Annotated in this window: 37 protein-coding genes and 1 pseudogene; 20 read left to right on the top strand and 18 right to left on the bottom strand. The window is 67.2% G+C overall.

Annotated features, from left to right (window positions below):
- Positions 1-116: 116 nt before the first annotated feature.
- Complete coding sequence (locus H7J93_RS25130; RefSeq protein WP_267309012.1) at positions 117-830, bottom strand: AAA family ATPase; 714 nt, start codon at positions 828-830, stop codon at positions 117-119.
- Positions 827-1498 (bottom strand): phosphotransferase, encoded by a 672-nt coding sequence (locus tag H7J93_RS25135; protein ID WP_267309013.1) that lies wholly within the window; start codon positions 1496-1498, stop codon positions 827-829. Before H7J93_RS25135 ends, H7J93_RS25130 begins: the two co-directional genes overlap by 4 nt.
- Positions 1499-1516: 18 nt before the next feature.
- Here H7J93_RS25135 and H7J93_RS25140 point away from each other — a divergent pair, with 18 nt between their 5' ends.
- From H7J93_RS25140 to H7J93_RS25150, 3 genes are read left to right on the top strand one after another with little or no spacing between them, the layout of a single operon-like run.
- Positions 1517-2290 carry a lysophospholipid acyltransferase family protein gene (locus tag H7J93_RS25140; RefSeq protein WP_267309014.1) on the top strand — a complete coding sequence of 258 codons (774 nt, stop codon included), beginning with the start codon at positions 1517-1519 and terminating at the stop codon, positions 2288-2290.
- Positions 2291-2295: 5 nt separating this feature from the next.
- Entirely contained in the window at positions 2296-3057 is a 762-nt protein-coding gene (locus H7J93_RS29315) for a lysophospholipid acyltransferase family protein (RefSeq protein WP_267309015.1), read from the top strand.
- On the top strand, positions 3054-3884 hold the full coding sequence (locus H7J93_RS25150; RefSeq protein WP_267309016.1) for an HAD family hydrolase: 831 nt from the start codon (positions 3054-3056) through the stop codon (positions 3882-3884). Before H7J93_RS29315 ends, H7J93_RS25150 begins: the two co-directional genes overlap by 4 nt.
- A gap of 1 nt (position 3885) precedes the next feature.
- Here the strand turns inward: H7J93_RS25150 and H7J93_RS25155 are convergent, their stop codons facing one another.
- Together H7J93_RS25155 and H7J93_RS25160 are read right to left on the bottom strand one after the other, a co-directional pair.
- Positions 3886-5469, bottom strand: a complete 1584-nt coding sequence (locus tag H7J93_RS25155; RefSeq protein ID WP_276022416.1) for an N-acetylmuramoyl-L-alanine amidase — start codon at positions 5467-5469, stop codon at positions 3886-3888.
- 201 nt (positions 5470-5670) lie between these two features.
- Positions 5671-6573, bottom strand: a complete 903-nt coding sequence (locus H7J93_RS25160; protein WP_267309018.1) for a hypothetical protein — start codon at positions 6571-6573, stop codon at positions 5671-5673.
- A gap of 159 nt (positions 6574-6732) precedes the next feature.
- On the opposite strand from H7J93_RS25160, the gene glf reads away from it, so the two are divergent.
- From glf to H7J93_RS25225, 13 genes are all read left to right on the top strand, one after another.
- Complete coding sequence (gene glf, locus H7J93_RS25165; protein ID WP_267309019.1) at positions 6733-7947, top strand: UDP-galactopyranose mutase; 1215 nt, start codon at positions 6733-6735, stop codon at positions 7945-7947.
- Positions 7944-9881 carry a glycosyltransferase gene (locus tag H7J93_RS25170; protein ID WP_267309020.1) on the top strand — a complete coding sequence of 646 codons (1938 nt, stop codon included), beginning with the start codon at positions 7944-7946 and terminating at the stop codon, positions 9879-9881. Before glf ends, H7J93_RS25170 begins: the two co-directional genes overlap by 4 nt.
- On the top strand, positions 9874-10398 hold the full coding sequence (locus tag H7J93_RS25175) for a phosphatase PAP2 family protein (RefSeq protein ID WP_267309021.1): 525 nt from the start codon (positions 9874-9876) through the stop codon (positions 10396-10398). Before H7J93_RS25170 ends, H7J93_RS25175 begins: the two co-directional genes overlap by 8 nt.
- A 38-nt stretch (positions 10399-10436) precedes the next feature.
- Positions 10437-11357: a decaprenyl-phosphate phosphoribosyltransferase gene (locus H7J93_RS25180; protein WP_267309043.1), complete on the top strand. Its 921-nt coding sequence runs from the start codon at positions 10437-10439 to the stop codon at positions 11355-11357.
- Positions 11335-13431, top strand: a complete 2097-nt coding sequence (gene aftB / locus H7J93_RS25185; RefSeq protein ID WP_372508033.1) for a terminal beta-(1->2)-arabinofuranosyltransferase — start codon at positions 11335-11337, stop codon at positions 13429-13431. The genes H7J93_RS25180 and aftB overlap by 23 nt, the downstream gene beginning before the upstream one ends.
- Positions 13432-13536: 105 nt before the next feature.
- Positions 13537-14568: an alpha/beta hydrolase gene (locus H7J93_RS25190; RefSeq protein WP_372508034.1), complete on the top strand. Its 1032-nt coding sequence runs from the start codon at positions 13537-13539 to the stop codon at positions 14566-14568.
- 132 nt (positions 14569-14700) lie between these two features.
- Positions 14701-15792 (top strand): esterase family protein, encoded by a 1092-nt coding sequence (locus tag H7J93_RS25195; protein ID WP_267309022.1) that lies wholly within the window; start codon positions 14701-14703, stop codon positions 15790-15792.
- Between the two features lie 140 nt (positions 15793-15932).
- Positions 15933-16817, top strand: coding sequence for an alpha/beta hydrolase-fold protein (locus tag H7J93_RS25200; protein WP_267309023.1), 885 nt, complete (start codon positions 15933-15935; stop codon positions 16815-16817).
- Positions 16818-16885: 68 nt separating this feature from the next.
- Positions 16886-17383: a DUF732 domain-containing protein gene (locus H7J93_RS25205; RefSeq protein WP_267309024.1), complete on the top strand. Its 498-nt coding sequence runs from the start codon at positions 16886-16888 to the stop codon at positions 17381-17383.
- Positions 17384-17437: 54 nt separating this feature from the next.
- On the top strand, positions 17438-18448 hold the full coding sequence (gene culp6 / locus H7J93_RS25210) for a carboxylesterase Culp6 (protein ID WP_267309025.1): 1011 nt from the start codon (positions 17438-17440) through the stop codon (positions 18446-18448).
- 175 nt (positions 18449-18623) lie between these two features.
- Positions 18624-20513 carry a long-chain-fatty-acid--AMP ligase FadD32 gene (gene fadD32, locus H7J93_RS25215; RefSeq protein WP_267309026.1) on the top strand — a complete coding sequence of 630 codons (1890 nt, stop codon included), beginning with the start codon at positions 18624-18626 and terminating at the stop codon, positions 20511-20513.
- Positions 20514-20531: 18 nt separating this feature from the next.
- The gene (gene pks13 / locus H7J93_RS25220; RefSeq protein ID WP_267309027.1) at positions 20532-25970 is read left to right on the top strand and encodes a polyketide synthase Pks13; all 5439 of its coding nucleotides are present in this window, start codon (positions 20532-20534) and stop codon (positions 25968-25970) included.
- Positions 25967-27517, top strand: coding sequence for an acyl-CoA carboxylase subunit beta (locus tag H7J93_RS25225; protein ID WP_267309028.1), 1551 nt, complete (start codon positions 25967-25969; stop codon positions 27515-27517). The genes pks13 and H7J93_RS25225 overlap by 4 nt, the downstream gene beginning before the upstream one ends.
- Here H7J93_RS25225 and H7J93_RS25230 read toward each other — a convergent pair.
- The 3 genes from H7J93_RS25230 to folE are packed head-to-tail and all read right to left on the bottom strand — an operon-like array spanning position 27514 to position 30369.
- The gene (locus H7J93_RS25230; RefSeq protein WP_267309029.1) at positions 27514-28269 is read right to left on the bottom strand and encodes a dihydrofolate reductase family protein; all 756 of its coding nucleotides are present in this window, start codon (positions 28267-28269) and stop codon (positions 27514-27516) included. The genes H7J93_RS25225 and H7J93_RS25230 overlap by 4 nt on opposite strands.
- Complete coding sequence (locus H7J93_RS25235; RefSeq protein ID WP_308204961.1) at positions 28266-29741, bottom strand: DHA2 family efflux MFS transporter permease subunit; 1476 nt, start codon at positions 29739-29741, stop codon at positions 28266-28268. Before H7J93_RS25235 ends, H7J93_RS25230 begins: the two co-directional genes overlap by 4 nt.
- Before the next feature lie 4 nt (positions 29742-29745).
- Positions 29746-30369, bottom strand: coding sequence for a GTP cyclohydrolase I FolE (gene folE, locus H7J93_RS25240; RefSeq protein ID WP_267309030.1), 624 nt, complete (start codon positions 30367-30369; stop codon positions 29746-29748).
- 160 nt (positions 30370-30529) lie between these two features.
- Between folE and H7J93_RS25245 the strand changes: the two genes are divergently transcribed.
- Positions 30530-31540 carry a DUF4331 family protein gene (locus tag H7J93_RS25245; protein WP_267309031.1) on the top strand — a complete coding sequence of 337 codons (1011 nt, stop codon included), beginning with the start codon at positions 30530-30532 and terminating at the stop codon, positions 31538-31540.
- A gap of 31 nt (positions 31541-31571) precedes the next feature.
- Positions 31572-33038, top strand: coding sequence for a serine/threonine-protein kinase (locus tag H7J93_RS25250; RefSeq protein ID WP_267309032.1), 1467 nt, complete (start codon positions 31572-31574; stop codon positions 33036-33038).
- Position 33039: 1 nt separating this feature from the next.
- Here the strand turns inward: H7J93_RS25250 and H7J93_RS25255 are convergent, their stop codons facing one another.
- The 9 genes from H7J93_RS25255 to pdxR all read right to left on the bottom strand — a co-directional run bounded on the left by H7J93_RS25255 (position 33040) and on the right by pdxR (position 49742).
- The gene (locus H7J93_RS25255; protein WP_267309033.1) at positions 33040-33951 is read right to left on the bottom strand and encodes an MBL fold metallo-hydrolase; all 912 of its coding nucleotides are present in this window, start codon (positions 33949-33951) and stop codon (positions 33040-33042) included.
- Positions 33948-37148, bottom strand: a complete 3201-nt coding sequence (locus H7J93_RS25260) for an arabinosyltransferase domain-containing protein (protein WP_267309034.1) — start codon at positions 37146-37148, stop codon at positions 33948-33950. Before H7J93_RS25260 ends, H7J93_RS25255 begins: the two co-directional genes overlap by 4 nt.
- Complete coding sequence (locus H7J93_RS25265; protein WP_267309035.1) at positions 37145-40423, bottom strand: arabinosyltransferase domain-containing protein; 3279 nt, start codon at positions 40421-40423, stop codon at positions 37145-37147. The genes H7J93_RS25260 and H7J93_RS25265 overlap by 4 nt, the downstream gene beginning before the upstream one ends.
- Before the next feature lie 145 nt (positions 40424-40568).
- Positions 40569-43769 (bottom strand): arabinosyltransferase domain-containing protein, encoded by a 3201-nt coding sequence (locus tag H7J93_RS25270; RefSeq protein WP_267309046.1) that lies wholly within the window; start codon positions 43767-43769, stop codon positions 40569-40571.
- A 35-nt stretch (positions 43770-43804) separates the two neighbouring features.
- Positions 43805-45661 (bottom strand): galactan 5-O-arabinofuranosyltransferase, encoded by a 1857-nt coding sequence (locus tag H7J93_RS25275; RefSeq protein WP_267309036.1) that lies wholly within the window; start codon positions 45659-45661, stop codon positions 43805-43807.
- 2 nt (positions 45662-45663) lie between these two features.
- Positions 45664-46446, bottom strand: a complete 783-nt coding sequence (gene dprE2 / locus H7J93_RS25280; protein ID WP_267309037.1) for a decaprenylphospho-beta-D-erythro-pentofuranosid-2-ulose 2-reductase — start codon at positions 46444-46446, stop codon at positions 45664-45666.
- A complete protein-coding gene (gene dprE1 / locus H7J93_RS25285) occupies positions 46447-47847 on the bottom strand; it encodes a decaprenylphosphoryl-beta-D-ribose oxidase (RefSeq protein WP_267309038.1) in 1401 nt (466 codons plus the stop codon). It lies immediately after the preceding gene.
- Positions 47848-47903: 56 nt separating this feature from the next.
- Positions 47904-48299, bottom strand: a complete 396-nt coding sequence (locus H7J93_RS25290) for a GtrA family protein (RefSeq protein WP_267309047.1) — start codon at positions 48297-48299, stop codon at positions 47904-47906.
- Between the two features lie 24 nt (positions 48300-48323).
- The gene (gene pdxR, locus H7J93_RS25295) at positions 48324-49742 is read right to left on the bottom strand and encodes a MocR-like pyridoxine biosynthesis transcription factor PdxR (protein WP_372508036.1); all 1419 of its coding nucleotides are present in this window, start codon (positions 49740-49742) and stop codon (positions 48324-48326) included.
- A gap of 49 nt (positions 49743-49791) precedes the next feature.
- On the opposite strand from pdxR, the gene H7J93_RS25300 reads away from it, so the two are divergent.
- Positions 49792-50280 (top strand): carboxymuconolactone decarboxylase family protein, encoded by a 489-nt coding sequence (locus tag H7J93_RS25300; RefSeq protein ID WP_267309040.1) that lies wholly within the window; start codon positions 49792-49794, stop codon positions 50278-50280.
- 60 nt (positions 50281-50340) lie between these two features.
- Positions 50341-51117 carry an aminoglycoside phosphotransferase family protein gene (locus H7J93_RS25305; protein ID WP_267309041.1) on the top strand — a complete coding sequence of 259 codons (777 nt, stop codon included), beginning with the start codon at positions 50341-50343 and terminating at the stop codon, positions 51115-51117.
- Between the two features lie 10 nt (positions 51118-51127).
- Here the strand turns inward: H7J93_RS25305 and H7J93_RS25310 are convergent, their stop codons facing one another.
- Both H7J93_RS25310 and H7J93_RS25315 read right to left on the bottom strand, forming a co-directional pair.
- Positions 51128-51457, bottom strand: coding sequence for a TFIIB-type zinc ribbon-containing protein (locus H7J93_RS25310; RefSeq protein WP_267309042.1), 330 nt, complete (start codon positions 51455-51457; stop codon positions 51128-51130).
- A 65-nt stretch (positions 51458-51522) separates the two neighbouring features.
- Positions 51523-51772 (bottom strand): annotated as a pseudogene (locus H7J93_RS25315) (HNH endonuclease signature motif containing protein); the annotation flags it as partial.

Consider the following 51772-nt stretch of genomic DNA (forward strand, 5'->3'; position numbering starts at 1 on the left):
GCATCCTCCACGGCTGCCTGCGCCACCGCACCGCATACGACGAGCAGACAGCATGGTCGCACCGCCAAAACATCCCCACCGCAAAGGCCGCTTGACAACTTGCGCACTTGGGATGTCTAACCGGAGGCGAAGAGGTGCCGCAGATACGCATCCGGCGCGGCCAGGAAACGGCGCCAGTGCGACACCATCGGCAGGTCGTCCCATGTGCATACGTGGCGGCCGTGGTCGCCGAACTCGAGAATCGTCGCGCCGGGAAAGGCCGCGAGCACCGGTGAGTGGGTGGCCAGCAAAACCTGCGAGCCGTCGGCGACGAGCGAGTCCATCAGCACCATCAGTTGCAGGCATGACTGGAACGACAGCGCGGCCTCGGGCTCGTCGAGGATGAACAGGCCGCGTTCGGTGTCCCGCGACGACAGGTACGCCAGAAACGACTCGCCGTGTGAGCGCGCGTTGAGGGCCCCGCCGAAAACCTGGTGCGGGGTGTTGCCGTCCACTTCCGTGAACAACTGGTGCATCGCCTCGGCCCGCAGGAAACAGCCGCCGGCAGGCGGCGGGAACTCGCCCTCCAGCCGCACCGCCCAGTGCAGGTCGCTGTCCTCGTCGCCCGCACGTGGTGTCCAGTGTTTGACGGCGCCGCGCAGCCTTGCGGACCACGCGGCGGCGACGGCTTCGAGCAGCGTCGACTTTCCCGAGCCGTTCTCGCCGACGATCACGGTGACCGGCGTATCGAGCACCAGCGGCTCCGTGGCGAGCTGCGAGATGGCCGGGATATCGAAATACCAGGGATCCAAAGCCTTCTCGGCATCCACCGATACCTGCTGCAGAATCAATCGCCGTCCTCCCACAGACGCAGATAGTGGTCCATGCGGTCGTAGTCGGGTGCAATGCCGTAGGCGTCGAAGAACTCGACTCGGAAGTTGCCCCCGTAGTTGTACCGCAGCGACCATTCCGCGACAGCAAGATCCGCCCACCGGTCGGCGACGCCGAGATCGCCGAGGTCGACGTGGCCGCGACACCGGCCATCGTCGTCGATCAGGGTGTTCGGCGCGCACGCGTCGCCGTGGCACACCACGAGCCGGTCGACATCCCGCGCGTCGGTCACCCATGCGGGCGCTCCGAACGGACAGTCCGCGACGGGCAGCGTGTCGTGTATCAGGCGAAGCCCGGCGCCGATCGCTCGCGCCGCGGTGCGCAGGTCGCCCAGCCACCGCGGATCGACCGCGCTCGAACCCGCCAGCCCCGCGGTGTGCAGCCAACCGTCGCCCGCGCCCAGCACCCGCGGCACCCGCAGGTACGCCGAGGCCCACTCGAGCCGACGGACTTCGGCGGTCAGCAGGTGCGCCCACTGCGGCGGTAGGACCTTGACGTACTCAGATCCGTCCGCGACGGAGAAGGTGACGCCGCCGAGTTCGTTGACCCACGTAGCGGCCACCGGGCGGCCCGCCGCGATGTCTTCGACGACGGAGGGGATCGCCACCGGTTCGGTAGGCCGGGTCACGCGACTAGGCTGCCTGATGTGGAGCCGGTATACGGAACAGTCATCCAACTAGCCAGGTTGCTCTGGCGTATGCAGGGGCTGACGTTCACCGTCACCGGTGTCGAGCACCTGCCGGTAGAGGGCGGGGCCGTCGTCGCCATCAATCACACCGGATACCTCGACTTCACCTTCGCCGGGCTGCCCGCCTACCGGCAGGGCCGGCATCGCAAGGTGCGGTTCATGGCGAAGAAGGAAGTCTTCGATCACAAGATCACGGGTCCGATCATGCGCAGCCTGCGCCACATCGAGGTGGACCGCGACAGCGGCGCCGCGTCGTTCGACGAGGCCTGCCGCAAGCTCAAGGAGGGCGAGCTGGTCGGCGTCTACCCGGAAGCCACGATCAGCCGCAGCTTCGAGATCAAGGAGTTCAAATCCGGTGCCGCGCGGATGGCGATCGCCGCCGACGTGCCGATCGTCCCGCACATCATCTGGGGCGCACAGCGGATCTGGACGAAGGGCCACCCGAAGAATTTGCGTCGGCCCAAGGTGCCGATCGCGGTGGCCGTCGGTGAACCGATCTATCCGACGTTGCCACCCGCCGAACTGACGGCCTTGCTTCATTCGCGGATGCAGCATCTGCTCGAACGTGTTCAGGACGAGTACGGTCCCCATCCACCCGGCGAGTTCTGGGTGCCTCACCGGCTCGGTGGTTCTGCACCGTCGCTGGCCGAGGCGAACCGGATGGACGCCGAGGAGGCTGCGGAGAAAGCGGCTCGCCGGGAGCAGCGGGGGCCTGCGGGAGCGTCGGGGTAGTCCGAATGGAGCCGGTTTTCCGCACATTGGAGATCGCAGTCAGCACGGCCACCAAAGTCATCGGTAGCCGGATCACCTATCTCGGTCTGGAGAACATCCCCAAGCGGGGCGGCGCCGTCGTCGCGATCAACCACACCGGCTACTTGGACTGGTACCCCGCGGCGCTCGCGGCGTATCAGGTCCGGCGCCGGCTGCGGTTCATGATCAAGTCCGAGATGCAGCAGGTGAAGATCGTCAACTTTCTGATCAAGCATTCCGGCACCATCCCGGTGGACCGCGAGGCTGGGGCCGCCGCCTACGCCGCCGCCGTCGAGGCCCTGCGCGCGGGCGAGCTCGTCGCCGTGTATCCCGAGGCCACGATCAGCCGTAGTTTCGAGCTCAAGGAATTCAAGACGGGCGCTGCGCGGATGGCGCGTGATGCGCAGGTGCCCATCGTCCCGACGATCGTGTGGGGCGCACACCGGATGTGGACCAAGGACCACCCACGGAACCTGGGCCGCAAGAAGATTCCGATCACGGTGGCGATCGGCCCAGCGGTCTACGCCGCGGCGACAATCGACGAGACCAGCGCCGCAATGCGGAAAGAGATGAACAAGCTGCTGCACATGGTGCAGGAGACCTATCCGCACCCGGAGGGGGCGTTCTGGGTGCCTCACCGGCTTGGCGGTTCGGCGCCGACGATGGAAGAGGCCAAGGTGCTCGAGGCCGCCGAGCTCGCCGAACGGGCGCGCAAGCGGGCCGAGCGAGAGACGAAAAGCCGCCGGTGACATCACCTTTACTCATTGCCTCCGATGTGGACGGCACGCTGCTTACCGACGACGAGAAGATCACCGACCGCACCCGGGCGGCCCTGACGGCGGCGGTCGACTCCGGAACCCGATTCGTGCTGGCCACCGGTCGTCCGCCACGTTGGGTGGCGCCGGTCGTCGACGCCTTGGGCTTCGCGCCAATCGCAGTGTGCGCCAACGGTGCCGTGATCTACGACCCGTCGATCGACCGCATCGTGTCGGCTCGGACTCTGTCGGAGGAGATGCTCGCGGAACTCGCCGAGATCGCCACCCGCGTCATCCCCGGCGCTGGTCTTGCCGTCGAACGGGTGGGGGAGAGCGCGCACGACGCCGCCACGCCGCAGTTCGTGAGCTCGCCCGGCTACGAGCATGCGTGGCTCAACCCCGACAACACCGAAGTGTCGATGGAAGATCTGCTGAGTGCGCCGGCCATCAAGTTGTTGATCCGCAAGGCGGGCGCGCAGAGCGCTGACATGGCCGCCGCACTGGCCGAACACATTGGCCACCAAGGCGATATCACGTACTCGACGAACAACGGCCTCATCGAGATCATGCCGCTTGGCATCAGCAAGGCCAGCGGGGTCGCCGAGGTGGCGGCGCCACTGGGCATCACGGCGCGGGACATCGTCACCTTCGGCGACATGCCCAACGATGTGCCGATGCTGGCATGGGCGGGACACGGCGTCGCGATGGGCAACGCGCATCCGGATGCGTTGGCCGCGGCCGACGAGGTCACCGGGACCAACGCCGAAGACGGCGTGGCGCGGGTGCTCGAGCGCTGGTGGGGCCTGAACGACCGCGAATGATTTAGGTCGGGCTGATCGGCGGTGTGAACCGCTCCAGCTGGACCGGTGTGTGGTCGGACACCGACCTGGGAAGTTCGGTGGCGATCCCGTCGATAACCCGTGTGACGGTGCCGTTTTCGCGATCGAAGTTCAGTGTGCCGTGCTGGAAGTTCTGCACGATCCACAGCGGTTCCTGGATTTCGGCGCTGGTCGGCAGGCCCAGCGCGCCACGCTCGAAGCCCAGCGCTCCCCACGCCTTGTAGATCTCGCCGGTGACCGGTTCGGCTCCGCTGGTGGGCGACCAGTAGATGGCGCCGTTCTCGAAGTTCGCATATCGGGTCGGGCCTTCACCGGAGGCCTCGGGCGATTTCGGGGCACCGAGGAAGCTGTTGGGGCCGCCCAGCGACTGCCAGCGGGCGTAGATCGCTCCGCCACGCAGTGTCTCGGCAAGGTCGGCGGGACCCGGTGGGTTGTTGAATCGCGCTGCGATACTGCGGATCTCGTTCATCAAGGCGTACGCCGCATTGCCCGGACATTCCGTGATGCCGACGTCGCGGTGCGTGAAGATGGTCGGCAGTGCCGGCGTGGCGCCGAATGGGAACTTGGAGAACGAACTGCCCGCCGAGGCGAGCACCACGGTCCCCAACGGATCGATGTGATCAAGGCCGAGGCGCCAGCCGAGCAACCTGCCCGTGTTGGTCAGCTGAACCGGCGTCGGCGGGATCTGGTCGAAGTTGCCCAGCATCGCCACACCCCAGGTGTCGCGGTTGAAGCCGCCGGTGTGGGCACCCTCGACGGGTTTGTCGATGCCGCCTGCGCGGCCCTCGAAGACCTGGCCGTACTTGTCGACCAGTGCGTTGTAGGCGATGTCGCACCAGCCCAGAGTGCGGGTGTGGTACTCGTAGATCGACCGGATGATCCCGGCCGAATCCTCGGGGGCGTAGTCGTTGCTTCCCGCGGTGTGGTGAACGATTCCGGCGCGGATTCCCTTGTCGTATTGCGGGTTCGGGCACCGCATGGTCTCATCGGCGCCCCATCCGGCGCGGTTGATTATCTGCGGCGGTACGCCGGGCGCCGTGACCGCCGACGGCAGCGGTATCGCGTCCACCGGCGCTTCCGGCGGGCTGATCAGTACGGCGTTGACGTTCTGGCTGAACGGCTGCTCGACGTTGGCGGGTACATATCCCAACGGCGGGCGGTCGTCGGCGGGTGGCGGTGTCGGAGTAGCCGGACGGGTGACCGCGATCTGCACCGTGTTGGTGCGGCCGACGAACACCGGCTCGGTGCCGTGCAGTCCGCCGTCCACCGGGGTGTCGGGGCCAAGCCCGACCATGGGCTCAGCTTCGTACCACGGACCCCACGTCCCATCGGCCCGCTTGGCGCGCACCCGGGCCGAGGTGCCCGTCAGGTCCTCAGCGGTCAGTGCGACCAATGAGAACGGGGTGTCCTGATGGATCTCGCGGATCGTCTCCCCGCCACCGAGGCCGGTCAGTGGCTGCTGCGCGACCTGTGGTGCGGTGGCCGACGGATCGTTGTCAACCCCGGGAATGCCGAAGATCGCCATCGGCAGGACGACGGCCGTCGCCGCGATGGCGGTGAACAGCATCGACGGCAGCGGACGGCGACACGACACAGGCTGATGTTACGTATGAGTCAGCTGTTACTAATGTTTCGACACGGCTTCAGCGCCACTTGAGTGCGGGTTGAAATCGACCCGCAACCTGCAACGGCACCGCAGAGCCAGGGTGAGGGGCTTCTGCGGTGCCGTTCGGTAACAGGACTACTCGGTTAAGGCGCTCCCGCGGGTTTACGCACCAGCGCCGGTCGACGCCGCTGCTGCTGCAGCCGGGGCCGCCGCCGCTGCCGCTTCGGCCGCCGGGGCCGCCGCAGCCGGGGCTGCTGCCGCCGCGGGCTTGACGGCCGACATGATCGCGGGCATCACCATGCCCTTGAGCAGGTCGATCGCCTGGCCGGCGCCCAGCTGGTTGGCCATGCTCGACAGGTCGCCGATGATGCCACCGCTGCCGGTGCTCGCCGGCATGGTCGCCAGCGACGGGTCGCCCATGATCGGGTACGTACCCACGGCCGGATCCAGTCCGATCGGCGCCGAGATCGGGATCTCGCCTGGCGCGGGCAGCGCGCTGGAGGAGATCGGCGTCAACCCGGGGGTGGCCAGCGCGTCGGGCGTGGTCAGGCCGGGCGTCGTCAGACCCGTGGCGTCGGCGGTCGGGCTCGTCAACGCGGGGTTGGGCAGCGTCGGATTGGTCAGCGCCGGGTTGGCCAGCGCCGGATCGGTCAGCGAGGGCGCGGTGAGCCCGGGCGTCGTGAGTTCAGGAGTGGTCAACCCGGGTGTGGTCAGTCCGGGGGTCGTGAGCGACGGCGACGTCAGCCCCGGGGTGGTGAGGGCCGGTGACGTCAGCCCGGGCGAGGTCAGCGTCGTGGGCGTGCTGGCGCCGGTACCCGTGAGCACACCGGTGGGCATCGGCGGCAGGTTGATGCCGAACTGCGAGAGGCCCTGCGACAGTGCGGACAGCAGCTCGTTGGGCAGGTCGGTGATCTCGGCGGCCTGCACGAACTCGCGCTTCTGCGGCTGCGGCTCGATGCTTGCGGACAACTCGGATACGGCGACCATTGCGGCTGGACTCGCGACTGCCAGGGCGGCGACTGCGCTCAGGGCTGTCGAAAGCCTGCGTCGACGTCGGTTCGGCACGGAAGTCTCCTCAATACATGGATTACGTCTGGTAGGTCTCGTACGCGTTCGACGGTACTGGTGTTACTGGTGTGACTAAAGTGACGATGCGGAATCGTGAGCCAATCTTGACCTGAGCACTTTGTCGGATTCGGGGCGGACCGTGGCTGTCGGATACCCTTGCTGCCGATGACAGCTCGTTTCGATCTTTTTGTCGTCGGTTCCGGTTTCTTCGGTCTGACGGTTGCCGAGCGTGTGGCATCTCAGCTGGACAAGCGTGTTCTCGTGGTCGAGCGGCGCCCGCATATCGGCGGTAACGCGTACTCGGAGCCCGAACCGCAGACCGGCATCGAGGTCCACAAGTACGGCGCACACCTGTTCCACACCTCCAACAAGAGGGTGTGGGACTACGTGCGCCAATTCACCGACTTCACCGACTACCAGCACCGCGTCTTCGCCATGCACAACGGGCAGGCCTACCAGTTCCCGATGGGCCTTGGTCTGGTGTCGCAGTTCTTCGGCAAGTACTTCACCCCGGACCAGGCCCGCCAGCTGATCGCCGAGCAGGCCGCCGAGATCAAGAGCGAGGACGCCCAGAATCTCGAAGAGAAGGCCATCTCGCTGATCGGCCGCCCGCTCTACGAGGCATTCGTCAAGGGCTACACCGCCAAGCAGTGGCAGACCGATCCCAAGCATCTGCCTGCGTCCAACATCACCCGGCTGCCCGTCCGGTACACGTTCAACAACCGCTACTTCAACGACACCTACGAGGGTCTGCCGGTCGACGGCTACACCAAGTGGTTGGAGAACATGGCCGCCGATGACCGCATCGAGGTGCGGTTGGACACCGACTGGTTCGAGGTCCGCGACGAGCTGCGCGCTGCAAATCCCGACGCCCCGGTGGTCTACACCGGACCCCTCGACCGCTACTTCGACTACGTCGAGGGCCGGTTGGGTTGGCGCACACTCGATTTCGAGCTCGAAGTCCTCGACACCGGCGACTTCCAGGGCACTCCCGTCATGAACTACAACGACCTCGACGTGCCCTACACCCGAATCCACGAGTTCCGACACTTCCATCCCGAACGGGACTATCCGGACGACAAGACGGTGATCATGCGGGAGTTCTCCCGCTTCGCCGACAACGACGACGAGCCCTACTACCCGATCAACACCGAGACCGACCGCGCCCTGCTCGCGGCGTACCGGGAGCGCGCGAAGGCCGAGACGGCGTCGAACAAGGTGTTGTTCGGCGGACGGCTGGGCACTTATCAGTACCTGGACATGCACATGGCCATCGCCAGCGCATTGAATATGTACGACAACACCCTGGCGCCGCACCTACGTGACGGCGCACCCCTGGCTACCAACGGCACAGAAAGCAGCAGCGCATGAGTGACATCCCGTCCGGCGCGCTCGACGCCGGCGACACCAGGGCGGTCAGCCTCCTCGCCCGTGTGATCCTGCCGCGCCCCGGCGAACCGCTCGACGTCCGGAAGCTCTACATCGAGGAATCGGACACCAACGCCCGCCGCGCCCACGCGCCGACGCGCACCACGCTCGAGATCGGCGCGGAGTCGGAGGTGTCGTTCGCGACATACTTCAACGCCTTCCCCGCCAGCTACTGGCGCCGGTGGTCGACGCTGGAGTCGGTGGTGTTGCGCGTCGAGCTCACCGGCACCGCACGCGTGGACGTCTACCGATCCAAGGCGACCGGCGCCCGCATCACCGTCGGCGGTGAAGAGGTGTCCAGCGGACCCGACGGGGACGCTCGCGCCACCGTCGAATTCGACATCGACCTCTCGCCGTTCGAAGACGGCGGCTGGATCTGGTTCGACATCACCACCAACACCAAGGTGACGGTGCACAGCGCGGGCTGGTACGCCTCCAAGCCCGCGCCGGGACGGGCCAACGTCGCGGTCGGAATCCCCACCTTCAACCGACCTGCGGACTGCGTCAACGCGCTCGCCGCATTGACGTCGGATTCGTTGGTGGACGAGGTGATCACCGCGGTGATCGTCTCCGACCAGGGCACCAAGAAGGTCAAGGACAATCCGGGGTTCGCGGCGGCTGCCGCCGCACTCGGCAACCGGCTGTCGGTGCACAACCAGCCGAACCTCGGCGGCTCCGGCGGCTACAGCCGGGTGATGTACGAGGCGCTGAAGAACACGGACTGCGAACAGATCCTGTTCATGGACGACGACATCCGCGTCGAGCCCGACTCGATTCTGCGGGCACTCGCGTTGAACCGGTTCGCGAAGACTCCGACGCTCGTCGGCGGCCAGATGCTCAACCTGCAGGAGCCCAGCCACCTGCACGTGATGGGCGAGATGGTCGACTCCGAGAACTTCATGTGGACCAACGCCGTCAACACGGAGTACGACCACAACTTCGCCAAGTACTCGCTCAACAACGAAGACGAGTACCGCAGCAGGCTGCTGCACCGTCGGATCGATGTCGACTACAACGGCTGGTGGATGTGCATGATCCCGCGCCAGGTCGCCGAGGAACTCGGCCAGCCGTTGCCCCTCTTCATCAAGTGGGACGACGCCGACTACGGACTGCGGGCAGGCGAGCGCGGCTATCCGACCGTCACACTGCCCGGCGCGGCGATCTGGCACATGGCGTGGAGCGACAAGGACGACGCCATCGACTGGCAGGCGTACTTCCACCTGCGCAACCGCTTGGTGGTCGCCGCCATTCACTGGGACGGCAAGATCTCCGGACTGCTGGCCAGTCACCTGAAGGCGACGATCAAACACCTGCTGTGCCTTGAATACTCGACCGTTGCCATCCAGAACAAGGCGATGGACGACTTCTTGGCAGGACCCGAGCACATCTTCTCGATCCTCGAGTCGGCGCTGCCCGATGTGCGCGCCATGCGCCAGGAGTATCCCGACGCCGTCGTGCTGCCCAGCGCGACCGCGCTGCCGACGCCGTCGGACAAGAAGTGGCGCAAGAAGGTGACCATCCCCACCAATCCACTGTCGATCTCGTGGCGGCTGGCCCGAGGGGTGGTGCACCAACTCAGGCCGCACGACCCTGAGCATCACCGTCGCCCGCAGATCAATGTCGCGACCCAGGACGCCCGCTGGTTCTCGCTGTGCAAGGTCGACGGCGTCACGGTCACCACCGCCGACGGCCGTGGGGTCGTGTACCGGCAGCGCGATCGTGCGAAAGCGGCTGAGCTGCTTCGTGAGTCACTCAAGCGACAGGCGCTGCTGGCCCGCAGGTTCAACCGCATGCGCAAGGTGTACCGCGAGGCGGTGCCGGTGCTGACGAGCAAGCAGAAGTGGGAGAGCGTGCTGCTCCCCGAGGCCGATGGCTGAGAAACCACGTGGCGAAGAGGCCGTGCTGGTAGCCGTGCAGTCCGCGCTCGCCGATCGACGGGGCGTCCTGCCGGCCGCCAGGACGCTGTCGCATTTCGGTGAGCACAGCATCGGCTGGCTGGTGGTCGCGGGGCTCGGCGCACTGCTGTCGCCCGCGCGGCGGCGGGCATGGCTGGCCGCCGGGGTGGGTGCATTCGCCGCCCACGCGGCCGCTGTGGTGATCAAGCGCGTAGTGCGCCGAGAACGTCCACATCACCCCGCGATCGCCGTGAACGTGGGTACGCCGAGCCGGCTGAGCTTCCCGTCGGCGCACGCCACGTCCACCACCGCGGCGTCGGTCCTGTTGGGCCGGGCCACCGGCCTCCCGTTGCCTGCGCTCCTCGTGCCACCAATGGCGTTGTCCCGGTTGGTGCTCGGTGTGCACTACCCGAGCGACGTGGTCACCGGCGTGGCGGTCGGCGCGGCGGTCGCGAAAGCGGTCACCATGGTGACAGAGCGGGGCGAAGGAGTCCGATGAGCATCTCGAGCGAGAGCAGTGCAGAGAGCGCGCCGCATATGAGTCAGGAACCCGCGCAGGAGAAGGGCCCACCCCGCAATCTGGTGACCGGGGTGTTCAAGGCGCTCCGCCCGCGGCAGTGGGTGAAGAACGTCCTGGTGTTCGCCGCGCCGGTGGCCGCACTCGGCGATGCCCGGTATGCCTACGACTACCGCGACGTACTGATCCATGTGCTGCTGGCATTCGCGGTGTTCAGTCTGGCCGCGTCGTGCGTCTATCTGGTCAACGATGCCCGCGACGTCGAGGCGGACCGCGCACACCCGACCAAACGGTTCCGGCCCATCGCTGCGGGCGTGGTCCCCGAGTGGCTGGCGTACACCCTGGCCGTGCTGCTCGGCATCGCGTCGTTGGTGATCTCCTGGATCGTCACACCGAACCTGGCGGTCGTGATCGCGATCTACATCGCGATCCAGCTGGCGTACTGCTTCGGTCTCAAGCACCAGCCCGTCATCGACATCTGCATCGTCTCGTCGGGCTTCCTGATCCGCGCCATCGCCGGTGGCGTCGCCGCGGATGTACCGCTGTCGCAATGGTTCCTGCTGATGATGGCGTTCGGCTCGCTGTTCATGGCGGCGGGCAAGCGGTACGCCGAACTCCAGCTGGCCGAACGCACCGGGGCCAAGATCCGCAAGTCGCTGGAGAGCTACACGAGTTCGTATCTGCGCTTCGTCTGGACGTTGTCGGCGACGGCGCTGGTCCTCTGTTACGGCCTGTGGGCGTTCGAGCGTGACGACACCGGCGGCACGTCGTGGTTCGTGGTGTCGATGATTCCGTTCGTGATCGCCATCCTGCGATACGCCGTCGACGTCGACGGCGGTATGGCCGGCGAGCCGGAGGAGATCGCGTTGAAGGACCGGGTGCTGCAGCTGCTGGCCCTGGCGTGGATCGGAACCATCGGTGCCGCCATCTTCCTCAGCTGAGCGGGCACGCCCCCCAATCGTCGCGCGGATCGCCTGGATCGACAATCTCGGCGACCGGCTGTCGCGGCTGCCCGTCTTTCCGTACGACGTCACGGTCCGAATCAGCCTATGGGTCAGCGTGGTCGTCGTCGCGGCGCTGTTCGGCTGGGGTGCCTGGCAGCGGCGCTGGATCGCCGACGACGGACTCATCGTGCTGCGCACGGTCCGAAACCTTTTGGCAGGCAACGGGCCGGTGTTCAACGCGGGCGAGCGCGTCGAGGCGAACACGTCGACGGTATGGACCTATCTGATCTACCTCGGGGCGTGGATCGGCGGCCCGGTACGGATGGAGTACGTGGCGCTGTTTCTCGCGCTCGTGCTGAGCGTGCTCGGAGTCGTCTTCGCGATGCTCGGTGCCGGCCGACTGTACGCACCGAGCCTGCAGGGTCGACGGGCGTTGATGCTTCCCGCCGGTGCGCTGGTGTACATCGCCGTGCCGCCGGCCAGGGACTTCGCCACCTCCGGACTCGAAAACGGTTTGGTGCTGGCCTATCTCGGCCTGCTGTGGTGGATGATGGTCTGCTGGTCGCAGGCGTTGCGTGCCCGCGGGCCTGCGGCACCGATGCAGCGCGGAGGTCCCCCCACCATCCGCAGGCAACCTTTCGGCTCGCCGTCGGCACAGCCACGCACCGTCAGCAGAACGTTCGACGCCGCACTGGCTTTCGTCGCCGGGCTGAGTGTTCTGGTGCGGCCCGAGCTCGCGCTGATCGGCGGGCTGGCACTGGTGATGATGCTGATCGCTGCGCGGGACTGGCGGCGACGCGGGCTGATCGTGTTCGCGGGCGGCCTTCTGCCCGTCGGGTACGAGATCTTCCGAATGGGCTACTACGGCTTGCTGTTTCCCGGCACCGCGCTTGCGAAGGACGCCACGGGTGCCAAGTGGTCTCAGGGATTCACCTACCTGGCCAACTTCAATGCGCCCTATCTGTTGTGGGCGCCCGCGATCCTGTTGGTCGGACTTGCGGCCGTGGTGATGGTCACCCGCGGGCGCCCGTGGGGGATCCGCCACACGGTGACGCAGGGCCGCGGATGGTTGGCCCGCATCGTGCAAAGCCCGCAGGCTGTAGTGCTTTTCATGCTCGTCAGTGGTCTGTTGCAGGCGCTGTACTGGATCCGCCAGGGCGGTGACTTCATGCACGGACGGATGCTGCTCACGCCGATGTTCTGCATGTTGGCGCCCATCGCGGTGATCCCTCTTGTCCTTCCCGACGGCGCCCGAATGGCCCGTGGCGCAGGCTATTTGTTCGTCGGCGCCACCAGCGTGTTGTGGGTGTCGATCGCGGGATGGTCGCTGTGGGCGGCGAATTCGAGCGGAATGGGATCCGATGCGACCCGCGTGACGTACAGCGGCATCGTCGACGAGCGACGGTTCTACGCGCAGGCGACGGGCAATCCGCACCCGCTGACCGCCGCCGACTATCTCGACTATCCGCGGATGCGTGCGGTGATGACCGCATTGAACAACACGCCCGACGGCGCCCTCTTACTGCCGTCGGGCAACTACGACCAGTGGGATGTGGTGCCGGCCATCCCACCGCCGCCGGACGCGCCCGAGGACCGAAGCAACCGCCGAAGCGGCCCGCACACAGTGTTTTTCACCAATCTGGGCATGCTGGGGATGAATGTCGGCCTCGACGTCAGGGTGATCGACCAGATCGGATTGGCCAACCCGCTGGCCGCGCACACCGCGCGGCTGGAGGACGGACGCATCGGCCATGACAAGAATCTGTTCCCTGACTGGGTGGTCGCCGAGGGACCGTTCCTCAAGACGCGGCCGTTCATTCCGGCCTACCTCGACGAGGACTGGGTCGCGCAGGCCGAGGCGGCGCTGGAATGTCCGGCCACCGACGCGATGCTCAACGCCGTGCGTGGTCCGATGGGTCCGCGACGATTCTTCTCGAACCTGCTGCACGCCTATCAATTGACGCAGTACCGGATCGACCGCGTCCCGCTCTATGAGCTGGAACGCTGCGGCCTCGAGGTGCCTCCTCCGATCCGCGAGCCATACACGGGAATGCCGGCGACGGGGCCCTAGCCGCACTAGCCGTCAGTGACGCTGGTCACCGGTAACGCGGCCTGTTGATCGGCCGATAGACAAGTCGCGGGACCGCCGGTCACACGGCGCCTCACACACGAACGGATGGTAAGAGCTGTGCGAACCTGGCTTCGCCGCGCGATCGCAACGTGCGCGGTGGCCCTGACGATGCCCGCGATCGCTGTTGCGTCCAGTGCTGTGTCGGATGTCACACCCATGGCGAACGCGTTTTCCCGCGAGGGCCTGCCTGTCGAATACCTCGACGTCTACTCGACATCGATGGGTCGCAACATTCGCGTGCAGTACCAGCCCGCGACCACACCCGTGCCGGAAGGCGCGCCCGCGTCGGAGGCGATCCGCGGGGCGAAGGCCGTGTACCTGCTCGACGGCATGCGGGCGCGCGACGACTACAACGGCTGGGATATCGAAACCCAGGCCTTCGAATGGTTTTTCGACTCTGGTGTCGCCACCGTCATGCCGGTCGGTGGGCAGTCCAGCTTCTACGCCGACTGGTATTCACCGTCGAGCTTCAACGACCAGCCCTATACATATAAGTGGGAAACCTTCCTCACCAATGAGCTGCCGGCGTGGTTGGCGGAGAACAAAGGTGTGTCGACGACCGGGAACGGCGCCGTCGGCCTGTCGATGTCCGGCGGTGCCGCCCTGGTTCTGTCGGCCCACCACCCCGATCAGTTCCGCTATGCCGCATCGCTTTCCGGCTTCTTGAACCCATCGGCGCTGTTCATGCAGCAGGCCATCCGCGTCGCAATGCTCGATGCCGGCGGCTTCAACGTCGACAACATGTGGGGTGCGCCATGGGACAGCGCGTGGAAACGCCACGATCCGATCAAGCAGGTGTCGCGCATCGTCGCCAATGGCACGCGGCTGTGGATTTACTGTGCACCCGGTGGTACGACACCGCTCGATGCGAATGCCGATCCGAATCAGGTGTTCAACGCCAACAGCCTCGAAACGATGGCTCTGAAGAGCAATTTGGATTTCCAATCGGCCTACCGAGAGGCCGGGGGCAACAACGCCACTTTTCAGTTTCCGCCAGCGGGTAATCACGCGTGGCCGTACTGGGGTGCGCAGCTGCAGGCCCTCAAACCAGACCTGATCGCAACACTCAAAGGCTGAGGAGCGCGACCAGGGACGATACACGCCGAATGGAGTCGCCACAGCTTTTTGTGGTTGACTGCACGGGCAACGCGGCTGGGTCCGTTCGGACATGTTCCGCGTGCGGCATACGACAGATGGGATAGATGAAGCATGAAGTTCGTTCGCAAAATCCGTGGCGCGTGGGTGCGCCGGCTCGCGGTTGCGGCAATGGCCGCGGCTGTGCTGCCCGCCCTCGTCAGCGCCGTCGGAGGCACGGCGACTGCGGGGGCTTTCTCTCGTCCGGGTCTGCCGGTCGAGTACCTCATGGTTCCGTCCGCAGGGATGGGCCGTGACATCAAGGTTCAGTTTCAAAACGGTGGGCCGAATGCGCCTGGCGTCTACTTGCTAGACGGCCTGCGTGCCCGCGATGACTTCAACGGGTGGGACATCGAGACCCAGGCATTCGAGTGGTACCTCGATTCCGGTCTCGCCACGATCATGCCCGTCGGTGGCCAGTCCAGCTTCTACAGCGACTGGTACAAGCCGGCTTGCGGTAAGGCAGGCTGCTCCACGTACAAGTGGGAGACCTTCCTGACCCAGGAGCTGCCGGCCTACCTGGCTGCGAACAAGGGTGTCAACCCGAACCGCAACGCCGCGGTGGGTCTGTCGATGGCCGGTTCGGCCGCGCTGACGCTGGCGATCTACCACCCGAATCAGTTCCAGTACGCGGGTTCGCTTTCGGGCTTCCTGAACCTGTCCGAGGGTTGGTGGCCGATGCTGGTCAACATGTCGATGGGCGACGCGGGTGGCTACGACGCCAACGACATGTGGGGCGCGACGGAGGATCCGAACAACGCGTGGAAGCGCAACGACCCGATGGTGAACATCTCCAAGCTGGTCGCCAACGGCACTCGCATCTGGGTGTTCTGCGGTAACGGCAAGCCCGCCGACATCAACGGCACGGGCGTCGCTGCCGGTGACAACTTCAACGCTGAGTTCCTCGAGAAGTTCACGTTGCGGACCAACAAGACCTTCCAGGAGGAGTACATCGCCGCGGGCGGTAAGAACGGCGTGTTCAACTTCCCGGAGTCCGGTACTCACAGCTGGGAGTACTGGGGTCAGCAGCTGCAGCAGATGAAGCCGGACATCCAGCGCGTGCTGGGTGCCACCCCGCAGCCGAGCACTCCCGTCGGGGACGCCGCTCCGGCCGAGGGTGCGGCTGAGGCTCAACCGGCGTCGGCGACGACTCAGTCCGAGGGCTGATCGACTCGGCGCGACAAAGCGTGAAGCCGGCGGCGGCGATCCTTCGGGGTCGCCGCCGTCGGCCATTTTCGGCGCGCCCGAATGCGCCGATGTGGTTGACTGCTGAGGGCCTGTGAGACGACCGTGAGGTGGGGCAGTTGATGCGTGGCGTGATCCGGATTTTCTTGACCGTGGTGCTGGGGGCCGGTCTGTGGACCGCGGGCACGTCGATGGCACCGACCGCCAAGGCCGACGTCGAAATGTTGATGGTCCCGTCGGCGGCGATGGGCCGCGACATCCCGGTCGCATTCTCCGGCGGTGGGCCCCACGCCGTCGTCCTGCTCGACGCGTTCAACGCCGCCCCCGATGTCAGCAACTGGGTGACCGCGGGCAACGCGATGGCGACCCTCGGCGGGCAGGGCATCTCGATCGCCGCCCCCGCGAGCGGTGCCTGGAGCATGTACACGAACTGGGAGCAGGACGGCAGCAAGCAGTGGGAGACGTTCCTGGCGACGGAGCTGCCCAACTGGCTGGCCGCCAACAAGGGCCTCGCGCCAGGCGGCCACGGCATCGTCGGCGCGGCCCAGGGTGGTTACGGGGCGATGGCCATGGCCACCTTCCACCCCGACCGGTATCGCTTCGCCGGTTCGCTTTCGGGATATCTGGCCCCGGAGCGCACCGGAGTCGACGGCGCCATCACCGCCGGGCTGCAGCAGTACGGCGGCGTCGACACCCGCAACATGTGGGGATTGCCACAGTTGGGCCGCTGGAAGTGGCATTCGCCGAACGTGCATGTGCAGCTTCTCGCCGACAACAACACCCGGCTGTGGGTGTTCAGCCCGACGACGGGTGGCTGCGACGCCCCGGCGATGATCGGTTACTGCGACATCGCGGCAGGTACGAACAAGGAGTTCTACCAGCACTACCGCTCCGTCGGCGGTCACAACGGCCACTTCGACTTCCCGGCCACCGGCAACAACGACTGGGGCGCCTGGAGCGGTCAGCTTGCCGCGATGTCGGGGGACTTGGTCGCCACGATCAAGTAGCGCCGCAAACCGGCAAACCGCGCGCGCTCTCAGGTTCTCCTTGGGTATCAGCCGGTACCTTGGACTTCGTGCAACGCTCGGTACGGCAATGGGTCGCCTCAGCGCCGCTCCCCGGATGGTTGGCAACCTCGGCGTCGACGCTGTTGGTGGCCTCAGCCCCGGCGTTGCTGACGGGATGTTCCGGTGCGGACATGATGGCCACGATGGGCATGCCCACCTCCGAGACGGCGATCGCGCACGGCGAGGCGAGCGCGGCGCCGGGACCGGCCCAACTCCACGGGCAGTCGAACGCACTCGTGGTGACGCCCCAACAGCGTGAGTATCTCGACGCGCTGCGGGCCTCGGGCGTGAAGCCGTCCAGCGACCTCGCCGCGCTGTCGATCGGGTCCTACGTGTGTCAGGCCCGGGCCGCCAGGCAGAACGATCAGGCGGTGTGGGATTTCGTGCTGCCACTTGTGCGAAGCGACGTCCGCGACGGCCGCCTGTCCTCGGTGGCACCATCGACAGGCGACGTCGACTCCGCCACCGCCGAGTACATTCGCATCGCGACCGAGCGACTCTGCTAGCAGTCGCGGCGCCGAGCACACCGACCAACGCACGCAAGGAGTACGAGAAACCCCATGCCCAAGACCAACCGGCGCAAACGGCACCGCATCCTGGGTCTCATCGCAGCGGTGGCGGTCTCCCTTGTCGTGGTGTTGGTCGTGGTGTTGGTCTGGGTTTGGCAGCGGTCGCCGGAAACCCCACCGGGTGCGGTCCCGCCCACGGCGACTCCGCCGGTAGGCATACCGCCGACGACCAAGAAGCCGCGCCCGGAGTTCCAGGACGCGAGTTGCCCCGACGTGCAGCTGATCTCGGTCCCCGGCACCTGGGAGTCCTCACCCCAGCTCGACCCGTACAACCCGACCCAGTTCCCGATCGCACTGCTGCTCAACGTCACCAACCCGCTTCGTCAGCAGTTCGACAACAGCCGGCTCGAGATCTACACGGTGCCCTACACCGCGCAGTTCCATAACCCGTTCGCCGCCGACAAGCAGATGTCCTACAACCAGAGCCGTGCCGAAGGGTTCGACGCGACGGTGCGGGCCATGACGGACATGAACAACCGGTGTCCGCTGACCAGCTATGTGCTTGTCGGTTTCTCTCAGGGCGCGGTGATCGCCGGCGATGTCGCCAGTGACATCGGCAACGGCCGCGGTCCCGTCGACGAAGATCTGGTGCTCGGGGTCGCGTTGATCGCCGACGGTCGTCGCCAGCCCGGTGTCGGTCAGGAGGTCGGGCCCAATGCGCCCGGGCACGGCGCGGAGATCACCCTGGACGAGGTGCCGATGCTGGGCGAGCTCGGCCTCGACATGACCGGACCGCGGCCTGGCGGCTTCGGGATGCTCAACAACCGCACATATGAAATATGTGCGTCCGGTGACCTGATCTGTTCAGCGCCCGAGTCGGCCTTCAACATCGTCCAGCTGCCGAAGACGCTCGAAGTGCTCAGCGGCGGCGCGGGCCAGCCGATCCACGCGATGTACAACACGCCGCAGTTCTGGAATCTTGATGGTGCCTCGGCACCGCAGTGGACACTGGGTTGGGCGCAGAGTGTGATCAATAACGCTCCGCACCCAAAACATGGCTGACCTGTAACCGCTGAGATTTGGACAGCGTCCGCAGGTCGCCTAACATTAAGAGAAAACTAAGAGCGGTGAGCGACGCGGAGCCGAAACGCGCAGGGTATTGGCCTGGCGCCGGTCCGCGCCTGCGCAATTGTGACTAACGGCTTCGCACGACGACGCTTTCGACAGGAGAGTGAGAATGGGGTTTCACAACCCGTTCCTGAAAGACGGACTGATCAAGTTCCCCGACAACGGCAGCCTGGTCAAGCACGTCGAGAAATGGGCCAAGGTACGCGGTGACAAGCTCGCCTACCGGTTCCTCGACTTCTCCGTCGAACGTGACGGGGTGGCCCGCGATCTCCACTGGGCGGACTTCGGTGCCCGCAACCGCGCGGTCGGCGCCCGGCTGCAGCAGGTCACCCAACCGGGTGACCGCGTCGCGATCCTCTGCCCGCAGAACCTCGAGTACGTGGTCGCGATGTTCGGTGCGCTTTATTCGGGTCGCATCGCGGTGCCGTTGTTCGACCCGTCGGAGCCGGGTCACGTCGGACGTCTGCACGCGGTGCTCGACGACTGCGAGCCGTCGGCGATCCTGACCACGACCGACGCTGCCGAGGGAGTGCGCAAGTTCTTCCGCAGCCGACCGGCCAAGGAGCGTCCCCGTGTCATCGCCGTCGACGCTGTGCCCGTCGAGGTCGGCGCGACCTGGCAGCCGGTGGAGGTCGAGCACGACACCATCGCCTACCTGCAGTACACGTCCGGATCGACGCGCATCCCGACCGGTGTGCAGATCACTCACCTGAACCTGGCCACCAACGTCGTCCAGGTCATCGAGGCACTCGATGGTGAGGAGGGCGACCGCGGTCTGTCGTGGCTGCCGTTCTTCCACGACATGGGCTTGATCACCGCCCTGCTGGCGCCCATGGTCGGTTACTACTTCACCTTTATGACGCCCGCGGCGTTCGTCCGCCGGCCCGGCCGCTGGATCCGTGAGATGTCGCGCAAGCCCGACGACACCGGCGGCGTGATCTCGGTGGCGCCCAACTTCGCGTTCGATCACGCCGCGGCGCGCGCGGTGCCCAAGGAGGGCGAGCCGCCGCTGGACCTGTCCGTCGTGAAGTGCATCCTCAACGGCAGCGAGCCGATTTCGGCGGCCACCGTGCGCAGGTTCAACGAGGCGTTCGCGCCGTACGGGTTCAAGCCGCAGGCCATCAAGCCGTCGTACGGTCTGGCCGAGGCGACGCTGTTCGTGTCGACCACCCCGATGGGTGACCATCCGAGGATCGTGTCCGTCGACCGCGAGGCGTTGAACACCGGCAGGTTCGTCGAGGTTCCCGACGACTCACCCACCGCCGTCGCGCAGGCGGGCGCCGGCAAGGTCGGCGTCGCCGAATGGGCCGTGATCGTCGATCCCGAAACGGCTTCGGAGCTGCCCGACGGCCAGATCGGCGAGGTCTGGATCAGCGGCCAGAACATGGGCACCGGCTACTGGAACAAAGAGGACGAGACCGCCGAAACTTTTCATAACATCCTCAAGTCGCGGACCAACCCTTCGCACGCCGAGGGCGCCACCGACGACGCCACTTGGGTGCGCACCGGTGACCTCGGCGCTTACCACGATGGCGAGCTGTTCATCACCGGTCGCACCAAGGATCTGGTGATCATCGACGGCCGCAACCACTATCCGCAGGACCTCGAGTACTCCGCGCAGGAGGCGACGAAGGCGCTGCGCACCGGATTCGTCGCGGCGTTCTCGGTGCCCGCCAACCAGCTGCCCGACGAGGTGTTCGAGAACGCCCACTCCGGGCTCAAACGCGATCCGGACGACACCTCGGAGCAGTTGGTGATCGTCGGCGAGCGTGCGCCGGGTGCGCACAAGCTCGAGATGGGTCCGATCGTCGACGACATCCGCGCCGCCATCGCGGTGCGCCACGGCGTCACCGTGCGCGACGTGCTGCTGACCGCCGCCGGTGCGATTCCGCGGACGTCCAGCGGCAAGATCGGCCGCCGCGCCTGCCGTGCCGCCTACCTGGACGGCAGCCTGCGCAGCGGCAAGATCGCCAACGATTTCCCCGACGAAAAAGACTGACGGCGAACACCTTTGAATATGGCTGACACACAGGACGATTCGCAGCAACCCGAGACCTCGACCGCCCCGGCTCCGCGCACGGATGTGACGGTTCCCGAGCTTCGCGAGTGGATGCGCAACTGGGTGGCCAACGCCACCGGTCAGTCGCCCGACGCGATCAACGAGAACGCGCCGCTCATCGAGTTGGGCATGGCCTCCCGCGATGCGGTCGCGATGGCCAGCGACATCGAGGATTACACCGGGGTCACCGTGACGGCCACCATGGCGTTCCGGCATCCGACCATCGAGGCGCTCGCCACGGTGATCGTCGAGGGCGAGCCGGAAGTCGACGACGGGTCGGAGGGCGAGGACTGGTCGCGCGACGTCGACGAGGACGCCTTCAACATCGCGATCGTCGGCATCGCCACTCGCTTGCCGGGCGATATGAACACCCCCGGCGAGATGTGGCAGGCGCTGCTCGAGGGCCGCGACGCCATCACCGATCTGCCGGAGGGACGCTGGGAGGAATTCCTCGGCGAGCCGCGGATCGCCGAGCGTGTGGCCAAGGCCCGCACGCGCGGCGGCTACCTGTCCGACATCAAGGGCTTCGACGCCGAGTTCTTCGCGCTGTCGAAGATGGAAGCCGACAACATCGATCCGCAGCAGCGGATGGCGCTCGAATTGACCTGGGAGGCACTGGAAAACGCGCACATCCCGGCGTCGAGCCTGCGCGGCGAGGCGGTCGGGGTCTTCATGGGCTCGTCGAACGCCGACTACCAGAACCTGGCGCTCTCGGATCCCAGCGTCACCCACCCGTACGCGATCACCGGAAACTCGAGTTCGATCATCGCCAACCGGGTGTCCTACTTCTTCGACTTCCGCGGACCGTCGGTGACCGTCGACACGGCCTGCTCGAGCTCGCTGGTCGCCGCACATCAGGGCGTCAAGGCGCTGCGGTCAGGCGAGGCCGACGTCGCGATCGTCGGCGGGGTCAACGCGCTGATCACCCCGTTGGTGACGGTCGGCTTCGACGAGGTCGGCGGCGTGCTCGCGCCCGACGGCCGCATCAAGTCGTTCTCCCAGGACGCCGACGGCTACTCCCGTGCGGAGGGTGGCGGTGCGCTGGTGCTCAAGCGGCTCGCCGACGCCCGGCGCGACGGCGATGAAATCTACGCGATCATCGCCGGCAGCGCGGTCAACCACGACGGTCGGTCCAACGGCATGCTCGCGCCGAACCCCGACGCTCAGGCCGACGTGCTGCGCAAGGCCTACAAGGACGCCGGCATCAACCCCCGCGACGTCGACTACATCGAGGCGCACGGCACCGGAACCATCCTCGGTGACCCGATCGAGGCCGACGCGCTCGGTCGAGTGGTCGGCAAGGGCCGTCCCGCCGACAAGCCGGCACTCCTCGGCGCGGTGAAATCCAATGTGGGACACCTGGAGTCGGCCGCGGGGGCGGCGAGCCTCGCCAAGATGGCGCTCGCGCTGAAGAACGACAAGATCCCGCCGTCGATCAACTACACCGGGCCCAACCCGTACATCGACTTCGACGCGATACATCTGAAGGTCGCCGACACCGTCACCGACTGGCCCCGCTACAGCGGGCACGCCATCACCGGCGTCTCCGGTTTCGGCTTCGGCGGCGCCAACGCACACCTCGTGCTGCGCGAGGTGCTGCCCACCGACCTCGTCGAGCCCGAGCCTGAACCGAAGCAGGATGAGGACGCCGATGCTGGGTCGTCCGAGGCGAACGTCGTGTACGTCGGCGGCGTCCGGATGGACGAGTACGGCGAGTTCATCGACGACGACGATGATGACCACGCATCGGAGTACAGCGCCGACACCGCCGCGTATGACGACGACGAGCCTGAGTTGCCCGGCCTGACCGACGAGGCCAAGCGCCTGTTGGAGATCGCGCGCGAGGAGCTCGAGTCCGCTGAACAGCCCACACCGCTTGTGCCGCTTGCTGTCTCGGGATTCCTGACGTCGCGCAAGAAGGCCACGGCCGCCGAGCTCGCCGACTGGATCGACAGTCCGGAAGGTCGGGCGTCGTCGCTGGAATCGATCGGCCGCGCGCTCTCGCGCCGCAACCACGGCCGGTCCCGCGCGGTCGTGCTCGCCCGCGATCACGACGAGGCCATCAAGGGCATGCGCGCGATCGCCGAGGGTAAGCAGCACCCCAGCGTCTTCTCCGCCGACGGTCCCGTCGCCAATGGACCCGTTTGGGTGCTGGCCGGTTTCGGTGCCCAGCACCGCAAGATGGGCAAGAGCCTGTACCTGCGCAACGAGACGTTCGCCGAGTGGATCAACAAGGTCGACGCCCACGTGCAGGACGAGCTCGGCTATTCGATCGTCGAGCTGATCCTCGACGATTCGCAGGACTACGGCATCGAGACCACGCAGACCGTCATCTTCGCGATCCAGATCGCGCTCGGCGAGCTGCTCAAGGCGCACGGCGCGAAACCCGCTGCAGTGGTGGGCCAGTCGCTCGGCGAGGCAGCCGCGGCGTACTTCTCCGGCGGCCTGTCGCTCGCCGACGCCGCCCGCACCATCTGCTCGCGCGCCCACCTGATGGGTGAGGGCGAGGCCATGCTGTTCGGCGAGTACATCCGTCTGATGGCGCTCGTCGAGTACTCGATCGACGAGATCGAGACGGTGTTCGCCGACTTCAAGGATCTCGAGGTCTGCGTGTACGCCGCACCGACCCAGACCGTCATCGGCGGTCCGCCCGACCAGGTGGACGCGATCATCGCGCGCGCCGAGTCGGAGGGGAAGTTCGCGCGCAAGTTCCAGACCAAGGGCGCCAGCCACACGTCGCAGATGGACCCGCTGCTGGGTGAACTCGCCGCGGAGTTGCAGGGCATCGAACCCCGCCCGCTGACCATCGGTTACTTCTCGACGGTGCACGAGGGCAGCTACCTCAGGCCCGGCGGGGAACCGATTCACGACGTGGAGTACTGGAAGAAGGGGCTGCGCCACAGCGTCCACTTCACCCAGGGCATCCGCAACGCCGTGGACAACGGGCACACGACTTTCCTCGAGCTGGCACCGAATCCGGTGGCACTGATGCAGGTGGGGCTGACCACCGCCGACGCCGGCCTGCACGACGCGCAGCTGATTGCGACGTTGGCGCGCAAGCAGGACGAAGTCGACTCGATGACCACCGCGATGGCGCAGCTGTACGTCTACGGGCACGACCTGGACTTCCGCACCCTGTTCCCCAGGGCCGACGACCCGGAGACGGGTTACGCGAACATCCCGCCCACCCGTTTCCGCCGCAAGCCGCACTGGCTCGAGGCACGGTTCACCGGCGACGGCTCGGTGATGATGCCGGGCAACCACGTCGCGATGCCCGACGGCAGGCACGTGTGGGAATTCGTTCCGAAGGGCCAGGCCGATCTCTCCGCACTGGTGAAAGCCGCTGCGGCGCAGGTGCTTCCGGATGCGAAGCTGGTCGCCTCCGAACAGCGAGCGGTGCCCGGCGAGGGTGCCCGCCTGGTGACCACGCTGACCCGCCATCCCGGCGGTGCCAGCGTTCAGGTGCACGCGCGCATCGACGAGTCGTTCACGCTGGTCTACGACGCCGTCGTCAGCCGTGGCGGTGCCGTCGCCGGATTGCCCACCGCCGTCGCGACCGGAGTGGCTGTCGCCGAACAGGTTTCGGCCGAGCCGACCGTCGAGGAGCAGACGGATGACGCGGAGATCCTGCAGGACAACCTGACCCAGGGCGCGAACCTCGGTGCCGGCTTCGCCAAGTGGTCGCCGGACAGCGGCGAGACCATCGGTCAGCGACTTGGTGCGATCGTCGGCGGTGCGATGGGCTACGAGCCAGAGGACCTGCCGTGGGAGGTGCCGCTCATCGAGCTGGGCCTGGACTCGCTGATGGCCGTGCGGATCAAGAACCGTGTCGAGTACGACTTCGACCTGCCGCCGATCCAGTTGACTGCGGTGCGTGACGCGAACCTGTACGCCGTCGAGAAGCTGATCCAGTACGCGATCGAGCACCGCGACGAGGTCGACCAGCTCGCCGAGCATCAGAAGACGATGACCGCCGAGGAGATCGCCGCCGAGCAGGCGGAGCTGATGGGCGGTGCGACGACGGTCGCCGAGCTCGAAGAGGCGCTGGCCGAGAAGGCTGCGGACAGCGTGGCGACCGAGGTCACCAGCGCGGGTACCGCCACCGCGGCCGACATTCCACCGCCGCCGACGGACCCGTCGGGGCCGGGGACCCCGCCGCCGCCGACCAACCCGGCAGGCCCGGACATCCCGCCCCCGCCGACCGATCCCCGCGGCCCGGCCGCGACCGGACCGTCGGAGTCGACGGTGGCCGCCGCGTCCAAGGTGCTGACCCAGGAGGCCGTCACCGAGGCGCTCGGTTCCGACGTGCCGCCGCGCGACGCCGCCGAGCGGGTGACGTTCGCGACGTGGGCGATCGTGACCGGCAAGTCGCCGGGCGGCATCTTCAACGACCTGCCCGAGGTCGACGACGCCACCGCGACCAAGATCGCCGAACGCCTCACCGAACGCGTCGACGAGGGCACCATCACCGCCGACGACGTCCGTGCCGCGAAGAACATCGAGGCGCTGGCGACCACGGTCCGCGATTACCTCGAGGGCGGCAAGGTCGACGGCTTCGTACGGACGCTGCGCGCGCCGCAGGACGGCTCCGAGCAGGTTCCGGTATTCGTGTTCCACGCTGCAGGCGGTTCGACGGTGGTGTACGAGCCGTTGCTCAAGCGCCTGCCCGCGAGCACTCCGATGTACGGCTTCGAGCGGGTCGAGGGCTCGATCGAGGAGCGGGCCCGCGAGTACGTGCCGAAGCTGCTGGAACTCAACCCCGACAAGCCGTTCGTGCTTGCGGGCTGGTCGCTGGGCGGTGTGCTGGCGTACGCCTGCGCGATCGGGCTCAAGGAGGCGGGCGCCGACGTCCGGTTCGTCGGCCTGATCGACGCCGTGCGGCCGGGTGAGCCGATCCTGCAGACCAAGGAGGAGACCCGTAAGCGCTGGGATCGCTACGCGCGGTTCGCGGAGCGCACCTTCAACGTCGAGGTCCCCGAGATCCCCTACGAGGAGCTGGAGGCGCTCGACGACGAGGGCCAGGTGAAGTTCGTGTTGGACGTCGTGAGCCAGAGTGGGGTGCAGATCCCCGGCGGCATCATCGAGCACCAGCGCACCTCGTACCTGGACCAGCGGGCCATCGACCTCGCCGAGATCAAGCCGTACGACGGGAAGGTCACGCTGTACATGGCCGACCGCTACCACGACGACGCGATCTACTTCGAGCCCGCATACGCCACCCGCAAGCCGGACGGCGGCTGGGGTGAGTTCGTGTCCGAGCTGGAAGTGGTGCCCATCGGGGGTGAGCACATCCAGGCGATCGACGAGCCGTACATTGCGAAGGTCGGCGCACACATGAGCGAGGCGCTGAACCGCATCGAGGCCACTCAGGGCGAAGAGGAGAAGCAGGCGAAGTGACCAACAAGACCACTGCCGAACTGCTCTCCGAACTTCACGAGAAGCTGGAGCTGGCGAAGGAACCCGGTGGTGAGAAGGCGGTCGCCAAGCGCGAGCGCAAGGGCATCCCCAGCGCCCGCGCGCGCATCCACGCCCTGGTCGATCCGGGCAGCTTCCTCGAGATCGGTGCGCTGTGCAAGACTCCCGGCGATCCGGAAGCACTGTTCGGCGACGGGGTGGTCACCGGTCACGCCAGGATCAACGGCAGGCCGGTCGGCGTCTTCAGCCACGACCAGACGGTGTTCCAGGGTTCGGTCGGCGAGATGTTCGGCCGCAAGGTCGCCCGCTTGATGGAGTGGGTGGCGATGGTCGGCTGCCCGATCATCGGCATCAACGACTCCGCGGGCGCGCGGATTCAGGACGCGGTCACGTCGCTGGCGTGGTACGCCGAACTGGGCCGTCGTCACGAGCTGTTGCGTGGCCTCGTTCCGGAGATCTCCATCATCCTCGGCAAATGCGCTGGCGGAGCGGTCTATTCGCCGATCCAGACCGACCTGGTGGTGGCGGTGCGCGACCAGGGCTACATGTTCGTCACCGGTCCCGACGTCATCAAGGACGTCACCGGTGAGGACGTCAGCCTCGACGAACTCGGCGGCGCCGACGCGCAGGCCCGGTACGGCAACATCCATCAGGTCGTCGAGGACGAGGCCGCGGCGTTCCAGTACGTCCGCGACTACCTCAGCTTCCTGCCCGCCAACACCTTCGACGATCCGCCGATCGTCAACCCCGGCCTCGAACCGGAGCTGACGCCGCACGACTACGAGCTCGACTCGATCGTGCCGGACAGCGACAACATGGCCTACGACATGCACGAGATCCTGCTGCGCATCTTCGACGACGGTGACGTCTTCGATGTCGCGGAGCAGCAGGGCCAGGCGATGATCACGGCCTTCGCCCGCATCGATGGCCGGCCCGTCGGGGTGCTCGCGAACCAGCCCATGCATCTGTCGGGCGCCATCGACAACGAAGCCTCCGACAAGGCGGCCCGGTTCATCCGGTTCTGTGACTCCTACAACCTGCCGCTGGTCTTCGTCGTCGACACCCCGGGCTTCATGCCCGGTGTCCAACAGGAGAAGGGCGGCATCATCAAACGTGGCGGCCGCTTCCTCAACGCCGTCGTCGAGGCCGATGTGCCGAAGGTGACGATCACCATCCGCAAGTCCTACGGCGGCGCGTACGCGGTGATGGGGTCCAAGCAGCTCTCCGCCGACCTGAACTTCGCCTGGCCGACTGCGCGCATCGCGGTGATCGGCGCCGAGGGGGCGGCGCAGCTGCTGGTGAAGCGCTTCCCGGATCCGACCGCGCCCGAGGTGCAGAAGATCCGGCAGGACTTCATCGAGGGCTACAACCTGAACATGGCCACCCCGTGGATCGCCGCCGAGCGCGGGTTCATCGACGCGGTGATCCAGCCGCACGAGACCCGGCTGTTGCTACGCAAGTCGATGCGGCTGCTGCGCGACAAGCAGATCGACCGGGTACAGCGCAAACACGGCTTGACGCCGATCTAGGGTCGAACCCATCGGACGATGACGGTCCCGTCGTCGCCGAGCAGTATCCCTCTGCGCTGCATACGAATCGCCACGTGCTCGACCGAGGACGCGATGCGGCGAGCCGGTCCGGCGACCATCATCGGGCTGGTGGTGATGCACAGTTCGTCGATCGCATCGTCCGACACCAGCCGTGAGAACAGGGTGGGCCCGCCCTCGACGAGCACGCGGTTGAGACCCAACTCGGCGAGCGCGTCTTTCAATGCGGCAGCACGGATCTGTCCACCGACGAGTTCTCTGACACATGCACCGGACTCGGCGAGCGCGCGCCGACTCGCAGCGTTCGCCGTCGCGGAGACGAACACGATGGGCGGTGCCACGGCGTTGTGTAGCAGCTGTGGCGGGATCACCGCTCGGCTCGATACCACCGCGACGGGCAGGACAGTCGAAAGGCCGTGCGCCAGCCGCCAGGCTTGCGCATCCGTGTCGAGCTGGATATCGGTGTAGGGCTTCGCCGTTGCCGTGACGGCGCCGACGAGGATCACGTCGGCCACCTCGCGCAATCGTGTGAACACCCGCCGGTCCGTCGGCGTCCCGAGCTTTCTGCCCGACCCGTCGAGCGTCATCGCACCGTCGATGCTCGCGATGAAGTTGGCGCGCAGCCGCGGCTGGCGCAGGCTATCGGGGTAGGCGAGTAGGTCGCGCAAGGCGTCGTCGCTGAGGGTCTCCGCCTCGTGCAGCGTCGAATGTGATGGCCCCGCAACAGCAGTCATGACGCTACCCCCACGTTCCGTTTGTGTCGGACTGTCGGCGCCGCCGCGTGGATCACAGAAGGCCGACCTACCAAGAAGAGCGTCGTGATCGCCCCCAATGCGGCCGCGGCGGCCGGCAGGAGCATCGAGTCGGACATGGCGTCGGCGAACGGTGCTTTGAGCACGTCCGGTAGTCGCGTCGCCGCATGCTCGTCGGGCTCGTGGCCCATCAGTGAGATCATCAGCGCCGCGATGCCCGCGCTGCCGAGCACTGCGCCGAGCTGCCGAAGGGTGTTGTAGACCGCAGAACCCGCACCCGCAAGATCATCCGGCAGTGTCCGAGATGCGATGACCGCCAACGGTTCCCAGGTAAAGGCACCGGCAGCACCCATCATCGTCAGCGGCAGCATCAGTCGCCAGACAGGGGTGTCAGGCGTCATCTCCAGCGAAAGCCAGACCAGCGCGATCGTCAGCATGGTGAAGCCCGGGCCGACGATGGCCCGCGGATGGACGCGGTCGACGAGTCTGCCGACGATCGGGGCCAGCACGCCGGTCGCGACCGCCATCGTCGTCGTCGCCAACGCCGCGCGGGTGGCGGACAGTCCACGAATCTCTTGTAGGTAGAACATCAGCGGGACGACGGCAGCGATGACGGCGAAGCTGGTCAGTGCGATACCCGCATTGGCAAGGGTGAAGTCACGATGCCGGAACAACGTGAGCGGAATGAGCGGTTCCCTGCGCTGAATCGACTGCCAGACAACGAATCCGACGAGCAGTCCGAGTCCCGCGGCGAGCGTCGCCCAAACCTGTAGCGCCCACTCGCGGTGCTCACCCTCCTGCAATCCGTACACGATCAGGAAGATGCCTGCGCCCGACAACATCACGCCCAGCATGTCGAGGCGATGCCGCTGCGTGGGCAGGGTGGGAATCAGCCACAGCGCCCAGGCGAGTCCGGCCGCACCGATCGGGACGGTGATCAGGAAGATCCATCGCCAGCCCAGCGCGTCCACGAGCAGGCCGCCGGCCAAGGGGCCGACGAACAACCCGACTGCGGCGGTGGCGCCCCAGAGACTCATTGCGACGCCGCGGCGCTGCGGAGGAAACGTGCGGGTGACCAACGAAAACGTCTGCGGCGTGAGCAGTGCGGCGCCGATACCTTGTGCAACGCGTCCGCCGACGAGCAGACCGATGGAGTCGGCCAGCCCGCACCACAGCGATGACAGCGTGAAGAGCGCCAACCCGACCAGATACAGGTTCTTCGGCCCGAAGCGATCCCCCAAGCGACCGCCCACGAGCAGGAACACGGCAAAAGACAGCAGATAGGCGCTCGTCACCCAGATGACCGCGTGGTAGCTGGCGCCGAACTGCGCTTTGATCGCCGGGTTCGCCACCGGAACGATCGTCGAGTCGACGACGATCAGGAAGAAGCCGAGCATCATCGCCCACAACGCACGGAACGGACGTTGGCCAGTCACCTCCGCCGGCGTGCGCATCGCATCACCCGCGCAGTAGGAGATGCAGCGCCTCGGCCCGCGCCGCCGCATCGTCTTTGAATTGGCCACGCACCGCGGATGTGGTGGTGATGGCTCCCGGTTTTCGCGCTCCACGCATCGACATGCACAGGTGCTCGGCCTCGACGACCACGATCACGCCGCGGGGGTTCAGTTTTCGCATGAACGCGTCGGCGATCTGCCCGGTGAGACGCTCCTGAACCTGGGGGCGTCTGGCATAAAGGTCGACCAGCCGCGCGATCTTCGACAGGCCGGTGATCCGGCCGTCCGGGCCGGGGAGATAGCCGACGTGAGCGACGCCGTGAAAGGAGACCAGGTGGTGCTCGCACGTGGAGTACAGCGGGATCTGCCTGACCAACACCAGTTCGTCGTGGTCCTCGTCAAAGACCGTTGTCAGCACATCATCGGGATCGGCGTACAGACCGGCGAACGTCTCGCGGAAGGCGCGTGCGACACGGGCAGGGGTTTCGCGCAACCCTTCCCGGAGCGGATCTTCACCGACCGCGACGAGCAGATCGAATATCGCCGCCTCCACCGCGGCCTGATCGAATGTGCGCCGGGTTTCCAGCCGCGATTCATCGGTGTGCGGCTCTTCCCGCGCCTGCAGCATTGTCGCCCCCTTGCCGTCCGGCAGAAAGCAACCGCAAACCTCTTGCTGCCGCGCAATTCTGATAGCTGATATAAGCAATAACAGAGTTTTGACGGCGCCGTGAACGAATTGAATGTAATTCCGCGCGCCACTTCGGGCGAGATGGACTTAGAGTGACGTCGTGTCGAACCATTTCACCGGCCTCAGCCTCGGCCCGCCGCTCGGCGACCAACGACTCGACCTGTGCGATCTGTATGCGTTCCAATCGCCTGCCGACTCCACGCGAACCGTTCTGATACTGAACGCGAATCCGAATGCCGATGCATTGCATCCGGACGCCATCTACCGGCTCGCGATCGACAACGACGGCGATCTGAAGAACGACATCGCGTTCAGCTATGTCTTCTCCACGCCGCAGGACGGGCGTCAGACCGTCGACGTCTACCTGGCCCACGGCGATGACGCGGAGGAGCCGGAAGCCGTCGGCGAGAAGATCTTCGATGCCGTTGAGGTGTCGTTCGGCAAGACACCCCACATCCACCGATCGAGCGAGTTCACGTTCTTCGCAGGCGCACGCAGCGACGCGTTCTTCTTCGACTTCGACGGCATCAAGAACCTGTTCGACATCTCGGGCAAGCGCAACTTCACCTCGCCGCATCTCGGCGAGCTCGGCGGGAAGTCGCCGTGGACAGGGCAGGACTCCAACACCACGGCCAACGTGTTCTCCACCGTCATCGAACTTCCGACCGCCTACCTCCGGCCCGATCCCGACATCCGGATCTGGGGCCGCTGCAGCCTGCGGCAGGACGGCAAGCTCAACCACGTCGACCGCGCCGGTCACCCCTCGGTGAGCAGCTTCTTCAACACCGACGACACCAAGCTGGAGTACAACGCCAGCGAGCCGGTGCACGATCGGGAGCGCTGGATCGAACAGTTCATCCACCTGATGGGGCATACCGGCAACTACACGCGCGAAGAGGCCATCGCCGCGATCGACCGCGAGGGCACGCTGCCCGACATGCTGACGTTCAACCCGGCCAAACCGGCCAAGTACCCGAACGGCAGGACGTTCACCGACGACGTCATCGACTACCGGCTGGCCTTCCTGACCAAGGGCGAATGCCCGCCCAGCGGGCTGAGCCCGCACACGGACACCCTCGGCGAATTCCCCTACCTGGGCACTCCGCACTGAGGGTCGGGACAGAGAGCACTACGATTCGGCCATGCCGCTAGCCGCCGGAGAGGAGATCGCCGGGTACACCATCGTGCGCTCGCTCGGCGCCGGTGGCATGGGCGAGGTGTACCTGGCCCAGCATCCACGGTTGCCGCGCTACGACGCCCTGAAGGTTCTCTCGGCCACGGTCTGCGCCGACAGCGAATACCGGGAGCGGTTCAGCAGGGAAGCCGATATCGCCGCGACGCTGTGGCACCAGCACATCGTCGAGGTGCACGACCGCGGTGATGTCGACGGCCAGCTGTGGATCTCGATGGCCTACGTCGAGGGCACCGACGCGCACCGCCTGCTGACCGAGAGCTACCCGGACGGCCTGCCCCCGGACGACGTCGTGCGCATTGTGACCGCGGTCGCCGACGCGCTCGACTACGCCCACGACAGGGGTCTGCTCCACCGCGACGTCAAACCTGCGAACATCCTGCTGGCCAACCCGGGCACCAACAATGAGCGGATCATGCTGGCGGATTTCGGGATCGCCAGGCGCATCGGCGACACGAACAGCCTGACCGGAACCAACATGACCGTCGGCACCGTCGCGTATGCCGCGCCGGAGCAGCTGATGGGCGAGGGCATCGACGGCCGGGCCGACCAGTATGCGTTGGCGGCGACGGCATTTCAGCTGCTGACCGGAACTCCGCCGTTTCAGCACGAAAATCCCGCGGTCGTGATCAGCCAGCACCTGACCTCCGATCCGCCGGCGATCGGCACCCGCCGCCCCGAATTGTCCAATCTCGGACCGGCATTCGAGAAGGCGCTGGCGAAGTCGCCGCACGACCGGTTCGACAAGTGCATCGACTTCGCCCGTGCGCTCGCCCACCGCACCGACGCGACGATCTCCGGCTCCGGCCCAATGTGGTCGTCCAGCGGTTCGGCGCCCAGCGTTGCCCTGTCGGAGCCGACGATGCTCGCCCAGTCCCCGACAGGGGTGTCGGGGCCCAGACATGCCAAGCCGCAGAACGGCTCTCGGCCCCGCTTCGTCGTGCCCGCGGCCATCGCGTTGGCGCTCGTCGCCCTTGCGGGCGTCGCTTTCGTGCTGTTCGACCGTTCCCGCGATCGTCCGACCGAGGCCAAGGCCGCGCCGACCACCACCTCGGCCGCTGCCACCACCCAGCCGGGCGGCGTCGCGCTGCCGGTGGTGGTCGTCGGGGCGGAGTGCGGGACCCTCGGCGAGGCCGGTCTCACCGAAACCGGAGCACCGGCCTACTGCGCGCATCTGCCGACCACCGGCGCGGCGATCTGGTCGATGTACCCCGGTCAGATCTCCAGTCCCACAGTCACTCCCGGGCCCGACGCAGCGGCGTTGCCGTCGGAGAGCCAGCAGCCGGTGCTGGTCTGTATGGAACAGACCGGGCAGACCCATGCCGACTGCCACAGCGACATCCTCGAGGCCACTCCCGACGACTCCGAAAGCCCGCCGACCGAGACCACGACCGAGACGACGACCGAGTCGTCATAACTCAGATGGGCGGGAACGACAGCCAGTCGTCGACCATGAAGGCGTCTCCCCGCGCGACAACCGTCGCGCCGCCCTGCCCCGGATAATGCGCGGGTATCACCGCGGCGCGGCGCCGGGACGCCTCGGTCAGCACGCGTCGCCGCGTCACCGCCGCCGCATCGAAGTCCTCATCCCACGCACACGGATCGCCGGGTCGACGCAGCTGCAACGGGCAGTGGGTCAGGTCGCCGACGAAGACCGCGGGCTTGCCCGCATCAAGCCACACGACCGACGCGCCTGGTGTATGACCCGGCGCGGGCCGCAGCCACAGTGACTCGCTGAGCTGGTGGTCGCCCGACCACAGCTCGATCTGCTCCTCTACGGGAGACACGCTGTCCGCGAACACCGTTCGCACATGTTGCTGGGTCGATTCCTCTTCCTCGGACTGCGGCGTCGACGTCTGGGAAGGACCGTCGGGGCCGAAGTGCCGGTAGTCGAGTTCCGGTACGAGGTAACGGGCTTGGGGGAACGTCGGCACCCACGTCTCGCCGTCGAGCACGGTGTTCCAGCCGACATGGTCGAAGTGCAGGTGGGTGTTCACGACGACGTCGATGTCGTCGGGCGCGAACCCGGCACGCCGCAGCACCGCCAGGAAGTCGGTCTGCAGGTGATCGAGCACCGCCATCAGCGGCCGGGTCTTGTCGTTGCCCGCTCCGGTGTCGACGAGCACGGTCAGCCCGTCCACCTCGATCACCCAGATCTGCATGGCGATGCGCCAGCCGTCCTCGGTCCAGTAGGAGGACGTGAACTCGCTCTGCTCGCTCCAGACCTCCCGCGGTGTATAGGGGAAGGTCTCGAACGGGATGTTGTCCACCTGCGTCTCGACGACGCGGGTGAGGGTGGCGTTGCCGAGCCGGAGGCGATCCGAGGTCATGGCTTGATCCTGATGTGTCCCGGTGAATAGAGCCCGCTGTGGGTGGCGGTGCCCAGGTCCAATGTCGCGGGTTGCGCATCGACGATGGTGTCGAACTTGCGCAGCGAACCCCAGTCACGACCCCAGTCGTTCGAGAGGTACGTCGCCATCACGTGTGCGCGCAGCAGCAGGTCGGTGATGCCGAGCAGCCCGCCGTTGAGGCCGTCCTCCCAGGTGTCGGTGTCCTTGCGCTTGGCGTTGTAGTCGGGCGTGATGCGGAACTTGGGGATCTCGGTGACGCCGTTGGCATGCAGCATCGGCTGCTGGCACGGGAACGCCAACCCGACGGCCCAGTCCATCAGCACGGGCTGATCCGACCCGACGTACTCCTGCACCGACCGCAGCTCAGGAACCCGCGGCGGCGTGACCGCGATCCAGTCACCCGGTGTCAGCGAAAGATCCTCGGCGACAACGCGAACCGAGACGGCATCGTCGGGAATCTGCGCGCGGGGGAACCGCAGGTTGCGCCATGACGGGACGGGGCCGAGGTCGTAGGGCACCAGCCGGCCCGCGGGGACGGGGGCGCCGTCCGGTCCGGGCAACGCGTACTCCAGCTCGACGGTCTGTCCCTCTGTGCGCCCGTTGAACACGCTGTCGCCGGTGATGTTCCCCGCGGCGGTGATCACCACCAGGGGGTGTGCGTCCTCGCGGGGCGGCAACTGATACCACGCCGATGTCAGCCGGCTTTGTTGCTGCGGCCCCTCGACGTAGCTGCCTGCCACCGGAACACGCTTAGGGTCAAGGCCGTACGGCAGCGGAACCGTCGACCCGTTGACACCCGGGGTCTTCAGTTTCGTCGGGTGATCCCAGTCGTAGTCGGTGCCGGGCATCGGCAGGTTCATCCGGATCGTCTCGGCGACGATCTTCTCCGGCACACCGTTGGGGGTGAATCCGGTCGCTCCGACACCGCCCAGCGGGCCGAGTGGACCGTAGTCGCCCGGCAGCGGGGTCAGGAAGCCGTCATTCGGATTCGGTTCCACCAGAACGTCGTCCGCCAGTCCGCAGCCGCCGGTGAAGGCGCGCAGATTGGCCCACGCGTTGGAGTACGTCGGGTACTGGCGCACCACACCCGCGAGCATCGATCCGATGAACACCAAGACCATGAAGCCCGCTGCCACGGGGATCGGTGCGGCCGTGATCGCGCGGGTCACGCGGTCCTCGCCCCAGCTGCGATCCGCGAAGTGCAGCACAGCAGCCCAGATCACGGCGAGGGCGAACAGTGCGAAGAAGATGGTGCTGACGGTGACGGGGCCGACCTTCGGCATGGCGTTGTTGAACGGCACGCCGTAGCTCGACACGTACCACCATCCGTTGGTGGTCGCGAAACACAGTGCGAGCAGGAACAGTACGGCCGCCACGACCGCCATCCGGTTGCGCGACCAGCGCAGCACCGTGCGCGAAACCAGCACGGTGGCCAGGGCCGCCATCGCGGCGCCGACGGCGGCGAACAGGCCGAAGTGATGCACCCACTTGGTGGGGGCGAACTGCAGGAAGAAGATCGTGCCGAAGATCGTGCCGATCAGCCGCCACGCAGGCCCACGTGCGATGCCGGGAATCCGCTTGCGCCGCAACAGGATGAACAGCGATGCGAACAGCGCCAGCGCCGTCATCAGGAACCCGAAGCGCCGCGACAGCGAGCCGTCGACCGTCGGCAGGATCAGGTAGTAGTAGCGCAGGTTCTCGGTCCACCACTCCTGTGCCGGCCCGATGGAGGTACGGATTCTGGTGGCCTCCAACACCGTTGCGATGGTCTGGTCGGCGAAGACGACCGTCAGGATGACGGTGCCCGCCGCCAGCATCGGCGCGATCAGCGGCCAGGTGCCGACGAGGCGGTGCCTGCGGACCAGGATGCGCAGGATCGGCCTGCCGCCGGCCAGCAGCGCGGCGACGGCGATGAGCCCGGTCGGCTGAATGCCGAGGGTGAACGCCGCGACCAGCGTCGCCAGCGCCGCAGGCGTCATCCGTCCCGAGGCGATGGCACGTTCGATCAGGACGTAGGTGATGAGCGCGCCGGTGGCGATCTGCCCCTCCGGTCGCAGGCCGTTGTTGAACGGCATCCATGCGGCCAGCAGTACGAGGCCCGCCGCCCACACGGCTGCCCGGCTGGACACCACCGCGGGGCCGAGCCGCGGCAACACCTCGCGGGACAGCAAGAGCCAGCACACGATTCCGCACACCAGGTCGGGCAGCCGGATCCAGATGCTCGAATCGCTGACGCTTGTCATCAGCGCGAGCAGGTTGTAGTACCAGCCGAACGGGTCCTCGGGACTGCCGAACCAGCGGAAGTAGTTCGACATGTAGCCGGCATGGCCCGCGACGCGCGCCATCTGAAGCTGGTAGCCGTCGTCGGACGAGTTCGCGCCGATGATGTGCCAGACGAGGAAGCCGCCGACCACCACCACATCGGTGGAGCTGAATGTCCGCCAGCGCGACGGGATGAGGCGCTGCATCCGGCGTCCGTCCACCTGGTCCAACCGCCACAGCGCGAGCAGCGCGATGACCGTGGCGACCATCGCCAGCAGCATCGCCGACAGCTTCAAAACCGTTGGCTGTGTGGTGAACCGGGTGTCGATCACCGCCGATACCGACAGCCCCGGCGGCGCCGGACCGGTCAGGTCGGTGAAGACGCCGACGATCTGCGGCCGCAGGTTGGGGTCAGGGAACCCGGTGTACTGCTCCGTGCCGTCGGCCTTCCGCAGCCCGACGAAGTTCGCGAACGTGCCGTTCTCCGAGGAGCTGATCTCGATGCGCTCGCAGTCGGGGGAGACCACCCGCGCGCGCGGCACACTCGCGACCACGACGTTGCGGTCGGTGATGTCGACCCGCTGCGGCGTGACGGTGACGAACAGCGACTGCAGCGCCGCCTGCTTACCGTTCTTCGGCGCGGTGCCCAGCACCATCCCGCCCGACGGCGGCATCGACCGGATGACCTCGCACGGCACCGTCGCCGTCATCGACACCGGGGTCAGCGAGATCAGCGGCGCCGTCACGTTGTTCAGCTGGCTCTGACCATCCTGCCGCTGAGGCCATTCTAACGTCGCCGTCGTCTGCACCACCGGCAGCAGCGGTGTCGCGACCGACAGCACGAAACCGATGAGCCCGGCGATCGTCGCCACCCACCGGGCGACCCGAGTCTCGCTGGTCATGGCCCCTCTCATGGCAGGGCCCTGATCGGGCCGTTGCGGCTCCAGCCGAAGACGCGCATCGAGCCCTGCTCGACCTTGGCGTCAGGAGCCTGTGACGCGGGCACCACCCGGTCGTAGCGCTCGATCGAACCCCAGTCGCGATACCAGTCGTCACGCAGGTAGCTCGGGACCGCCGTCGTGCGCAGCAGCGCCTGGATGAACAGGAACGGACCGCCGTCCTGGGCGGACTGCCACATGTTTGACGACGACACGATCTGCTTGAAGTTGGGCTGGATGCGGTACTCCGGCAGCTCGGCAACACCCAGATGTTCCGAGAAAGGGCGCTGGCACGGGAAATTCGCTGCCGTCGCGATGTCCAGCATCACCGGCGTCTGCGACCCGAGCAGCTGCTGTGCGGTCTCCAGCACCGGCACGCGCGGCGGGGTGAACGCGAACCACTGATCGGTGGACAGGTTCGGATCGTCGGCGACGATGCGCGCGACGTTGGCCTCCGGCGGCGCCCAGGCCAGCGGGAAACGCAGGTTGCGCCAAGCCTTCTGGGGGAAGATGTCGATGGGCTGCACCTCGCCGAGCGCCTCGTAACTGCCGTCGGGACGGTGTACGCCCCACTGCAGTTTCAGCGACTGCCCGTAGTTGAAGGAGCCGTCCTCCTCGTAGTACCAGATGGCGCCCGCGGCGGCGACCGTCACCAGCGGCCGGTCCGGGGTGCGCGGTGGCAGCTGGTACCACGCCGAAGTGACCTTGGCGGCAAGGGTGTTCTCGTCGTAGCTGCCCATCACCGGAGTGCGCTTGGGATCCAGACCGAACGGCAGGAAGACGTTGGACCCGTTGATCCCGACGGGGCCGTAACCGCCGCCGGTGCCCGCCGCGTAGCCGATGCCCACGTTCGGCTCGTTGGGGGAGCCGTCCGAGTTCACCAGGCCAGGGTTGGCCGTGACCGGCTCGGCGGGCTCAAGGGTGTCGCTGACGCCGTTGGGGGTGAACCCGATCGGATCCTCCCCGCCGAGCGGACCGTACTCGCCGTAGCGTTGGCCCGGAACCGGTTGCAACATACCGGCATTGGTGTCCGGTTCGACGAGTACGTCATCGGCCATCGCGCAGCTGGTGGAGGACAGGCCCGACGTCAGCGTGGCGACGTTCGCCTTCGCGGTGGTGTACACCGGATAGCGCTGGACGGCGCCCTTGGCCATCGAGCCGACCTCGAGCACCACCATGATGACGGCGACCACCAGCAGCGGCGTCGACGCCAGTGCCCGGTTGCGGCGGGTGTCGGCGACCTCGGTGTGACCGGCGTAGTCCATGCGGAAGTGCAGCCACCCGGCGAGCAGACCCGTCAGTATCGCCAGCACCAGGAAGATGGTCAGCACCGGGAACCCGGCGATCACCGGCTGTTTGTCGAACCACGGCACCCCGTAGTTGCCGACGTAGAACCAGCCGTTGATACCCGAAGTCGCCCAGGCCAATACGAACAGCAGCGCCGTGACGTACAGCGCGAGGTTGCGTCGGCTGTGCAGCCCGACCCGGGCGAACGCGAACGCGGTGACGGCGCCCAGCGCCCCGGCCAGCGCGGCGAAGGCGCCGAACTGCACGGCCCACTTCGTCGGCGTGAACGTCAGCAGCAGGAGGCCGATCGCGGTGGTACCGATCAGCCGCCAGACCGGTCCGCGCGCCATGCCGGGCACCACGCTGCCGCGCAGCAGGACCGTCAGCATGCCGAACAGGCACAGCAGCAGCACCAGGACCGCGAAGCGACGGGTCAGCGACGAGTCGACGCTGTCCTCGACGGTGAGGAAGTAGTAGCGCAGGAAGTCCTGATACCACGCGATCGTCGGGCCGACGACGTACTTGATGCGGGCCGACTCGGCGACCGTGGCCAACGTCTGGTCGCGGAACACCACCACGAAGATCAGTGCGCCCGCCGACAGCAGGGTGGCCAGCGGGGCGATGACGCCGTCGCGACGGCTGCGGATGATCCGCGCGATCCCGCGCGCACCGACCAGCAGCGGCGCGACGGCGATCAGGCCCTGCGGGGCCAGCGTCACGCTGAACACGGCCACCACGATGGCGATCGCGTACGGCAGCAGGCGCCGGGTGCCGAGCGCGTATTCGACCAGGGCCCACACGGCGATGACGCCGAACGCGATCAGCGGCTCGGGGCGCAGGCCGTTGTTGAACGGCAGCCAGGCCGCCAGGAACACCGCGCCCGCCGTCCAGATCGCCACCCGGTTCTGTGCGAGCCGCCGCCCCAACCGCGGCAGCACACAGCGGCTCACGATCAGCCAGGCGCCGATTGCGGCCAGGGTCGCGGGTATGCGCATCCACACGCTGGCGGTGCTGATCGACGCGAGGTGCGCGAGCAGCGACTGATACCAGTCGAACGGCGCCTCGCTGGCCCCGAAGTAGCGGTAGTAGTTCGCGGTGTAGCCGGCCTCGGAGGAGACCCTGGCGATGGTCAGGTTGTAGCCGTCGTCAGATGACAGGGCCCCGATCAGGTGCCACAGCAGCAGCGTCCCGACCACGCCGATATCGGCCAGCCAGGTCGCGAAGCCGACCCGCCAGCACCGCCGCCACGCATGCGCGATGCGTCGAGAGCCCGCGCGGTCCAGCACGGCCATCGCCACCATCGATGCGATCACCGCGGCAACGCCGAGCATCATCACCCCGAGTTTGAGGAGTGTCGGTGAGGTGATGAACCGGGTGTCGACGTCGATGCGGCCCGACAGACCCGCCTGCGCCGCCACCTTCAGCTCGGTGAACACCCCGGCCACCTGAGGCTTCTTCTCTGGCGGCAGCGTGCCCGCGGCGCCGGGGATGCCGATGAAGTCGGCACCGACCTCGCCGGGGTTGGCCCAGAGGTGCAGGGTGCTGCAGGCCCCGGACTCCACCGCCGGTCGAGGCGCGACGGCGGCCACGGAGTCGCGGACGGCCACCACCACGAGGTCGTCGGTGGCCCGCACGAACATGCCGTTGCGGCTGGCGTCGATCCCGGCAGGCGGCACGGTCGACACCACCAGCCCGCCCTCTTCGGGCAGGGTGGCGACGGCTTGGCAGGGAATCGAGAAGTCGAGAGCCAGCGGGGCGCCGGACACCAGCGGCGCCGTGATGTCGGTGATCAGGCCGTCAGGGCCGGACGTCTGCGGCCAGAGGATGGTGGCGGTGGTCTGCTTGACGGGCAGCAGCGGAACCAAACCGCACAGCAGCAGCCCCGCGATGCCTGCGACGACGGCGATCAGCCGGGCGAACCGATGGGTCCGCTCATCCCGGCCGTCTTCAGGGTCGCGTGGCACGAGGCTCGATGGTATGCGACTCCGGAGCCCGCGCCGACGATGCGGGGCCGAGCAGAGCCGATGTATGGCCAGGCCTGGCTATTCGGCCGCTGTAACCCCATGGTGCGAGCAGGGCCGAATTTCCGCCATCTGGTTACACCCGGCGTCAGGACAGCCGTAACGGCGCCGGGCTCCAGAGCCCGCTGCGCGTCGTCTTTCCGAGCTCGAGCCGCGCCGGTTCGGCGTTCGGGTACCACGGCGTGAGCCGCTGCAACGCGCCCCAGTCGCGGAACCAGTCGTCCTTGAGATAAGTCGGCACCGTGGTGGCGCGCACCAGCAGTTCGGTGATTCCCAGCGGTCCGCCGCCGAGATAGTCCATCACGGGCGAGTTGGCCTCGGCCCCGAACCGGTCGGGCAGGATCCGCCACTTGGGCACCTCGGTGACGCCGTACTGGTGGCCGAACGGACGCTGGCACGGGAAGGCCAGGCCGACGAGCCAGTCCAGCAACACCGGATCCTGGGTCCCGACGACGTCCTGCAGCGTCTGCAGCTGCGGGATGCGCGGCGGGGTGAGCGCGATCCAGTGCTGCGGGTTCAGGTCGTCGTCGGTGGCGACCAGCCGCACCTGAGTGGCCTCGTGGGGGATGGCCGCCATGGGCGCGCGCAGGTTGCGCCACGCGGGCACCGCGCCGACGTCGGCGAACCCGATACCTCCGCCCGATTCGTCCGCAGCGGCCTGTTCATCGTCGGCCCACTCCAGCGTGACCTCGCCGGGGTCGAAGCGTCCGGCGGCGGCGACCACGAGCAGCGGCCCGGCCTCGTCGCGGGGCGGCAGCCGATACCACGCTGAACGCAGCCGCGCCGGCTGCTGGGTGCCGCCGCGCCAGCTGCCCATCACCGGGGTGGTCGCGGGGTCCAGGCCGTAGGGCAGGCGGGCCCGTGACCCGTTGACACCGGCCGCGGCGGTGGTGCCGCCCTCGGTGCCCGCCTCACCCGCGGTGTCCTCGGTTTCCGGGGTGTTGGCGAAGTTGGTGGCGGTGCCGGGGCCGCTCATCACCTCGTCGGCCGAGATGTCGGACGGAATCCCGTTGGGGCCGAAGCCCTCTGCCGTCCCCGCGCCGAGCGCGTCGGCCAGCGGCACGTCGACCGGTTGCAGCACGCCTGCGTTCGGATCCTGTTCGACGAGCACGTCCTCGGCCATGCCGCAGGCCTTGCCCGCGACTGCCCCGAGGTTGGACCGGCCGACGCTCCACGCCGGGTACTGGTCGATCATCGCGAGGGTCAGCGACATCACCTCGAAGATGACAAGTGCCCATGTGGCAATCGCCAACGGCGCCTGGATGATTCGCTGGATCCGCTTCGGCGGACCGGGTGGAGACTTGTCGCGCCCGGAGAAGTGGAACCACGCCGCGAGGATCAGCGCGAGGATCGACAGCCCGAGCAATATCGTCGTGAAGCCGAACTTCCACTCCGGGAACGCGTTGCTCCACGGCACCCCGAAGTTGGAGACGTACCACCACCCGTTGACGGTCGCGAATGACAGCGCCGTCACGAACAGCACCGCGGCGGCGAACACCGAACGGTTACGGCGCGAACGCATTGCGGTTGCGGTGACGGCGACCGCCGCCAGCGCACCCAGCGATCCGGCCAGTCCGGCGAACACGCCGAAGTGGTGGGTCCACTTGGTCGGCGTGAACATCAGTGCGAGGAACGAGATGACCGTGATGCCGATGATGCGACGGCTCGGTCCCAGCGCGGTGCCCGGAATCCGGTACTTGCGCAACGACATCGCCACCGACACGGCGAGGGTGAGCAGCAGGGTCAGCACCGCGAACCGGCGGGCGACCGAGCCGTCAGGGCTGGTGGTGAACAGCCGCTCGTAGCGGATGTGCTCGTCGAACCAGCTCAGGCTCGGGCCGACCGCCGACTTGAACGCGTTGGCCTGCAGCTCGCCGATCAACGTCTGATCGCGGAAGATCAGGATGATGGTCACGGTGCACGCAGCCAGGATCGGGGCGAGCAGAGCCAGATAGCCGAATCGTGAAGTATGCGCGGCCACAATGGTTTTCAGCGGTCCGACGGCCACCAGCAGGGCGCCGACAGCGGCGATGCCGGTGGGTCCGGAGAACAGCGTCAGTGCGCCGATGATGATGGCGATCGCCACGGGCAGCAGTCGGCTGGTGGCCACCCCGCGTTCCACCGAGCACCAGGTGAGCAGGATGCCAAGCGCGATGATGGGCTCGGGACGCAGGCCGTTGTTCAGCGGCAGCCAGAACGCCAGGAACAACCCGGCCGCCGTCCACGCCGCCGCCTGGCTGGTCTTGACCGCGTGTCCCAGACGTGGCAGCACCTCGCGGCTGATCACCCACCAGCACGCCAGCCCCATCAGCAGTGTGGGCAGCCGCATCCAGACACTGTTGGTGCTGACGTGCGCCCACAGGGCCAGCAGGTCGTAGTACCAGCCGAACGGGGCCTCCGGGGTGCCGAACCAGCGGTAGTAGTTCGCCATGTAGCCGGCTCGTTCGGACACCCGCGCCATGGTCAGGATGTAGCCGTCGTCGGCGGTGTTGGCGCCGACGAAATGCCACCACACCAACACCGCGGTGACGACGCCGTCGAGCGGCCGCAGCGACCACCACCGCGGCGGGAGGAAGCGTTTGACCTTTCTGCCGTCGGCGGTGTCCAGCACGTGCAGCGCGCCGAGGGCGATGAGCGTCATCGCGACGCCGATGATCATCGCGAGCAGCTTCAGCAGCGTCGGTGAACTGCTGTAGCGGGTGTCCAGGGTTGCCGAGAACTGCAGGCCGGGTGGTGCCCGACCGGACAGATCGGTGAACACGCCGACGATCTGTGGCCGGAAGTCATAACCGCCGCGCTCACCGCGTAGGGGTTCGCCGGCATCCTCTGAGTCGGGGGGTTGGACCAGCCCGACGAATTCGCCCGTCACCTTGTCCGCGTGCGCGGTGAACTCGAGACGCTGGCAGGCCGGGCTGAGCACCTGGTCCAGCGGCGCGCTGACCACCGGGGTGTTGCGGACGATGACGAGCAGGTCGTTGTTCACCCGCTCGATGAGCAGCCCCCGGTCGATGGCCTTGGGGGCCTGCTTGGGCACCGTCGACAACAGCACGGTGCGGGCGCGGTTCTCCGGCCCGACCAGGCCGGCCGCGACGCTGCACGGGACGCTGATCGTCAGGTCGGTGGCCACATATCCGATCAGGGGCGCGTCGACGCTCTGCAGGACGCCGTTCTGGGGCCAGTTCAGCTGGGCGGTGGTCTGCGTGACGGGCAGCAGGGGTGTGGCGAGGGCGAGTGCCGCACCGACGAGACCGGCGACGATGGCGACGAGGCGCGTCGTCCGGTGGTTCATCCTCCTTGCCCCGTCTGCGGCCACGGGGCTTGATCCTAGTTGGGGACGCGGATGGCCAGCACGAACGGCCCGATGTCGGACACCTCGAAGCGCGGACCGTCGAACAGCGCCTCATCGAGGGCGACGTGGTAGCGCCGCACATTGGGCTGGTTGGGGTAGACGTCGGAGGCCAGCCGCAACGTATATGTGTCGTCGGCGCCGCGGCGCATCAGGAAGACGGTCGGCGGCTTCCACGGCAGCGCATCGAGTTCGTTGATGAACTGGTCGGCGTCGGTCAGCGTCGCCCAGCCCTCGATCGTGTCGGCGCGCTTCTCGAACTGCGCGAGCGGGTTGGCGTAGTGCGATGTCAGCCCCTGGAACCCGTAATAGGGGTAGTACGACAGGAAGCTGTAGTCGGCGGTGAGGACGACGGTCTCGTTGCGCGGCAGCCCCGTCACCTCCTGAATCCTGGCGTCGATCTCGCGGTAGTAGCGCTCGGCGCCGGGCGGTCGGCGGTCGGCCCGCTGGCCGTAGCCGTCGGTGTCGGTGTAGGCGACGACGATGTCGGAGCGCAGCACGTCCGGGATGTCCTGGCTGAACGTCACCGCCCCGATGGCGCCAAGTGTCGCGGCGGCGGCGACGACGCGCCTGCCGGTTTCCGGTTGATACCGCGCCGCGATTGCCAGCGTGGTCTCGATGAAGCCGAAGGCGCCCGCCGCGGCCAGCAGTACCGTCAGTGTCGGTTGCAGCCGGAACGACAACAGGGTGGTTCCTGCGAGGGTGGTGAGCATCGACAGCAGCGACCACGCGTAGACGGCGAGGACGGCGATGGTCAACGCGGCCGCACGGGTTGAGCTGCGGGCGCGCCATACCAGCCACAGCGCGCCGAGCATGCAGAGCGCGCCGAGCAGTGTGGGATGCAGCATCGGGAATTCGAGTTCCGCACCTGCCGACGGCAGATAGTGCTGTGCGGTTCCGGAGTCGGCGGGCTCACCCTTGATCGCGGCCAGTAGCCACGGGCCGAGGCCGACCAACCACATCGCCCCCGAGATCGCCGCGATGACAAGCAGTCTCAGCAGCGGGCCGGCGGAGCGGCGTGCGATGACGACCAGGAGCGCCATGATCGTGAGCGTGAACGCGGCGTAGGCGAGCAGCAGCGTGTAGAACAGCGCGGCGACACCGAGGAACAGTCCCGTCCCGATGACCGCCGCCCAGCCCCCGTTGCGGGTGCCGCCCCGCAGCCCTGACCAGGCCAGCACGAAGACGGGCGGCAGCAGCACGGTGATGACGGCGGCGTAGGGCTCGGCGGGGGAGTACGCCAGTGTGGCCGCGGCGGTCGCGGTCGTCACCACCAACGCGTACTCGAAGCGAATCATGGTGGCCCACAACACGAATGCGAGCGCGATGGCGACCGTGATCGAGATGATCGCCCACGGCTTGAACATCTCCCATGCGGGTGTGCCGCTGAGCGCCGCCATCCGGCCACCGATCCAGAACCAGCCGGGCGGGTAGAACGGCGGCAGACCGTAGTAGGTCATGTCGTGCAGTGCGGGGCTGTCGGCGAGCCGGGTGAGGTACTCGGTGCGGAACTGTTGGTCGACCGAGATGCCGAACAGGTACAGCTTGGTCGCGCCGAGCGGCATCGCCAGCGTGACCACCGAGAACGCCGACAGGAACAGCAGCGCGCCGAGGCGGGCCAGCACGCGTCGACCCCGTCGCCAGACCAGACCACTGGCGAGAAGCCCTGCCAGGCAGCCGAATTGGCCGACCGTGGTCAGCGCATGGAGTTGGTTCGACGAGTTGTACGCGGGCCACTCGACCCGCGCGATCGCGACAAGGGACACTGCCGTCACGGTCACCGCAATGATGACCGCCACCGCCATCTGACCGAGGACGGTCGGTGCCCTACCCATGACTAGATGGGGAGCTTGCGCATAAGGGCGCGCGGGATGTGCCGGATCACCATCATCACGTACCGAAACGCTCCCGGCGCCCACACCAGATCTTTGCCCTTGGCCGACGCCGCGACCGCGAGTTCGGCGACGTCTTCCTTGTCCACGGTGAACGGCGCTTCCTTGGCGCCGGTGGCCTTCCAGTACGCGATCGTCGTGCCGGTGCGCACCTGGCCGGGTCGGATTACCAGGACGCGAACGCCGAACTCGCGCAGCGCTTCTCCCAGTCCCAGGTAGAAGCCGTCCAGACCGGCTTTGGTCGAGCCGTACACGAAGTTCGACCGCCGCACCCGCTCGCCGGCGGCGGAGCTCATCGCGATGATCCGACCGAAGCCCTGTGCACGCATCTTCTCGCCGAGTAGGACACCGACGGAAACCGCTGCGGTGTAGTTGATCTCGGCGATCTGCACGGCCTTGCGCTGGTTCTGCCACAGCTCCTCGGCGTCACCGAGCAGCCCGAATGCCACGATCGCCACGTCGACATCGCCGCCCGCGAAGGCCGCATCGATGACCGCAGGATGGCTCTCGGTGTCGACGCCGTCGAAGTCGATCCACTCGACGGACTTGGCGCCGGCCGCCTCCATCTGCGCGATCGCCTCCTCCTTCTTGGGGTGACCGGGGAGGTCGGCCAGCACGACCTTCGCTTTCGCGTTGCGCAGGAAGCGCTCGCAGATGGCGAGCCCGATCTCCGAGGTTCCGCCGAGCAGCAGAATGGTCTGCGGGTTACCGGTGGCATCAAGAACCATTTACAGCAGCTCCAAGCGTCGGGCCATGTCGGATGCGAACACGCCGTTGGGATCGGCCTTGCGGCGCACCGCGATCCATTCGTCGATCAGCGGGTACATCTTGTGGAAGCGCTCCGCGCTGACGCGGGAGTCCTTCGCGGTGTAGACCCGGCCGCCGAACTGCATGACGCGGTCGTCGAGTTCGTTGAGGAACTCGTTGACGCCGGGCCTGTTGGGGAAGTCCATGGCGACGTTCCAGCCGGCCATCGGGAAGCTCAGCGGTGCCCGGTTGCCGGGACCGAACAGCTTGAACACGTTCAGCGCCGAATAGTGTCCCTGCGTCTGGATCCACCGGATGATGGCCTTGAACTCGTCGAGCGCATCGGGCGGCACCAGGAACTGATGTTGCGCGAAACCCGCTGGGCCGTAAGCGTTGTTCCAGCCGCTGACGAGGTCGAGCATGTGGTAGAACTGCGACAGATTCAAGATCTTGCCGGTGTAGGTCCCACCCAGCCGGTAGTACACCTCGCCGATCGCCATGAACGACAGCTTGTTCATCGCGCTCACGGGGAAGATGTTGGGCACCGTGAGTAGTTGCGGCGCATCGAATTTCAGCGGGTTCCTCGCGAGCTTGGGTGGCAGCTGGTCCAGTGTGGCGAGGCTGCCGCGGCTCACTGCGGCGCGGCCGAGCTTCGGCGGCGGGCTGATGAGGTCGAACCATGCGCTGGAGTACGTGTAGCGGTCTTCGCTGCCGTCGAGGTGCACCGCGACCGTCTCGTCGAGATCCTTGGTGGCCACGCCGTCGGCGATGAAGTAGGCGGTCTCGGTCCGGGTCATCGCGATGCTGGCGCGCAGCACGATGCCGGTCAGCCCGTTGCCGCCGACGGTGGCCCAGAACAGTTCGCTTTCGGGGCCGTCCGGCGTGAGGGTGTGTACCTCGCCGTCGGCCATCAGCAGGTCCATGGATACGACGTGGTTGCCGAAGCTGCCGGCACTGTGGTGGTTCTTGCCGTGGATGTCGGACGCGATGGCCCCGCCGACGGTGACCTGTCGGGTGCCCGGCAGCACCGGAACCCACAACCCGAACGGGAGCGCCGCCTTCATCAGCTGATCGAGGCTGACGCCGGAATCGACGTCGGCCACCGCCGTTTCGGCGCTGATCGAATGAATGCGGTTGAGGGCGGTCATGTCGATGACCAGACCGCCGCCGTTGCACGCCTGGTCGCCGTAGGAGCGGCCAAGACCCCGCGCGAGGATGCCGCGGCGCAGGAAGGCCGGGCTCGACGAGCTGGGATCGTTGGCCTCGCGGACGGCCCTGGCGATCAGCCCGACGTCAGGGGTGGACAGCACCTGCGCGACCGACGGTGCGGTGCGCCCGAACCCCGTCAGGGCACGTGAGGTGGTCGGCAGGTTGTCGAACATCGTGACGAGGGTACCGTGCGCCGGTCACGGGCCGGTTCAGCCGAAATATCGGTCCGCTAGCGCAACCGGAAGATGACGGTGCGCTGTACGACGAAGTTGATGACCGTCGCCGTGCCCTGCGCGATGACGAACGCCACCGGAACGCGCCACGGCTTCTCGTCCCACGCCATGTAGAAGACGTAGTTGATGCCGACCTGCACGGCGTAGGTGACCGCGTACAGCACGCAGACCGCGATGAAGCGGGCCGTGCTCGGTGGGGCCTGGAAGGTCCAGCGCCGGTTGATCAGGTAGGCGGTGGTGGTTCCGGCGATGAAGCTGATGGTTTTCGCCACGTTGACGTGCAGGCCGACGGCCAGCAGGGCGATGTAAAGCCCGAAGTCGACGATGGCCGACAGGCCCCCGGTGACGATGAACCGCCATATCTGTGTCGTCAGACTCAAGCCAGAAGGCATCGGGGGCTCGGCCACCCGGGCAGCTTAGCCACCCAGTCCGCTGGCCCTGAGCACGGCGCGCAATGCGTCGATGGCCGCCCCGAATGCGTGGTCGGGTGGAGTGCCGAAGCCGATGACCACTCCGTCGGCCTGCGCGACCTCGGGCCCGGCCTGCGGATGGCGCATGATCGACAGGCCCTGAAGTGCGATGCCGGCCTCGCCGGCGCGCTGGAGCACCTCGCGTTCGGCGCCGTCGGGCAGGGTCAGGGTGAGGTTCAGCCCGGCGTTCAGGCCGCGAACGGTGATGTCGTCCGAAGACAAGGCCTGCACGACCTGGTCGCGGCGGCGGCGGTAGCGCATGCGCATGCGGCGGATGTGTTTGTCGTAGCCGCCGCTGGAGATGAACTCGGCCATCGTCAGCTGCGCGATGCCGTCGACGTAGAACTGCCACCCGCCCTCGGCGGCGACCACGGCGTCGACAAGATCGGTCGGCAGCGCCATCCAGCCGAGGCGCATGACGGGGGACAGGCTCTTGCTGACGGACCCGAGATAGACGACGCGTTCGGGGCTCAGCGCCTGCAGTGCCCCGATGGGCTGGCGGTCGTAGCGGAACTCGCCGTCGTAGTCGTCGTCGATGACATAGCCGTCGGTCCGTTGGGCCCAGTCGACGACGGCGGTCCGGCGTGACGGATGCAGCGTCATTCCGTACGGGTTGTGGTGTGCCGGGGTGAGGAGGACGGCGGGCACATCGAGCTGGTCGAGTTCCTTGACGACGGCGCCGTCGTCGTCGAGACCGATTGGGACGGTTGAGATTCCCATCGCGGCAAGTGCGTCGCGGAAGATGAAGAGCCCGTACGCCTCGACGGCGATCGGGCGCTGGGGTCCGAAGACCCGGCCCAGCAGTTCCACGCCGTGTCGCACGCCCGCGCAGATGACGATCGAGTCCGGCGATGTCCGGACACCGCGCGCCCGGGACAGGTATTCGGCGAGTGCGTCGCGCAGTTCGGGGCGGCCGCGGGAATCGCCCATGCGCAGCGCCTCAGTCGGTGCGTTGGTGAGTGCGCGCCGGGTCGCGGCGGCCCATTCGGCGCGGGGGAACTCAGATACGTCGGGGTTGCCGGGAAGCAGGTTGTGTCTGGGCACCACGCGTGTTCCGCGGGGGCGGGCGGGGCGCGGGGCGGCGCTGGTGTTGACGACCCAGGTGCCCGCTCCCTGTCGTGAGGCCAGCCAGCCTTCCGCCACCAGTTCGGCGTAGGCCTCGGCGACCGTATTGCGGGCCAATCCGAGATCGGCGGCCAGTGACCGGGAGGGCGGAAGCATGGTTCCCGCGGCCAGTCGGCCGGACCGCACGGCGTCACGCAGCGCTGTGAGCAGGAGTTCCCGGGCACCGCGAACGCCCGGGGTGATGGTCTCGCGCAGATCCAGGTGGAGATCACGACTACCGGGATTGGCCCATGAAGTCACCCCCATATTCAACCATGAATATGGGCTTTTCGGCACTAGCGTTGGTGGCATGACTACGACATTGGAGACATCGGAGACATTGGAGACATTGGAAACAGCCGACCGCATCAAGATCTACAAGACTTCGCCGGAGTTGTACGAGGCGATGATGGCGCTCAGCAGTGCGTCGGCCAAAGACGTCGACGTCGAACTCGGCGAGCTGATCAAGATTCGGGCGTCCCAGATCAATCACTGCGCGTTCTGCCTCGACATGCACACGCGGGATGCGCGCAAGCATGGTGTCAGCGAGCAGAAGCTCGATGTCCTGGCGGCGTGGCAAGAGGCCGAGAATCTGTTCAGCGAACGTGAGCGGGCCGCGCTGGCACTGACCGAGGCGATCACCGAGCTGCACAACGGCCACGTTCCGGACGACGTTTACCAGCGGGCTGCGCAGGTGTTCACCGAGCGCGAGCTCGGTCAGGTGATCGCGATGGCGGTGACCATCAATGCGTGGAACCGGATCAACGTCGCGGCACGGGTGCAACCGCCTACGCGCTGAACCTAAATCGTATCGGCGTGACTCCGGCTGCAGCTGCCGCGTCGCCAATACGGTCGAAGGGTGCTGACCCGGTCCGGTGCAGAGATCGTCGTCGATGGCGACGGCCGCGATGCTGTGGTGTACAAGCTGCACCGGCCGGGGACCGACCCCCGCCACCTGGCCGTTCGGCTGCGGGTGGCGGCTGGGTCGCAGGCTCTGTTGTCGCCGCTGTCGGCGGTGCCGGAAGCAGCGGGCGATCGATGGCGGACGATGTGGCCATACGTGGAAACCGTTGTGCCGCAACCGGAATACCTGCCATGGGCCGAAGCGGGTGAGTTGCTGGCAAGGCTGCACAATGAAGCGCTACATAATGAGGCGCCGCTCATGCGGATTCCGTCGCACGGCTGGCCCCAGCGGATGCGCCGGGCGATGGACGTGTTGCGGGCCCGACCTGATGCCACCGTCTGGCGTGCTGCGGCGGCGCTGCCGGACGAGGTATGGCGCGCGGGTTCACCGGGGCGGCCGATGACGGTGGTGCACGGTGACTTCCACCTGGGTCAGTTGGGTCGGCGGGATGCCGGTGCGCCGTGGCTGCTGATCGATGTCGACGATCTCGGTGTGGGCGACCCGGCGTGGGATCTGGCGCGCCCGGCGGGGTTCTGGGCGGCGGGGCTGATCCCAGACGACGATTGGGCGGCGTTCGTCGACACGTATCGAGATGCGGAGGGACCGGCGTTGCCCGCTGGCGACCCGTGGCCGGTGCTCGAGCCGTTCGCGAGGGCCGCGGTGGTGCAGGCCGCGGTTCATCAGTCCGACGACGAGCTGCTGCTGGCGGCGTGCGCGCGGATGGCTAGTTAGACGCGCCGGGCTAGCTCGAGAAGAACAGGCGGCCGAAGCCCTGCTTGCGGTAGTACTTGTTGCCGCGGTGGCCCCAGCCGGGACCGTAGTCGTAGCCGCCGTAGCCCTGGTGCGGTGGTGGAGGCGGCGGCGCGGACTGGACGAACCGATTCTCCATCTGCGTCAGTGACTCGAGTTCGCCAAAGTCGAGGAAGATGCCCCGGCAGGTATCGCATTGCTCCAAGTGGATGCCGTTGCGCTCGTACGTCTTCATGATGCCGGCGCACTTGGGGCACAGCAGCGTGTTTCCAGCGCTGGATGGTGGCGGGGACTTCGGGGGCTCGTATGGCGGGATGCTCATATCGCGATAACGCTAGATCACCCTGGGAAGTGCCTGGGACCTTTCGGTGTAGGCCAGGCTGGCGGTCAGAAGGGTGGGGGGTCGTTGTCGTTTGGTGGGGGTGGTGTGGGTGGGAAGTAGTCGTTGACCCATTCGGGTTGGGGTTTGTCGACCGGTTCACGCGCTTGTTGTGTTTCGGCGTGGCGGGCGGCTTGGTTGTGGGCGCGTTCGTCGTCGATGGCTTTGGCGCGGTTCTGCGCGCGGGTGCTGGCGCGGCGCGGCATGGCCAACCCACGATGGGCGTCGCTGGTGACCGGCGCGGCGGAGTGCAGGACC

Source organism: Mycobacterium barrassiae (assembly GCF_025822765.1).
GTDB lineage: Bacteria > Actinomycetota > Actinomycetes > Mycobacteriales > Mycobacteriaceae > Mycobacterium > Mycobacterium barrassiae.

What these genes read in the sequence shown, in the direction of transcription:
- H7J93_RS25180 (WP_267309043.1), top strand. Translation starts at nt 10,437, where the DNA reads ATGAGTCAGGAACCCGCGCAGGAGAAGGGCCCACCCCGCAATCTGGTG.
- H7J93_RS25310 (WP_267309042.1), bottom strand. Translation starts at nt 51,457, where the DNA reads ATGAGCATCCCGCCATACGAGCCCCCGAAGTCCCCGCCACCATCCAGC.
- H7J93_RS25270 (WP_267309046.1), bottom strand. Translation starts at nt 43,769, where the DNA reads ATGAACCACCGGACGACGCGCCTCGTCGCCATCGTCGCCGGTCTCGTC.
- H7J93_RS25195 (WP_267309022.1), top strand. Translation starts at nt 14,701, where the DNA reads ATGAAGTTCGTTCGCAAAATCCGTGGCGCGTGGGTGCGCCGGCTCGCG.
- H7J93_RS25230 (WP_267309029.1), bottom strand. Translation starts at nt 28,269, where the DNA reads ATGACTGCTGTTGCGGGGCCATCACATTCGACGCTGCACGAGGCGGAG.
- H7J93_RS25255 (WP_267309033.1), bottom strand. Translation starts at nt 33,951, where the DNA reads ATGACCTCGGATCGCCTCCGGCTCGGCAACGCCACCCTCACCCGCGTC.
- H7J93_RS25175 (WP_267309021.1), top strand. Translation starts at nt 9,874, where the DNA reads ATGGCTGAGAAACCACGTGGCGAAGAGGCCGTGCTGGTAGCCGTGCAG.
- folE (WP_267309030.1), bottom strand. Translation starts at nt 30,369, where the DNA reads ATGCTGCAGGCGCGGGAAGAGCCGCACACCGATGAATCGCGGCTGGAA.
- H7J93_RS25290 (WP_267309047.1), bottom strand. Translation starts at nt 48,299, where the DNA reads ATGCCTTCTGGCTTGAGTCTGACGACACAGATATGGCGGTTCATCGTC.
- H7J93_RS25190 (WP_372508034.1), top strand. Translation starts at nt 13,537, where the DNA reads ATGGTAAGAGCTGTGCGAACCTGGCTTCGCCGCGCGATCGCAACGTGC.
- H7J93_RS25260 (WP_267309034.1), bottom strand. Translation starts at nt 37,148, where the DNA reads ATGAGAGGGGCCATGACCAGCGAGACTCGGGTCGCCCGGTGGGTGGCG.
- H7J93_RS25275 (WP_267309036.1), bottom strand. Translation starts at nt 45,661, where the DNA reads ATGGGTAGGGCACCGACCGTCCTCGGTCAGATGGCGGTGGCGGTCATC.
- H7J93_RS25300 (WP_267309040.1), top strand. Translation starts at nt 49,792, where the DNA reads ATGACTACGACATTGGAGACATCGGAGACATTGGAGACATTGGAAACA.
- H7J93_RS25155 (WP_276022416.1), bottom strand. Translation starts at nt 5,469, where the DNA reads ATGCTGTTCACCGCCATCGCGGCGACGGCCGTCGTCCTGCCGATGGCG.
- pks13 (WP_267309027.1), top strand. Translation starts at nt 20,532, where the DNA reads ATGGCTGACACACAGGACGATTCGCAGCAACCCGAGACCTCGACCGCC.
- dprE1 (WP_267309038.1), bottom strand. Translation starts at nt 47,847, where the DNA reads ATGTTCGACAACCTGCCGACCACCTCACGTGCCCTGACGGGGTTCGGG.
- H7J93_RS25170 (WP_267309020.1), top strand. Translation starts at nt 7,944, where the DNA reads ATGAGTGACATCCCGTCCGGCGCGCTCGACGCCGGCGACACCAGGGCG.
- H7J93_RS25200 (WP_267309023.1), top strand. Translation starts at nt 15,933, where the DNA reads ATGCGTGGCGTGATCCGGATTTTCTTGACCGTGGTGCTGGGGGCCGGT.
- dprE2 (WP_267309037.1), bottom strand. Translation starts at nt 46,446, where the DNA reads ATGGTTCTTGATGCCACCGGTAACCCGCAGACCATTCTGCTGCTCGGC.
- culp6 (WP_267309025.1), top strand. Translation starts at nt 17,438, where the DNA reads ATGCCCAAGACCAACCGGCGCAAACGGCACCGCATCCTGGGTCTCATC.
- H7J93_RS29315 (WP_267309015.1), top strand. Translation starts at nt 2,296, where the DNA reads ATGGAGCCGGTTTTCCGCACATTGGAGATCGCAGTCAGCACGGCCACC.
- H7J93_RS25250 (WP_267309032.1), top strand. Translation starts at nt 31,572, where the DNA reads ATGCCGCTAGCCGCCGGAGAGGAGATCGCCGGGTACACCATCGTGCGC.
- fadD32 (WP_267309026.1), top strand. Translation starts at nt 18,624, where the DNA reads ATGGGGTTTCACAACCCGTTCCTGAAAGACGGACTGATCAAGTTCCCC.
- H7J93_RS25235 (WP_308204961.1), bottom strand. Translation starts at nt 29,741, where the DNA reads ATGCGCACGCCGGCGGAGGTGACTGGCCAACGTCCGTTCCGTGCGTTG.